The sequence below is a fragment of the Vibrio sp. S/42/10 genome (assembly GCF_029890535.1).
Taxonomy (GTDB): domain Bacteria; phylum Pseudomonadota; class Gammaproteobacteria; order Enterobacterales; family Vibrionaceae; genus Vibrio; species Vibrio cyclitrophicus.
This window is the reverse complement of the sequence record NZ_JAKMZC010000006.1, coordinates 1-57,671: the sequence shown is the minus strand read 5'-3', so window position 1 is coordinate 57,671 and position 57,671 is coordinate 1. Positions and strand designations below refer to the sequence as shown.

Here is a 57,671-nt window from a genome sequence, read left to right as displayed (position 1 = left end):
CGGGCGCACCAACAACATTTGATATTGTTGCGGCCGTTTTCGGAATGATTCTACTGCTTGAAGCAACACGACGCGCTTTAGGTCCACCTCTTATGGTTGTGGCAGCAGTATTCCTACTTTACACCTTTGGCGGCCCTCACATGCCAGACGTTATTGCCCACAAAGGTGCGAGCCTAAACAAGGCAATGTCGCACCTGTGGCTAACAACTGAAGGTGTATTCGGTGTTGCACTTGGCGTATCAACATCATTTGTATTCTTGTTTGTACTGTTTGGTGCAATGCTAGAACGAGCAGGCGCCGGCGCGTACTTTATCAAAGTCGCGTTTTCCTTACTTGGCCACATGAAAGGCGGCCCAGCGAAAGCAGCCGTTGTCGCTTCTGGCCTATCCGGCCTGGTTTCAGGCTCATCTATCGCCAACGTGGTAACCACAGGTACCTTTACTATCCCGCTAATGAAGCGTGTCGGTTTCCCAGGTACTAAAGCAGGTGCGGTAGAAGTCGCGGCTTCAACGAATGGTCAATTAACACCACCTATCATGGGTGCAGCAGCCTTCTTGATGGTTGAGTATGTGGGTATTTCTTACGTAGAAGTAATCAAAGCAGCACTATTGCCCGCTCTAATCTCTTACATCGCTCTGATTTACATCGTTCACTTAGAAGCATGTAAAGCGGGCATGACTGGCTTACCTCGCCGTCACACACCGACACTTGTACAAAGCCTACTTTCCTTCACGGGTACCATTCTTGGGCTATGTGTGATTAGCGCTGCGGTTTATTACGGTGTAGGTTGGACAAAAGATGTCTTTGGCGATGCTGCAACACCAATCGTAACAGTAGCGCTATTGATCGCTTATGTTGCCCTCGTTCGCGTATCAGCAAAATACGCCGCTGAAGGCGGCATGGAAATCGATGCTGAGCTTACTGAGGTTCCAGACCCTGGCCCAACGATTAAATCAGGTCTTCACTTCTTACTACCGATTGTCGTACTAGTATGGTGTCTAACCGTTGAGCGCTTCTCTCCGGGTCTATCTGCATTTTGGGCAACAGTTTTCATGATCTTCATTTTGATCACTCAGCGTCCTTTGATGACTCTGATGAACAAATCGAACGATCTTGCAGAACAAACCAAAGCGGGCTTCGTTGACCTCGCAGAGAGCTTGGTTTCAGGCGCACGTAACATGATCGGTATCGGCGTAGCGACAGCGGCTGCTGGTACCGTTGTAGGTGTAGTAACTCTGACCGGTATCGGCCTTGTTATGACCGATTTCGTTGAATTTATCTCAGGCGGTAGCATCATTCTTATGCTGTTGTTTACCGCGGTAATCAGCTTAATCTTAGGTATGGGCTTACCAACCACAGCGAACTACATTGTTGTTTCAACCTTGATGGCTCCGGTCATTGTTACCCTGGGCGCAGCACACGGCCTAATCATTCCATTGATTGCGGTTCACTTGTTTGTGTTCTACTTCGGTATTCTTGCGGATGATACACCTCCAGTAGGTTTGGCAGCCTTTGCTGCCGCCGCGATTGCGAAATCAGACCCAATTCGCACTGGTATTCAAGGTTTTACCTACGATATCCGGACCGCGATATTGCCATTCATGTTTATTTTCAACACCCAACTACTGTTAATGGGGATTGATTCTTGGTGGCACTTAGCGCTGACTATCTTCTCCTCTGTTACTGCAGTACTTATCTTTGCAGCAGCAACACAAGGATGGTGGTTTACTAAGAACAAGTGGTGGGAAACATTACTGCTGTTGATTCTAACCTTCTCTTTCTTCCGCCCTGGTTTCTGGTGGGACATGATCTATCCAGAGAAAGTTCTTTCACCAGGAGTTGAGATCGCTCAAATCACAGAGAATCTATCTGTGGGACAATCACTTGAATTGAGAGTAGGTGGTGAAAACTTAGAAGGTAACTATTCTGAGAAGACAGTTCGCCTTCCGTTTGAAGATTCTGCAACAACAAGTGAAGACCGTATTGCTTCAATGGGCTTAATGCTGACACAAGCTGACGACAAAATGATTGTTGATATGGTTGAGTTCGGTAGCCCTGCAGAAGCCGCTGGTATTGACTTTGATTGGGAAATTAAATCCGTTATCCAAGATGCAGATCGACCAATGAAAGAGTGGGTGTTCTTGCCTGCCCTACTGATTTTGATTGGTTTAGCAATGAACCAAAGAAGGCGTGCTCGTAAGGATGAGATTAGCGCGTAATGGATAGAGCCAAGTAGCGCTCTACTCTATTTGGCTTTTTTACTACATGGAAAAGATAATTACAGCGTTTGGTGTTTACTTAGCGCTGCTCAAAAAGAGACGAATACATGTATAGACAGATCCTTGTTCCCGTAGATCTTAACGACAAAGGCTTTTCAGACAAAGCTGTCGAGCTAGCGGTATGGCACGCAAAACACAGCAATGCTGAGATCCATATTCTGAACGTACTACCTGGCATTCACATGTCGATGGTTGCGTCTTACTTCCCAAAAGATGCGGCGAACCAAATGAAGCTCGATGTTAAAAATCAGCTGAAAGAGTTTGCCGATAAGCACATCGATGATGAAGTGGTGTATAAGGTTCATGTTGCCGAAGGCAAAACCTACACAACAATCCTAGATTACGCTGAAAAACTTGGTGCCGACCTTATCGTCATGCCTAGCCACAAGCGTTCAAAAATCGACAAAGTTGTACTGGGTTCAGTCGCGAGTAAAGTCGTACAGAACTCACCAATCAATGTGTTAGTAGTTAAGCCTCAAGGCTAACCCGTTCGATAAACGTAAGATAAACACCTAAAAAGGTTGGCCTAAAAGCCAACCTTTTTGTTTCTGCAACGCTTAATTAGCGTCCATGAAGACACTCATATCATGAATGAACTCACTCACTAAGTTCTGTGGCTTACCCTCAACAAATGCCTCGATGTTATCCATTAAGATATCCGACAGTTTTTGAATTGAGCTGTCACTGCCCCACGCCACGTGAGGCGTTAATAGTAAATTGGATAAGTGACTGTTAGCCAATAGTGGATTCGACTTGTCCGCAGGCTCTTGTGTAAACACATCCATACCCGCACCTGCAATCTGATGATTGACCAAAGCCTCAACCAAAGCTTGTTCATCGACAAGCCCTCCACGCCCCGCATTAATTAATACCGCACTTGGTTTCATCATTGCTAGCTCTGGCTCTGAAATCAAATTGCGAGTTGCTTCGGTTAACGGACAATGTAAGCTGATCGCATCGGCTTGCTGTAAGACAGCATCGAAAGGCAGATACCCTTCTCGACAAGAATCAGCCCCTTTACGTTCTGCGAAGATCACTTTCATTCCAATCGCTTTAGCCAGTGCGGCAGTTGCTTGTCCTAAGCTCCCACTGCCCATTAAGCCCAATGTACTGCCTGCGATATCTTGAATCGGATGGGTAAAGAAACAGAACTGTTTATCCTTTTGCCACTCACCAGCTTCAATATCTTGATGGTAACCAACGAGATTACGCTTTAACGCAAATAGCATCGCGATTACATGTTCGGGCACCGATTGAGTCGCATAACCTTGGATATTAGCCACTGCTATGTTTTTCTCATTGCAGTAATCAACATCAACGTTATTCACACCCGTCGCAGAAACCGCTATTAACTTAAGTTGTTGTGCTTGAGATAAATTGTCTGCGTTGAGCACAACCTTATTGGTGATAATCACGTCCGCGTCCAGGACTCGCTCTGCAACTAGATCGGGAGCTGTAAAATCATACTCCAACCACTCATGTTCAAAGCTGAGCGGTTTTAAATGGATTTGAGATGGGATGGTGGCTCTGTCGAGAAAGACCACTTTCAACTTCGGCATTGTACGTCCTTGAGTTTATGTCAATTGAGTCATTCTAAGCTTTTAGCTTACTGTAGTCTGGAAGCTCTGGCGCAATTTCAAAGTGCTGTTCAATTTGCGGTCGTGCTTGAGGATAAAAGTCACAAGGGACAAAGGCTTTGAATAATTGATTGGTGCTCGGATGATAAAAACTCAATTCACAAGCGTGCAAAGCTAACCTATCGCTATAATTAAACGCATCTGACGTTGCGTAAAACTCGTCGCCTACAATTGGATTCCCTAGCGCCATGCAGTGCACGCGTAACTGATGGGAACGACCCGTAATAGGAAGTAACTTCAACAGTGTGGTTTGAGGCTCTTGTTGTTCGACGATATAACGAGTCTGAGAGGGTTTTCCATCCTCGAAGCACACTTTTTGTCTCGGTCGATTTGGCCAATCACAAATGAGTGGCAGATCAATCAAACCTTCTGCTTTTTCCAATCGGCCCCATACTCGCGCGTAATAGAGTTTGTGTGTCAGTCGATATTGAAACTGCTTCTTCAAATGACGCTCAGCTTGTTTGTGTTTAGCGAGCAGCATCAAACCCGATGTCGACATATCCAAGCGATGCACCACCTGAATATCTGAAAAATCCACGACTAGGCGACTCCACATACTGTCGTAATGCTCTGGTAACCTCCCAGGAACTGAAAGTAAGCCAGCAGGTTTATTTACCACAAGAATATCGTCATCTTGATAAACAATATCAATCCAGGGGTCACGCGGTGGTGCGTAATGTTCTAACGCCATTCTAGCCTCTAGTTACTGTTAAATAATAATTTATGGTCAAGTTGTTTATTAAAAAATACAATTTAAGTCTTTTTTGTACATAAAAGTTGACGACCTTACAAAACATGGTATTGATAGGGGAACGGAAAATAAGAAGTCAGCATCAAAGGAAAAATGATGGAAAGTACGGTTAAAACTACAACAACAAAAGCACAAACCTCTGCTCCCCTATCAACGTTAATTAGGTCTCTTGGCCCAGGTATTATGATGGCTGCAGCTGCTGTGGGAGGTTCACATTTAGTTGCATCCACTAAAGCTGGTGCGATATATGGCTGGCAACTTGCCGCTCTTATTATCCTCGTGAACCTATTTAAGTACCCGTTCTTTAAAGCCGGCATCCAATATACATTGGGAACGGGTCAAAGCTTGGTGGAAGGTTACTCTAACTTAGGTCGCCCTTACCTTGTGATCTTTTCTATTTTGAGTGCTATTTCAGCCGTTGTGAATACCGCAGCCTTACTGTTATTCAGTGCAAGCTTACTTAGCTACTTTGTTCCTTTTGATTTGGCCACCAGCACATTGTGCATGATCGTTTTAGCGACATGCTTAATCATTCTATTCGCCGGCCATTATCGCGCTCTCGACACGCTATCTAAATCGATCATGGCGATCCTGACCATCACAACCTTAGCTGCAGTCGCCATTGCGATTGGCTCTCCCGTTGAACCTGATGCGGCTTTTGTTCCACCGTCGCCTTGGTCATTGGCTGCTATCGGCTTTATCGTGGTAACCATGGGTTGGATGCCAGCTCCTATCGAGATCTCAAGCATCACTTCTATGTGGCTAAAAAGCCAAAAAGAGAAACAAGAAGTGACCGCTCAATCAGCACTGTTCGATTTCAATGTCGGCTACATTGGTACAGCACTGCTTGCTTTAGTATTCGTTGCTTTAGGTGCGCTAGTCCTTCACGGTTCAGGTGTTGAACTGTCTCGCTCTGGTGTTGGCTTCACTCATCAATTGGTGGGTATCTACGCTTCAACGATTGGTGAATGGTCTCGTCCATTAATCGCTCTGATCGCATTCTTCTGTATCTTTGGCAGCACCATTACCGTTATCGATGGTTATTCACGCGTGCTTGCTGAATCACAACGTCTATTGTTTAAAAAAGAAAGCAGCCCAAAAATGCTACAGGGTTGGATCGTCATCGTCTCTCTCGCAGCACTCTCCATCGTGATGTTCTTCAGTGCTGCTTTAATGCCTATGCTTGATTTCGCGATGGTACTTGCTTTTGCAACTACGCCATTCTTCGCATTGCTTAACTTCATCTTAGTCAGTAAAACAAAGCTTCCAAAAGCGCTCGCGATTGGCACTAAGCTAAAATGGTTGTCTGTCGCAGGTCTTATTTACCTATTTGGTTTCCTAGCCGTATTTGTTTGGTGGAAATGGTTAATGTAATTTCTTTGCCATTGCACGCTTCAACAATCAAAACACCTTTCAAACGCTAGATAAAAAGAAGGCCTTCATCATGAAGGCCTTCTTTTGTTAAAGCATTTACTAATTCAAAACTAGTTATGAGAAACCACTATCAAACGTAGTGAATCTAATTGAACCTGAGCTTTGCTGATGTAACCTGTCAGTTCATTGATTTGAGCTTCGATAACCTCTAGCTCTTCATCACGAATATTAGGGTTCACGGCTTTAAGCGCTTGTAGACGCTCTAGCTCACCATTCAAGTTAGTTTGCATATCTTTCTGAGCTTGCTGACGAACTTCTTCAACCTTCGGCAGTACATGCGTCTCACCCGCTTCAATTAGCTTGTGAATCTCGCCTTGTACCGAGTTCACTAGCTTGCTCGCTAAGTGACGGTTTACAGGACTTAGCTGGCGGTTAAAGCTATCAAACTCAACCTGAGCAGATAGATCGTTACCACGACCATCCATCATCAAACGAATTGGTGTCTTAGGTAGGAACTGGCTGATCCCGCTACGTTTCGGTGCTTGCGCGTCCACAAGGTAAACCAGCTCAAGTAGGATAGTACCCACAGGCAGCGCTTTGTTTTTCAGTAGTGATACCGCTGACGCACCCACACCTTCACTCAATAGCAGATCAATACCGCCTTGAATCATTGGGTGCTCCCAGCTAATGAAGTTCATGTCTTCACGAGAAAGGGCTGTATCACGATCGAACGTGATGGTTGCACCTTCATAAGGTAAACCTGGGTAGCTTGGTACCATCATGTGCTCAGATGGTGTCACGACTAGTGCATTTTCACCTTTGTCGTCTTGGTTCAAACCAATCGTGTCGAACAGGCTCAGTGCAAACGTTACTAAGTTAGTATCGCCATCAGTTGATGCAATCTTCTCTGCAATTTCGTGCGCTTTATCGCCACCGTTTGAGTGCATCTCAAGTAGGCGATCTCGGCCTTTTTCTAGGTCAGCTTTTAGGCTTTGATTTAGCTTGGCAGATTCTTCAATCACTTCATCAAGCTGTTCTGTATTACCAGAAGCCAGCATTTCGATAAGAACATCTGAGTACTTGTCGTATACCGTGCGACCCGTTGGGCACGTCTCTGCAAATGCGTTCAGACCTTCATCAAACCAACGCGCTAGAATCGCCTGTGATGTGCCTTTTAAGTAAGGGACATGAATGTCGATGTCACGCAATTGACCGATACGGTCCAAACGACCAATACGTTGTTCAAGCAAGTCAGGGTTGAATGGAAGATCGAACATCACGAGTTGATTAGCGAACTGGAAGTTACGACCTTCAGAGCCAATTTCACTACAGATCAGAACCTGAGCACCGCCCTCTTCTTGAGCAAAGTAAGCCGCGGCTTTATCACGTTCAAGAATCGACATGCCTTCGTGGAATACGGTTGCACGCACACCTTCACGCTCACGCAGTGCTTGCTCTAATTGAAGCGCCGTACTTGCACGTGATGCGATCACTAGGATCTTTTCGCTGCGCTTGTCTTGGATCTTTTCAATCAACCAGTTAACGCGTGAATCGAACTGCCACCAGCTTGAGTCTTCACCTTCAAACTCTTGGAAGATCTCTTCTGGATACAGCATCTTCATCGCACGAGCTTCAGGAGCCATCTTGCCGCCGATCATGCCAGATACGCGCATCGAAGTTGTGTACTGCGTTGGAATTTCCATCGGCAGTAAGTTTACATTACGCTTAGGGAAACCTTTGATTGCAGCACGTGTGTTTCTGAATAGAACACGACCTGTACCATGGCGATCCATAAGGTTATCAATCAATTCTTGACGAGCTAATGCTTGCTCTTCTTCGCTGCTATCACCTTCAATGATGCGGAACAAAGGCTCAACATCTTGCTCAGAAAGCAGTTCAGTAATCTGGTTCTTCGCGCTGTTTTCAAGCTTCACGCCAGAGAACAGTGCAGTAACTGCATCGGCAACCGGTGCGTATTGGTCTTCTTCTTCAACGAATGCTTCGTAATCGTAGAAGCGATCAGGATCCAGAAGACGCAAACGTGCAAAGTGGCTCTCACGACCAAGCTGCTCAGGCGTTGCTGTCAGTAGCAGTACGCCAGAGGTATTTTCAGCCAAACCTTCAACCACTTGGTATTCGCGACTTGGTTTGTCTTGGCTCCACTCAAGGTGGTGCGCTTCATCGACAACCAACAGATCCCACTCACCCTCAAGTGCTTGTTCGTAGCGCTTGCGGCTCTTACGTAGGAAATCCAAAGAACACAGAACATATTGTTGTGTATCGAATGGGTTATCTGATTCTGCAAAGGCTTCAATACAACGCTCTTCGTCAAAGATAGAGAAGTGCAGATTGAAACGGCGCATCATCTCTACTAACCATTGGTGTTGCAGAGTTTCAGGTACCACAATAAGAATACGTTCAGCTCGGCCAGACAAAACTTGTTGGTGGATGATCATGCCCGCTTCGATGGTTTTACCTAGACCCACTTCATCGGCCAGCAAAACACGTGGAGCGTGACGACGACCCACCTCATGAGCAATATACAGCTGATGAGGAATTAAGCCTGCTCGCATACCACACAAGCCACGCATTGGGCTCTTGTGTTGTTGATATTGATTGCTTAGCGCGCGGTAACGCAACACAAAGTTATCCATACGGTCGATTTGGCCCGCATACAGTTTGTCTTGCGGCTTATTAAAGCGGATTTGATTGCTTAAGAAGATTTCACGCAGAGTCACCTCTGTTTCTTGAGTATCTTCACGCGTACCTAAATACGTCAGCAGCCCTTTATCTTCGATAATTTCTTCGACAGATAAAGACCAACCTTCTTGGCATTCAATGACATCGCCTACATTAAACGTTACTCGGGTTACGGGAGCATCAGTACGTGCATAGACACGGTTTTCTTCTGACGCTGCAAACATTAGTGTCACTGTACGAGCATCCATTGCTACAACGGTACCTAAACCTAAATCGCTCTCCGTATCGCTTATCCAGCGTTGCCCCAAAGCAAATGTCATGAATCGACTACCTCAATCTTATAGTTGGAATTTGGTCATTTGAACTGCAATTTAAACAAGAGCGTTATCGCTCCTGCATTAAAAATATAGCCAAAAATGCCTAGTTTGCAGCCACTTTTTAAGTGCGCTCTCGATAATAAATATCTCAAGAAAATGGTGCAGAAAAAGGTCGCTAATATTACTCGATGCTGTGATTTAGGTCACGCCTAAAGGCGATGATTTCACACTTTTTTTCTGTTTTCGCCAATGCAATCAAACTGTCAAAAAATCATGGTTAATCTATAGGTAGCAGATTGCTGCTCTTAAATGAACACGCCATATTCACTCACAACGATATGTCGATATTCCTCTAGATGAAGTTTAGGTAAGTAGTTGACTATCACCAGAATGAGCTACTAATCTTTATATGAGCTTTATCTACGTTCAATGAATGCAAAGCAAGCCGTACGACGGCAAGGAGATGCTATGGGCGAGACCAACCGGAAGCTATTTGTTTTAGACACCAATATCCTACTTCACGAACCCTTCGCTATATTTTCTTTCCAAGAGCACGATGTCGTTATCCCGATGACCGTGCTAGAAGAACTCGACAGAATCAAAGACAGTAAAAGAGACGTTGCTCGAGATGCGAGAATTGCGATTCGCACGCTCGAAGATTTATTCAGGGAAGCCACACCCGATCAAATCTCGGAAGGCATTCCTTTCTCTAAAGAAATAAACGCATCCGGCAGTATTTCCATACTCGCAGACTACGAACTTCAAGAAAGCATTAAGGCCTTCGCTGATGATAAGGCAGGCGATAATCGAATCCTCAACGCCGTCCTCTACCTTCAAAACAAACGCGCGCCACGTGAAGTGGTTCTCATCACCAAAGACATCAACATGCGCTTGCGAGCCAAAGGCGCAGGTGTTCGCTTCGTTGAAGATTATCAAACAGACCAATTGATCGATGATATCCAATACCTGACTAAAGGCTTTCAGCAACTCGAAGGGGCATTTTGGGATGGCATTGATAATGTCGAGAGTAAGGCTCTAGGGGGAAAGACGTTACACACTCTAGCAAGAGCACCTTTCGAGCCAACCTTTCTCAACCAATATGTGATTGACGAGGAGAGTGACTTTGCCGCTCGGGTCGAAGAGATTGAAACCGAAACCATCACTCTGAGAGATCTTAGTCGTGAACGGTTGATGAACCGAAGAGCATGGGATATTACACCTAAGAACATCTATCAAGGTATGGCGATCGACGCCCTACTCGATCCCGATATTGACCTTGTGATCCTAACGGGGGCTGCAGGGAGTGGTAAGACACTGTTAGCTATGGCTGCAGCGCTAGAGCAAACCATTGAGCGTAAACATTTCGATAAGATCATCGTAACTCGAAACACGCCCGATATTGGCGAGTCGATTGGCTTTCTTCCCGGAACCGAGGAAGAAAAGATGTTGCCATGGTTAGCAGCAGTAACGGATACCTTAGAGGCGCTACACAAAAATGATCATTGCACAGAAGGCTCAATGAAATACATCTGTGATAAAGCCAATATCCAATTCAAATCGATCAACTTTATGCGTGGCCGCTCGATCCAAAATGCGTTCGTTCTTCTCGACGAGTGCCAAAACCTAACCGCTTCACAAATCAAAACCATCATCACCCGCTGTGGTGAAGGCACCAAGATTGTCTGTTCAGGAAACCTAGCCCAAATAGATTCTTCCTACTTAACCCCTGTGACTTCAGGTTTAACCTACATGGTTGAGCGTTTTAAAAACTTCGAAGGCAGTGCCAATATCCACCTCAATGGCGTGGTACGTAGCCGACTGGCAGAGTTTGCCGAAGAGAACATGTAGCAACTCGATACACTCACACTGAATCCGTAATCTAAAAACAAAAAGCGCCTCACATTGGAGGCGCTTTTCAATTTAATCTTTTGAAGTAAGTTGGCAGAGATTCTTCTGAATTACTCAGTACCACCCACCGTTAGCGAGTCTAGCTTCAATGTTGGTTGACCAACACCAACAGGGACACTTTGGCCTGCTTTACCACACACACCCACACCACGGTCTAGGCTAAGGTCGTTACCCACCATAGACACTTGCTGCATCGCTTCAATACCAGAACCGATCAGCGTTGCACCTTTCACTGGGTGAGTAATTTTGCCGTTTTCAATCATGTACGCTTCAGAAGCTGAGAACACGAACTTGCCAGAAGTAATATCTACCTGACCACCGCCGAAGTTCGGCGCGTAGATGCCTTTCTCAACAGTAGCAATGATCTCTTCCGGTGTGTGCTCACCCGGCAGCATGTAAGTGTTTGTCATACGCGGCATCGGAAGATGTGCGTAAGACTCACGACGACCGTTACCCGTAGGTGCTACATCCATTAAACGAGCATTAAGCTTATCTTGCATGTAACCTTTTAGGATGCCATTTTCGATCAGCGTGTTGTACTGACCATTAACGCCTTCATCATCAACGTTCAATGAACCGCGCAGGTCAGTCAATGTACCATCATCAACGATCGTACATAGGCTTGATGTAACTTGTTCGCCAACTTTACCAGAAAATACTGACGACTCTTTACGGTTGAAGTCGCCTTCTAAACCGTGGCCTACCGCTTCATGCAGTAAAACGCCTGGCCAGCCAGAACCTAATACTACAGGCATCGCACCTGCAGGTGCCGCAACCGCTTCGAGGTTAACTAAAGCTTGGCGAATCGCTTCATCTGCAAATTGATAAGCAACCTGAGAGCCATTAGCATCACTTAGGAAGAAGTCATAATCAAAACGACCACCACCGCCAGCACTGCCGCGCTCACGACGATCGCCTTTTTGTGCCAGTACACTAATAGACAAACGAACCAGCGGGCGAATATCACCAGCATAAGTGCCGTCAGTTGCAGCAACCAGCATCTGCTCATGCACACCGCTTAAACTCACCGAAACCTCAGTAACCATCGGTTCTTTAGTTCGAATATAAGCATCAAGCGCTTTGAGTAATTCTGTTTTTTGTTGTTTTTCCCAGCTAGCGAGTGGGTTAACAGCATCGTAATAAGCTTGGTTAGAATTGCGTTTGAAGGCCTGTACCTTGCCGTTTTGACCTTGCTTAGCGATACCACGCGCAGCAATCGCACTCTGCTTAAGACCGTCTAGTTGGATTTGATCAGAGTAAGCAAAACCAGTTTTTTCACCCGATACCGCTCGCACACCAACACCGCAGTCAATATTGAAAGAACCGTCTTTAATGATGCTGTCTTCTAGCACCAAGGATTCATGCCAGCTTGACTGAAAATAGATATCAGCATAATCAATTTGGCGGGTAGCAATGCTCGCCAATGTATCTGCGATATTTTGCTCCGTAAGCCCTGTCGGGTTCAGTAGCGCTTCTTCAATTTGATTAATGCTCATAAATGGCTCTTATTTGTAATTAAAATTGATTGGTGAATCGAGAATGTTGCGTTATCGGCATATTTTGCCTAATTGACTCACAACAGGATATGTCTATTTCGACCACCATACTTTTAGGCTCTTGGTCTAATTGTGCGACCACTCGTCCCCATGGATCAACCACCATTGAGTGTCCCCATGTTTCTCTTTGACAAGGATGCTTACCTCCTTGTCCTACCGCGACAATCCAAGATTGTGTTTCGATCGCACGACACCTTAATAAGGCTTCCCAATGCGCTTGACCAGTCACTGCTGTAAACGCCGCCGGTACGATAATGATCTGCGCACCTTGCTTGCGTAGCTCTGAATACAAGTGCGGAAAGCGCACATCATAACAAATACTCAAACCTAAGCGACCAAAAGGCGTTTCCGTCGTCACAACGCGATCACCCGGAGTGAAAATATCGGACTCTCGATAGCATTTGTGCGCATCGGCCACGTCAACATCAAACATATGTAACTTATCGTAATGTGCAACTAAGCAGCCAAAGTCGTCAATCACCAATGTTGTTGTAGTCACGCCTTCAATCGTGCTTATCGGCATGCTACCGACAATAATCCAGATTTGATGAAACGAAGCTAATTCAGACACTTTCTTCTGCAACGGGCCATCATTTAAGGGCTCTGCATACTGGTGATAGTCGGCTTTACTGCCAAAAACTAATGCATTTTCAGGGCAAACTACCCACTTAGCCCCTAGTGCTTTGCACTTTTCTACTTCTTGAACAAGATAATCAAAGTTTAACTCAGGACTAGGACCTGATGTCATTTGAATCAACCCAACACAATCCATGTGTATAGTTCCTCCATTCATTATGATTCAGAAAACAGCGTTTATCGTATGTTAATCAGCAAGTGTATTGACCAACTCAAGTATTAGCTCATTTGTCTATTGACCTGTTCGAGTATGAGCTATTCAAGCATTCACGACTATTGAGCTAATTTCCTAAGCTTTTCGGGTAACTGAAACTCACCAGAGCTACGAGAAAGCTCACTCACCGTTGGTGAATCCAATGGTCCTTTTACCGAATAATTAACTTGGGTAAAAACTTCAACAACTGGAGAAATAACCGTAGTCACCGCTAATACGTACAGCGCCGTTTGAGGGGTTACCGCAAAGGCCGTTAATACAGGAATGCCAGAGGTAATATCTGGGGTAAAATTAACTTCCGCATCCACCTGTCGGGTATTAAGATTAGCGATACCTTTGATCTTCATCTCACCAGCAACGGCATCCATGTTTAAGTCATTAGTCAGAAAGATACCATTTTGAATCTTACCCGTTCCTGTGATGCTGTTGAACGCCATGCCTTTATCAAACACGTCTGAGAAATCGAGCTGCATCTTGCGGATGATCGAATCTAGGCTAAACAGGCCAAGTAAACGAGCCGCACCGCTCACATCCGAGATAATACCTTTACCAAACTTGGTTTTAACGTTGCCATCAAGGGTATCCATTTTAATCCCCCAAGGCGAACCATCCCAATTTAGTTGACCTTCCAACGCGAATGGTGCTTTTTGAATTCCTGAAGTAATACCGAATCGTTCCATCAATTCACTGTTGTTTTCACCTTCTACATCAACAGCCAACGATGAATGACTCTTGTCACCATTCAGTTCCCACCAACCGCTGATATCGGCTTTATTGCCACCACTTCGAACCTGGATCTTATTCCACTCTATCCGATCTTCGTTCCTAGCCACTTCAACATCAACCTTGCCAACCTTGTAACCTTGTAGCCAAAAGTCGTTCAAAGTTAACTTCAGGTTCGGCATCGCATCGTGGATCTCTCGATCCAAATCAGAGATCAACGGTGCTTCTTGCGCTTTACGTTGTAGCAGTTGCTCTTGGTTTTTCTGATCGCTCCACTCTGGAACAAACAAATGTAAACGATCTAATGAAACCGTTAAATCGTAAGGAGGCAGATAATTAATATCTCCTTCGATCTCTTGGCTAGAGACTTCCATTTGCCATGCTTGTTTGTTTTTACGAGCACTAAAGTCGACATCATTCCAAGGAATGCCACCTAAAATTAGCTCCTTACTCTCGAACGTAACACGGCTTGGCGCAGGAATTGTTGGAGTATTCATTTGACTGAGCACGGCGTTTGAAGGCTTCACAGGCTCCATCACGACCGATAACCAATCATCAGCATTGAACTTATCAGTACGAATTAATGCATGATGGCCAACGACAGGGCTAATTTTGTAACCTCCTCGACCAAGCACTAAATTGGTCGCCGTTAACTGAGGAACATCACCTGTGATATCAATTTCAGCTTGATATTTGGTACTAGGGAGCTGTAAACGTGCAGTAATCGCTTCTTGGTTGCCCGAGGCTTGTAACCTTGCAGAGCCACTTTCTAATGACTTTTTCGCCAATGGATATGGATAATCACTGGCCAAATACTTAAGATCTGACTGCAAATCCAATTGGTAACTAAAACCGATATCGTTAAGCTGAATATCAATTTGGCTTTGCCACTGAGCATGGCCAGACAAACGGCTTAGCCACTGTTCACCAATGTAAGGCTCTAGAGGTTTAACATCCCAATCGCCTAGAACATCGATATCAACCGCGTAGCCCGGGCCATCATTCAAGCCTTTGAAATCAAGAGAGATACCCTGTTTAAGTAAATCTGCAGCAAGGCCATTCGCCGTCACTACATCATTATCAAACTCAATACGTCCAGTGGTGTTTTCAAGTACCATCGGCGGAGCTTCAATCTCGACATGGTTACCATTGAGATCAGCATAGCCCCACGCTCTTGCTTCCTTTTCAGAATCAAACGGAATATTAAGCTGAAACTCGGATGACACATCGCCACTCACTTGAAGCGCCGTTAAGGCAGCCCCGACTGAATCGACGAGTGGAGAAGCTGTCATGTAATCACGTACCGCATTGCCAGACGCGGTTGCTTTCGCTTCAATTTCAATATGGCCGCCTTGACCTAAATAAGGAATACGCCCCGTAATACGATCTGCAGTGACATCCATTAATTGAGCTGAGCGAGAATCCAAGTGCATCGCATCATTTTCAAATAACAGATCAAGCTGAAGATCGGTAATCAAAGGCCAGCCGGTATCAAAACTAAATTTCGCGTTTTCTAACCCAACCCAAACTTGGAAAATACCATCATGATTGGTATACGGATATTGAGCTAATTCACCATGCCAAAGTAATTTAACGGTGTCGGCTTTACCGGCTTGAATCGCCGTGGAAAGGTAATCAGTTAAGTCTTGGCCAAGTGCCAATGTCGGTAAATAACGCCAGGTTTCACCGACATTGTAAGCGTCCGCTTCACCATAAAAAGAAAGATAAGGGCTTGCGTCATTTGGAAAATCTAAACGAAATGCGCCGAGAACTTGTAAATCTGGCGTTGCTGCCGTGATTTTATCCGACCAAAGCTTCCAGCCGTTTTCATCCTGCTGCCAAACAATGTCAACCTGACCTTGTTTGATATTTAGAGGGGCTTGGAAAACATCACCATAAGGAAACACATCATCAATAACATGCAAGCTGGCTTTCGCTTCAGATGCTGAACCAAAAACACTGCCTGACACTTGGCTAAAGCCTGGAACTAACTCCCATTGCTCGATAGCCATATCAGAAAAACTTGCAGAATAACGCAAGCTTTCGATGCCTGAATCCATGGAGACGCGAATATCAGAAACCAAACCGCCTGGAGCCAACGAATTAATCATTTGAGTGGATTGCTCGGAATCAGGCAACAACTTAATTAGCGGAGTAATGGTGGCAATATCCAACTCAGAAACGTTGAGTTGCCACGGACCTTTGTTCCATTTGAATGCAACATCGAGTTCTGGCCAAGGCGTGTCATCGGTTCTTAAGTTAAGTGAGTGACCATTCACTTGCCAGCCATTTTCCAACGGAGAAAGTTTAAACACGCCAGATTCAATCATCAAATCGTGGCGCCCGTCTTCATTCCAAGTCAGTTCAGAAGGTAATACCTCAACGTAAGCGCTCACTGGCTTACTGTTTTTCAGAGTTAACCAACTATTAAGGCTCACCGTACCCGTTTCCACACCGGACTCTGCCTGCATGTAACGCGTTAACCAAGGTTTTATCGAGATGCTATCCGCGCTCACATAGAACTCACCCGACATATCGGTCAGCGAGCCACCATCAACAAAGTTAGCACTCACTGACAGGGAGTTTAAGTTGGCATCTTTAATACTCACCACACCTTCTGCAAGGTGGTGTTTACCTGAGTTTTGCCATTTTAAAGTTTCTATGTCGAGTTGACGTTCTTCATCAGAGATTGCACGGTATAAAAGGGTTGAGTCTTTAGCCGTCACATCCACTAAAGTTTTCAGGAGTAGATTATCCAGTTCCTGTATAACCCGCTTTGAAGAATTCGACTTTTTCGGTTTCTGTTGGCCGTTTTGACCAGCAAACAGATCAATAGATCGGATATCAAGATACATTTGGTTCATGACCAGATCGGCCACAACCGGACGCATCTGAACGAACGATTGAATCAAGTCAAACTCAACTTCAACACGCTCAACAGAGAAAGTGACATCTTCTGCATTAGGAAGGCTGGCTTTAACACCTTGTAAAGCTATAGAAGGGTGAGTGTTGCGCCAAAAACCGCCCACATCTTGAATGGAGAATTCAAAACCGGAATGTTGATTTACCCAAACCTCAATTTCAGATTGATATTTGTTTAAATTAGGTAAGGCTACACGAAGTGTAGTCACGGCAATGGCTAGCGTTACTAAGAGAGTAACCACTAACCATAAACATGCACGAAGAATCAGAGTAGCGCTTGAGCTCACAAAATATCCATTACATCATAACAACATCAAACTGCTCTTGTATGTACAGAGGCTCAGCCTGGATTTTGACTTGTTTACCAATAAAGACTTCAAGCTCAGCAAGCGCATGAGATTCATCGCCCTCTAACGCCTCAGCGACTGCGGCTGCGGCATAGACAACGAACTTATCGGCGTCGTAGGCACGATTCACGCGCGTGATCTCTCGAAGTATTTCATAACAAACCGTTTCGACTGTTTTCACGCTGCCGCGGCCTTCACAAGCGGGGCAGCTTGAACACAGAATATGCTCAATACTTTCACGAGTACGTTTACGAGTCATCTCCACCAAACCAAGCTGTGTGAAGCCATTAATATTGGTTTTCACGCGATCTTTGTCTAGCGCAGCTTCTAATGAAGTTAGTACTCGCTTACGATGTTCCTCAGACAACATATCAATAAAGTCGATAATGATGATGCCACCTAAGTTACGCAGACGCAGTTGTCGAGCTATCGCTTGAGTCGCCTCTACGTTGGTATTGAAAATGGTTTCTTCTAGATTACGACGACCAACAAATGCGCCAGTGTTAATGTCGACAGTGGTCATCGCTTCCGTTTGGTCGATAATCAGATATCCACCAGATTTTAATTCGACTTTACGATCCAATGAACGTTGAATTTCGTTTTCGGTATCGTACATATCAAAGATAGGCTTATCGCCTTCATACAGCTCAAGCTTGTCAGTCAGCTCTGGCACGTACTCAGAAGTAAACTCTTTAAGATTTTCATACTCTAGACGAGAATCGACCTGAATCTTACTCAACTCAGTACCAACGAAGTCACGCAAAATACGTTGGCTTAGGCACAGCTCACCGTACAAGCGTGTACGAGCTTTGTGCTTACCACGACGCTCTAATACTTTTAGCCATAGTCGCTTTAAGAATGCCGCATCTTGAGCCAACTCATTCGAATCTGCACCTTCTGCTGCGGTACGGATGATAAAGCCACCATGTTCGTCACAGTAACGAGACACGACTTTTTTAAGACGATTACGTTCAGACTCACTTTCAATTCGCTGAGATACGCCAACATGACTTGCACCAGGCATAAAGACCAGATAGCGAGATGGCAAAGTAATATCAGTGGTTAAGCGGGCACCTTTGGTACCAAGAGGATCTTTGACGACTTGAACCACAATGTCTTGTCCTTGACGGACAAGCTCTGAAATATCACGAACCTGAAATTGCTTCTTTTCGTTTTCAGCAACACATTCAGTGTGTGGAACAATATCAGAGGCGTGCAAAAAAGCTGCTTTTTCAAGGCCTATATCCACAAAAGCCGCCTGCATTCCCGGAAGTACACGGCTTACACGTCCTTTATAGATATTTCCTACGATACCGCGTCGAGCATCTCGTTCGACATGGATCTCTTGAAGAGCCCCCCCTTCAATCATGGCCACACGAGTTTCACTCGGGGTCACGTTCAGCAACAATTCAGCACTCATGGTGCACCTCAGATTAGTAATTATAAGAATTCTTGCAGTAGCTGGTCCGTTTCAAATAAAGGTAAGCCGACAACGGCGTAATAACTACCTTCAATTCGGGTAACAAAGCGTCCGCCCAAACCTTGGATTCCATAGCTACCGGCTTTATCGCATGGCTCCCCTGTTTGCCAGTATTGTTCTATTTCTTTTTCACTGAGGGGTTTAAACCATACGTCGGTAATAATGATTTCTGTTCTTTGTTTTTCTTCCGACACCACAGAAACGGCCGTCATCACTTGGTGACGATCATTCGCTAACTGAGTAAGCATGCGCTTAGAGTCGGCAAAATTAGTGGGCTTCTCGAGCACTTGCCCTTGGCTAACGACAACTGTGTCAGAACCAAGAACCACTGTTTCAGAATCAAGAGAAACAGCTTCAGAGCTAAGATCGACGATCTCAGAGCCAACAGCTGCATTATCAAAACTAGGATCTACAGTATCAGAACTAGAAATGACATTCTGCTTTTCAGAAGGGTTATCTTTCAATAAAGACAACGCTGCTAAGGCTTTATCTAAAGATAGTCGCTTAACATATTCTTCGGCGGTTTCTTGGGCATGTTTACACTCTTCAACATCGGTTACGAGGACAGAAAACTCATAACCAAGTTGCGATAGCAATTCTTTGCGGCGTGGAGAACCGGATGCCAAAACTAAATGTTTCTTTTCCATCGTCATACTACCTCACATGCCAATGGCGACGCACACGTCTCATTAATAAAAACATCCAAGGCCAAAGTATACAGTTTATCAATGCGCTCCATAACGATAATGGATTGAAAACGACATCTTGGATCAAATATTCACCAAAGAAGATCAACACTTCAAACAATACCGTCAACGCCGCAATGATCATGGCTTGTTGCCATAGCGCCATGTTACGTATCACGAGGAAGTTAAGCGCAATAATGTACATCACTATTGCCATCATCATTCCACGAATACCCAATGTTGAACCAATCAATAGGTCCCACAATAGGCCCAAAATCAAAGCACTACCCACGTTAACACGGTGTGGCAGAGCAAGAACCCAATAACACGTCACCAGTAACAACCATGACGGTCGAAATAGATCTAAGCTACCGGGCCAAGGAATGGTTTGCAGAATAAGCGCGATCAAAAATGAGCAACCAATTACTACTTTGCTTCTTAAAACGCTATTGGCCATCTTCACCCTCTAACAATACTTGTTTAATGCTGATTTGATCCGCTTGCATCTGTTTGTTTTCATCAGGCCAAACAAGCAATAAGTACCTGAGCTTATCAAACTCAACCACAGGCTCTGCTTTAATAACCGCAAATTCACGTTTCGGGTCATAATCGACTGAAGAAACATAAGCCACAGGGTAGCCTTCAGGATAAACCCCGCCTAAACCCGATGTCACCAACAAGTCTTCTTCTTGAATATCAGTACTGGTTGGAATGTGTTCTAGTTGAATCTCATCAATCATGCCATTACCGGAAGCGATCACTCGAATATCATTACGAATGACTTGAACAGGAATCGCATTGTTTGCGTCAGTCAGTAACAGGACACGGCTATTGTGAGCAGCGACAAAAGTCACTTGGCCGACAATGCCTTTTTCGTTGATCACCGGTTGACCTTCATACACCCCATCAATCTGACCTTTATCGATCACAACTTGATGACGATAGGGTGAAGTATCTACCGCCATAACTTCTGTGACGACTTTCTTTTCATCACGGATAAACGGAGATCCTAATAGCTTACGAAGGCGCTTGTTTTCTTCTTGGTATTGCTCAAGCAGAATCAGCTCGCTTTTTAGACGCAAGACTTCTCGTTTAATATTATGGTTGGATTCGATTAGTCCTTTACGAGTACTAAAACGGTCGTAGACACCATCGAACATAGTGCGAGGTAAGTTGGCTGCGTATTGAATTGGGGCAACCATGCTGTTCAATAGATAGCGGACATTTGAGAAAGCATCTAAACGACTATCAGCCAGCATAAGGCTGGCTGATAAAATTACAGCAAAAAACAGGCGCAATTGTAGAGAGGGACCTCTACCAAAAATTGGCTTCATTCTATATTTGGTCCTAGAGCTACATTTGATCCTATAGACAAGGTCCTAGGCTCTTTACATAAAACTAGATAATAAAAGAGCCTAACACTAGATATTATTCTTCGCTGAACAGGTCGCCGCCGTGCATGTCGATCATCTCTAGGGCTTTACCGCCACCTAGAGCAACACACGTTAGTGGCTCTTCTGCAACAACAACAGGGATACCTGTTTCTTCCGTTAGCAGACGATCAAGGTCTTTAAGCAGTGCACCACCACCAGTCAGCACCATACCGTTCTCTGATATATCAGAAGCAAGCTCTGGCGGACATTGTTCTAGTGCAACCATGACAGCAGATACGATACCTGATAGCGGCTCTTGAAGCGCTTCAAGAATTTCGTTTGAGTTCAGGCTAAAGCTACGAGGCACGCCTTCCGCTAAGTTACGGCCACGTACTTCGATCTCTTGTACTTCATCGCCAGGGTAAGCTGAGCCGATTTCGTGTTTGATCTTTTCTGCCGTTGCTTCACCAATCAAGCTACCGTAGTTACGACGAACGTAGTTGATGATAGCTTCATCAAAACGGTCACCACCAATACGAACAGAAGAAGAGTAAACCACACCATTTAATGAGATAACCGCAACTTCAGTCGTACCACCACCGATATCAACCACCATTGAACCTGTTGGCTCAGAAACGCGCAGGCCAGCACCAATCGCCGCAGCCATTGGCTCATCGATTAGATAAACCTCACGAGCACCAGCGCCTAGCGCTGACTCACGGATGGCACGACGCTCAACCTGTGTTGAACCACAAGGAACGCAAACCAAGACACGAGGGCTTGGTTTAAGAACACTGTTGTCATGCACTTGCTTAATAAAGTGCTGAAGCATTTTTTCCGTTACGTAAAAGTCGGCAATTACGCCGTCTTTCATTGGACGGATCGCTGAAATGTTACCTGGCGTACGACCAAGCATTTGCTTAGCAGCATGACCAACAGCAGCGACACTCTTTGCAGACCCTGTACGATCTTGGCGAATAGCGACAACAGAAGGCTCATCAAGAACAATGCCTTGGCCTTTTACATATATAAGGGTATTGGCAGTACCTAAATCAATCGATAGGTCGTTTGAAAACATGCCACGAAGTTTTTTAAACATATTCTTCGCTCATCCTGCAAGAATTAGAAGACAAAAATTGCACTAAATGTACCAATGCCTTGCTGTTACGGCAAGGCATTGAAGTACAAACATGGACTGAAACCCGCAATTTCTTACAGATTCCTAACTTAAGGGGCAAAAATTATATTATTACTGACCTGTTAAGCCACTTTCCCCTCGGTAGATCACACGATCGTTACCGCGGTAGATACCAAATGTGACGACGGTTGAGGGATCCTGCTCTCCATTTACCTCATCCGAAACCTTATCGCTATCCCAATCGTATCTGAGCCATGGAATATCATCCATATTTTGCCACAACTGCACTTGTTCACGGATGCTTACGTCATCGCCTTGAGAAGCCGTCAGGTTACGAGACTCTCCACCAGAGACTTGGCCGCCATTATCGAATGTTACTGTCGTGGTGACGCCGCCATATTCAGACCAAACAACATCGCTAGCACTCGTAGAAGCTTCGACGTTTGTAGCATTATCATCTTCATTGAGAACAAAGCGGCTGCCATTCCAATACTCTGCTCTTAGAGGAATAGCAATTGTTGATCCTGAATTACCACCAACATCGTCTAGATCTATTCGACCAAAGCGAATATCGGGCTGCACATCTAACCTTTGATCATCTAGATTGAAAAATGCTATCGGGTCTTCATTACTTCCTGTAGATATAGGAGCCGCGATACTAATTGAGGTATCTTGACCCACTTCATTCAGATTGAAAGGACCATCTTCATACTTCTGTGCTGCTATTTTCTTGCTCCAACACAAGCTACTACTACAAGTACTTCCTATCGAATGACTAAACTTCCCTACACTTTTACCATTAACTAAACGTGCTGTACCTGCTTTTCCAGGCCAACTTCCTGTTAACTGATTTGCCGCAACAAAACGTCCCGAAAATAGACCGTTAGAATCAATTTGGTCAAGTACTAAATCAGCCTGAAGATCAGAGTGAAAATACACATAGTTTTTCACGCTATCTCTATTTTCGTTCAATGCCTCTACGTAAAACTCATCCACACCAAAAGGCTGATTCATATATGTGAAATTTTGAGAACTTGGGTATAACCAATCAGTGACTAATGGTGGAAACACTGTCTCATCCAAATAAACCTTAAAATATTTAGGATAAAAACGTCCAATAGACTTAATGCCAGAAAAGCCGCCAAGGATACTCCCGTAGAAGCTGCCAGTTTCAGTTGCAACAAAGTTAAAACTACCCACCTCTGAGTATTTTAAACTTTCAAATTTATAGCCTTTGTTAGACTGATCATTCGATGAAATTTGTTTAATTAGCTGAGTTTCAGGCGTTAAATCACCTAACTTAGCGTCAGGATAAACCGTAATTAGAGGTGTATCTAAAGTCGTTGTAACTTCCACGCTTGCTGTCGACTTAAAGTAATTGTACGTCAACAAGTTATCATCGCCACAAACAGAATATGAGTTAGTATATTTTATTGGACGAGCGTACACATCAAACGCCTCACCGGCGGCAACAAATGCTGCCCCACTACTGCTGTTACCATCAGAGTTATTATCCGTACAGATCGCAAATTGCCACGGGCGAGAATAAATAGAAAAGCTCCCTTCTAAATCGTAACTCCCATCATCAGGACAACCAGCGAAACCAGTACAATCAAAACTGCTATCTTTTAAAGTGACGTTGAAAAGCCCTGACTCAGAGATAGTTAAGTCAGTTGCAGCGCTGCCTTTTTTGAATTCAGGTAAGTAAGTTAACGTTCCATCAGAGCCATTCCAAGAATTATCCAGCTCATGAGTAATGGTTACTTGCTTCTCGGCTTCTCCTACATAGTTTTCGGCAACTACAATAGAGTCACCTAGGTCACAGGCTAAAACTTTAGTTACCGTAGGAGTAGCTTGCCCCGCAATAACGTCAAGGCGATTTGTTGGACTATCACCATCCACTAAAGAAAATTTAAATGGTACGAACTTGAACTGGCTTTCTACCTCTTTGTCAGAATCCTCGACTAATATCGCGGTTAGCTTATAACTTGTATCAAAATCAATGCTGCTCGTACTTTTGGCTGTGACTTGTATTGTCAACTCGCCATCATTATTAGAAACATAATTCGGGTAAGCACCTGAACCTTTTAGCAAAGAAACATCGAATTCATCAGCGTCAGGCGTAATACCTACGGTAACACCTAGGCTTTCCCCCACACCATTGTTAGAGGTATTAATAGTAAATTGAGGGGAATCGTCGCCACACATCAAAGCTAAGTCCGTCGCGGGAGATATCTCTATCTCGTAATCATCCGAAGGTTGAAAACAATGATTGTCTGTTGCAATTATTCTGGCGGTCCCATTCATGGTTATGCTTTTTGCCGTTACAGCACCATACACTGTAGCTTGGTTACTTAAAGCGACTTGTACTTCGCTATAAATTAGCCCTTTGAACTCTGAATCACTATTAAAGTCTACGTTCGAGCCTTCTAAGTCATGAACCAATGCGATCAACTGGCCACTTCCCTCCTCACCTAAAAAAGCAGAGTTGGTCAGAGAGAGAGCTTTAAAATGTAAGATAACTTTTTGACCATCTGGTATAATTATTCTTCCCTTATTATTCACATTTATACTTTCAATCCAGTATGTACCTGAATAAAAAGTGACAGACCCATTACCCAAAGTTAGCTTTCCAATTGACTCATTGTTTGAAAATTCAATATCGTCATCCCAAACGCTTATATTTTCTAAACCGCTATCTGGCGCCTGAAAACTCTCTAATTCTTGTTTATTTACCAAGAGCCCAGCATCACCAAAACATTCTGTATTGTCACAAGCCGTATCGACCGTTGACCACTCATTGATATCTGATTGTTCAAAACCAATATATCTCTTTCCGCCAGATAAAGGTGCACCTTCAATCGAGCTATGACCGTTATTTGTCCAAAAAGCTATCTCTGCATTAGAATTACCCTGCCACGTCTGCACTGGTGAAGGAAATAACTGACAAATCTCACTTGTTGGTGGCTTATCAAATAGAAAGTACGAATAAGGCTCTACAACATGCGCACGTTCATCATCTCGGGCCATGTCTTCCTCGTTAATTAAAGCAACACCCGTTGTCGATACTGAACAACGTCTCAGCCAGCCGCCATTGTTACCATTACGTGTACGCTTTGACGCGAGCAATGTCGGGATACCCGAAAAACCAGAAGCTGAAAAATTTTGTACAAGCTGACAACCTTCTGTGATTGGTTTGATAACCCTATCATCGATATTCAGCGTATTTGATGTTGATCCTTGACCAAGCCAAAATTTCTGTCCATTTATAAACCCTTCACCTAGCCCTGCGACAAAAGCAACTTGTTCATTACTAGCAAGCTGAGCATTAGATGAAACTTCTGAGCGATCGAGGACTAGATTAAATGTACTTGTTGTCGGGTTTAGAGCAATTGGGGTTAACCAAACAGGAGCGCTACCTTGCATATTGCTCAAGCTTTGAATCTGTACTAAAACGCCTGGGGAAGAGCTAAAGTTGGATGACAAGCCAAAATCACTGAATTGCACCGATTTACTATTATTAGCTCCACCACCAGCATTTGAATAAGTACGGTTATAATCAATGGTTCCTGCAACTAATTTCGCCCCACTATCAAACTCCAGAACGCCTGGTTCAATGACCAAATAGTCGATATTTTCCATCGGAGCATCAACGTACTCCACTAAAGGATCGTTGGTATTGGTGCTGCATCGCCACTGCCCATTGTTATTCTGTTTCAAGCGAACACATGCCGCATCATGGGGTGGAAGTAGTTGCTTTATTGTTGCCTGGCTCGATGAAACAGACCAAACTCGGAGATCAGAAGGGTATTCTGTCGTCTTACTATCAAAGTTTGAACGACTCGCATTAACCGTTGACATGACAAACACCAAAGGCGCTGAATCATAGGTGTTTTCAAACTCAATGACACACTCTACTGTTGGTCCGGATATATCACATTTATCGGCAGGAACCGTACCAAACTCAAATTGAGGGTTGGTATTAACATTAGCTTGAACTAATGGTGATAAAAAAAGCGCAACTAATAATACAGAGAAATGCTTTATCATCGTTTATTCCCTCACCCAAACTTCTTGAATACGCTGTACTTGATTGATACCTGAACCACAAACAACCGAAGACTCTAAAACATAAAAAACAAAACCACCTAATTCACCACGACTTGAGCACTCTAAACTATTAAGAGAGCAGTTCATTGGTACTCTGGATATCAAAGATTTAGCTTCAGAAACTACACCAAGTGGCTCTAGGTTAGTACACGCGGCGGAAACAGCAGAAGAGGCAAGTGGGTCAAGGCTCGGATAAAACTGAGTCATTACATACTCATTAACAGAATGGCTTAATAGCCATGCCTGAGTGCCCAATACTGAGCGGGTGTTGGTATCGTGAGTTGACCAACTGGTACGCGTTAAACTTGTCGCGAGAAACCCAACAATAATGATGACAAAGATAACTATTATAAGTGCGCTACCACGCTGTTGATAACTACGGGACATTGAGCACCTGCACTTCTTGTTCAAAGGTCGTGGTTTCACCATTAACAGTAAATGTAAAGGCTAGATCTACAATTCCATTTTGCTGAACCGTAGCCGGAGAATATAAAAGGGAGCTTTTAGCAACATTTAATTTATCACTAATGGTAACTGGCGCTCCACCATTGGCTCTTGTTAAAAAATCATCGCCAGAAAGACAGTATTCAACAGGATTATCATCGTCAAAAATATAATGCCGATTACTCACAGACCCTCCGACCAAATAACTAGCCTGATCGACCAAAGTAAATGCAGCTCCTGAGACATTCTTTCCTGTAACTTGGCTGATATTAGTTAATGAGAATACATTATCGATATTATTAATTTCTTCGTAAGGGCGCGTTGGGTTAATAACCATTGATAAGCTTTTCAGTGATTGAATATCACTATCTGAATCGCCTACTAAAAAATTAATATCTGCCCCTGATACCACATAGAAACCAGAGTCTACGATTGGGTAAAAAGAGACACACCCACTCGATGCTGCTGAGGGGAATAGGTTTGGCACTGCATGCCTCATCTCACGTGATATTTTTTCAATAACAAAATTGGCTTCAGTTTGTAAGCGATAACGTTCTACCGTACTAAAATAACCTTTTACCCCCACTTCCGTGAAATTAGCTAAACCGAGCAACAGAATGCTAGATACAACGATGGCTAGAATCAACTCGATCAATGTAAAGCCTTTCATTCGCATCAATAGTTCCCCTTAAAAGCATTAAAGGACACTGTTGGCTGCGAGCTTGAAGTAACTTCGACAATGACAGATTTAAGATTACTACTCGCGCCTGATACTGGGTCTATAGAAACCTCAACTTGAAAGTTTATGTAGGTAGATGCATCTTTAATCAAGTTGCTTAGATCCGTTTCACCATCAAACGTATCAATATCCGTATAGCTTTGAGCAAGTAACCTAGACATAACACTACTACCTAATGCTGAAGCTCGATTGTAGTAGTTTGCATCGCTAGATTGGGCAGATTGTGGAGCTAAAAAAGAGGATAATGTAAGCGCCGCAAAACCCAGTAAGACGATTACAATCACTGATTCTATTAAAGTGAATCCTTTTACATTGTTTTTCACCATCAACACCTTCCCACTTCAGCAGAAACAAAGCCTTGCTCATTAATACAAACCCAAACTCGGTTTTCTGAGTTTGCTTGTTCACTGATCTCTATACCTACTCCAGCCGAAGCTGCTAGGGTAGGATTTCCTAAAAGATCAAATTCCAGGATGTTATCTGTAAGATCAGGTTGGTAGCGAAATAAGTACCCATGTTCCAACACACGATCACTTCGCGAAACTGACTCTTCGTCGGATGAGCACGCATTAGATGAACCAAGACAATTTCCATCAGCCACGAGTTGAAAATTATCTTGGTCTAAAGGAGATGACGAATCAAGGTTGGATTGCATGCGGTTGACTTGAACCTGCCTAACAACTGAAATGACTTGATCTTGTAAGGCATAAAGTTCAAAGCTACTTCGACCGGACATACGTGATACAGCGGTAATAGATACGATAGCAAGAATAATGATAACGATGACCAGCTCTACCAGAGTAAAGCCGTTGGATTTTGGGCTGCTATCCATAATGAGCCTCTAACTGTCTAGCGAATACTGATTATACAAAATAACGAAGCTTTCGATATTATGTATATGAATAGTTTTGATATTTATATGCACTGGATAGAAAAAAGGCCAGCAAGAGCTGGCCTCATCATACATTAACAATAAGCGAACTTATTGACAGTTTGTACCGCTTGCACTTGACACTACACGAGCTGTAGCTTGAGCTGATGATGTTGCAGCTGTGTATTGAACACAGAAGTCTGTGTAACCAGTAAAACCATATTCGATAGTTGCACCTTGAGCAGTACCACCGCCAGCAAGAATGTTGAAGCCATCCATATCAGTTGCATTACCGATACCAGCTGAAGTAGCTTCTGGGTAGCCAAGAACCGTGTTAATTGTCACGTTATTTTCAGTAATTGATGCAGCAGCACTAGCTTCTAGACCAGCAATCGCTGACTTACCAAATACAATACCTGAAGCACCGTTCATTGCTCCGGCTAAACCTTGTAGTGCTGATTCTTTCGCATCATCTTGCAAGTTAAGGAAACGTGGCGCCGCAGTTACAGCAAGAATACCTAGAATAACAATTACAACCACTAGTTCGATTAGGGTGAAACCGCCTTGTCTTTTCATAGTTAAGCTCTCTCTATGTTTAATTTTACGCAGACTTACTGCAAAGTTACGGTCACACGACCAGTTTTAATTTCGTAAACGAATTGGTGCTCGGTATTACCTTCTAACTGAATGTAAGTACACGTTGCCTCACCTGAATTCGCTTCCGCCGAATATTTATAATTTGAGTCGTCATCAACATCATCGACTGCGGCCACGCTCGGTGGGTTTTGCAGTAAATTTTGCATCAATTCAGCACAGGTTTCTGAAGAAATATCTCCTGGTGCGACTGAAGAGTCACTATTCAGAGTCCATGGATAGCCGTCTCGAAAGTCGGTATCTTCACTCTTGCTGTTCTTTGATCTTGTTAACCAAAAATCAACACCATCATAATTTACAGTATTGTATGTTTCAACACCAATCTTCTCAGATGGTCTTGCTTCGGCTTCCCACTGTGCTCTTGCTGATAATACTGCGGTTGCAAAACCACCAGCGACACCTTCAATACTGGATTTTTTAGCCTCATCGGTCACATCTAAGAAGCGGGGTAAAGCCGCCACTGCCAATAAACCAACGACAACAATTACGATGACTAATTCGACAAGGGAGAAACCCTTTTGATTTTTAAGCATTTTCTACCTACTCATCTAATTACTAACGCGCATTATACATTTGCACACGTATAAAACCATAAAAACAGTGTCAATATTCTCACAAAGCCAAAATATTGGCTTTTACACTAAATCTTTCTTTTTCGAGCAATATATCTATTTGATACTTATCGCTATAATGATAACTACAATGAAACTGTATGTTATCACTTTTATCTTCAATACTGGGAAAAGTCAGCCCTAAAATGCTCTGTGGGGGATACAATTGCTCTAACCAATAGCGACAATCCCGTTCCGAACCTTTAATCGGCTTTATCCATCCCGTTCTGCTGTAGCGCATTAACTGTTCTGAGTCATTAGTTTGTTCCGGGCCCGTTAACAAATACTCTTGTTTAAGCAAATTAGCCTGCTCAATAATCCGCTTACTCGCGACGATCAATGCCGTGTTACTCGCTTCTTCTTCCACCGTATCCAATGCAGATAGCAGCCCTACAATTAGAAAAAGGATAACCACACTCCAAATAACAAAACGTGAGCGTTGTAGGTTATTTAGCATTCATTAGCCTTTGATTGCATCCAGCATTCCCCACATCGGCAGGAAAATACCTAAAGCCAATACTAAGACCATACCAGCGACAACGACCAACAAAATAGGCTCTATTCTAGCGGTTAAGGTTTTCAAATCGTAATCAACTTCTCGATCATAATAATCTGACACCTCGAGCAATAGCTCATCAATACGACCCGTTTCTTCACCGACTGAAATCATTTGTATCACGAGCGGTGTGAAGATTTCGCTGTTAATCGCGGTTGAAGAAACCGTACTACCCGCTTCAATTGCCGATTTCATAGCTTGAACCCGTAACTCTAAAAAGCGGTTATCCAGAGCTTCAGCCGATAGCGCTAACGATTGATTCAATGGCACACCCGCTTTGAGCATCAATGCGAAAGTACGTGAGAAACGAGACAGTAAAGCTCGGTTAACAACGCCACCAATGACAGGTATTTTTAGGCGCCACCGATCCCACGTTTCTAAGCCGTTATCTGTTTTAACCCAAGCTTTAAACGCAAAAATAAGGCCAAAGATCACGCCTAGCATCAAGCCCCAATAATTCACGAAAAACTCTGACATACCAATCAAGATACGAGTGGGGAGTGGAAGATCGACACCAAACCGTGCGAACATGCTAGAAAACTGTGGGATAACCTTAATGTTAAGAATGAACATCGCAATCAAAATGAAGCAGATCACGAATGTTGGGTAACGCATCGCTGTCTTGATTCGCTTGCGAGTCTCCACTTCTTGTTCATAGTATCCAGCTAACTGCAGCAGCGCTTGGTCTAAACGACCCGTATTTTCACCAACACTGATCATCGATACAAACAGCGAGCTAAATACCTTAGGATGCATTTGCATCGATGCCGCTAACCCACGGCCATTGGTTAGCTCAGCAACCACTTCTTCTAAAGCTGCTTTCAACTGTTTGTTTTCACAATTTTGAGTCAGACCTTTCATCGACCTCAGAAGCGGCACGCCCGCTTTGGTTAGACTGTATAATTGTCGACAGAACAGAACCAAGACCTCAAGAGGAACATTGGGTGAAAACAGGCTAGATATATCCATATCTAATACTGAATCACCACTTCTCCCCAACTTAATTGAGGTTGGAATGATCCCCTTGCTCATCAAGCTTTCAGCGGCAAGATCTTCGTTATTCGCATCTAATTGACCGGTAACCTGGCTACCATCCGAACTGCGACCTACATAACGATACGTTGGCATATCACTCTACCCCTACAGATAAATTGGGTCAGTGGCACCGGAAGCATCCCCTTCACCAAGGTACATTATCTCATCGAGACTCACGACACCTTGCAGAGCCAGTTCCATCGCAGAAGCCAATAACGGTTTGTAGTTTTCAGACTGCCTAGCTGTTTGAGCAAAACCGACCGCATCATTCGCTCTAAGCGCATCCATCATGTTTTGTTCTAGCTCTAACATTTCAAACACCCCAATACGCCCACGATAGCCGGTTAAGTTACAGTTCTGGCAACCACGACCTTTCACAAATGGCACACCCACTTGGTTGGGGAAACGGACGCTCAACCATTGCTTGCGAGGTTCATCCAATTCATCTTCAACTATACAGTCAGTACATACTTTACGAACCAATCGCTGCGCCACTACCGCTCGCACAGCGCTCGCTACCAAGTAACCTGGAGCGCCCATATCCATCATACGCAGTGCGCTGTCTACCGCATCATTGGTGTGCAGCGTACTTAATACTAAGTGACCCGTCAGTGCGGCTCTCAATCCAATCTCAACCGTTTCGTGGTCACGCATCTCACCAATAAGAATGATATCGGGATCCTGACGCAGGAAAGTTCTCAATATAGTAGAGAAGTCGAGATTAATCTTAGGGTTAACCTGAACTTGGTTCACACGCGGAAGTCGGTATTCCACCGGGTCTTCCGCAGTAATGATCTTTTTACCCGGTTCGTTTAATTCGCTTAACGCACCGTACAAGGTAGTGGTTTTACCTGAACCTGTCGGCCCAGTAACCAAGATCATCCCATGTGGACGGCGTAATTGTTGACGAAGACGAACCAGCAGATCGCTCGGTATACCCGACGCTTCTAATTTACGTAAACCGGCTGATTGGTTAAGCAGACGCATCACCACAGACTCACCGTGCTGCACTGGCATAGTCGACATACGAATATCGACAGATTGGCCTTTCGCGCGAATATTGAAACGGCCGTCTTGAGGAAGACGTTTCTCTGAGATATCAAGGTTTGCCATCAGCTTCAAACGCAGAACCAGGGCAGACGCAATATTGACTTCATTCAACAATGTTTCATGCAGCACACCATCAATACGCTGACGAAGACGCAATACGTTTGAATCGGGCTCAATATGGATATCAGAAGCACCAACTTGGATTGCATCTTCAAATAACGAATTGATAAGCTTAACGACCGTAACTTCGTCACTGTCTTCACCTGCTATATCAAAATCAAAGGCATCATTAACTTGGTGCTCGGCATGCAGTTGCTCAGCGAAAGAGGCGATTTCTTTGGTTCGACGATAATAGCGGTCAAAGCCATCAACGAGTTGTCTTTCTTTAGCGACCACAAATTCTAGAGCATAATCGCCGAGTTGACCGAGCAACGATTCTTGTGCAAACAGATCGGCAGGGTCACTCATTGCAACACGCAAAGTGTCACCTTGGCGTCCAATCACCAATGCGCGAAGGCGACGAGCATGTACTTCGGGTAAAAGCTGTACCGCTTCTACATCGACGTTGGCTCGGCTTAAATCAATAAGAGGAATCGCTAGCTGTTGTGATAGGAAGCTCAACATCTGTTGCTCTGATAAGAAGCCAAGCTCAATCAGTGCATCACCTAGCTTACGTCCGGTACTTTTCTGAGCCGCTAGAGCTTGTTCTACTTGAGACTCGGTAATAATGCCTTCTTCAACAAGCAAATCACCCAATCGCTTTCTTAGTCTAATTTGCATCGTCGTGCTCCTCTAAGGCATCGAGTATTTTTAATCGATCTCGCACAAAACTTTGCGATTGAGATGAGATTCCTACTCGAGTTAAAGCGCCTTGGTATGACTCTTTTGCAGCCGTAAAATCAAGCTGACGTTCCTGTTGAATGGCCAGACCGAGCCACCAGCGAGCATTATCAGAATCAACATCGACCAACTTTTTGTAACTCTCTAATGCAATCTCTTCTTGCTGCGATTTTTGGCTCAACGCCGCACGCATGGCTAGATAATCTTTGGTTGGGTTTGGCGGTAAATGGACTAATGGACTCAATGCCGCTTCCGCTTGGTTTGCTTTGACAAGCAATGTTGATAAGCCTAAACGCAGCTTTTCACTATTGATATTAAGTTTGATACCCGACTGAAAAAGTTCGTAAGCCTTACGAGTATCACCTTTCCCAAAATAGAGAATCGCGAGTTTCTGGCGAACGTCCTCATTTCTAGGGGCATATCGAAGAGCTTCGGTATAACCTTTCAAGGCACCAGTAAGATCGTTCGCATCAAGCGCTTTCTGAGCACGACCTTGTGCATTGGCTGATAGTTGATCAGACGTTAGCTCCACCTGCTCAATCAACATTCCATTATTTTCTGAACCTTCAGAAATGGCGACTTCGCCAGAGATAGAAACAGGCTTTTTTTTTGTCACACTAGCCACGTATATGGGCTCGGGAATTTTAATTTTATTCCCTTTAGGTGCACTGGTCGTGTTAAGTACCGCTTTACGAGGAGTTACAATCGTTGAATCAGACGAGACTGACTTAGCTTTTACATTGTTTGACGTAGCGACATGCTCTACAGAACGCTCAGGTACGTCTAACGTGACTAATTTCTTGGTTGGCGACGAGATAGGCTGCGCTATTACACTCTGTATTTCGCCCGAACTATCAATGACAGAAACCTTAATCTGCGCGTCTCTTGTAGAGATTGAATTGCCGACAGCAGGGCCTTGCGATATCGCCCAACCGCCCATGGCTAAGCTGAGTGTAAAGCCCGCAGCAACCCATACTAATGGAGAGCGTGTTTTGACTTTTGGTACTACTGCAGCTTCAATCGAAGTCGCTGATTTTTTCTTTGCCAATTCAGACAACGCGCTATTAATGACGCTCATAATTAATTCCAACCCCACAGTATTGGCGTTTTAAATTTAGGCTTACATACATCGTAAGTTTCATGCATGGCTGAAAACAGGTGCTGGTTGTCGATACTTTTCTTATCTTCACTGAAAGAGAGCAAAAGTGCCTTATGACATAGTTGATTTATCAACCTGGGAATACCTAACGATGAGCGACAAATCGCCTTTTTTTGATTCAAGCTGAACAACTCAGAGTTGCCACCAGATTTAGCAATCCGGTTATCAATATACGCTACCGTTTCATCGAGATTGAGCGGCCTCAGTGTTGAACTGAATGTAATTCTCTGTCGAAACTGCCGGAGGTGGTAAGCCTCTAACCTGACATCCAGTTCAGGCTGTCCGAGTAACACTATCTGAAGTAATTTTTTATCTTCAGTTTCAAGATTACCAAACAACCTTAATGTTTCGAGCGCTTCATCCGATAGCGCTTGAGCCTCATCAAGAATGGCGACGACTCTTAAGCCTGAGTTGTGTAATTCAATTAACTTGTGCTGGATGTTATCAACTAAGGTTGCTGGATTATCGATAGTCAAACCTAGCTCTTTAGCGACGGCTTGACGCAGGTCTGCACCAGACAAAACAGGGTTTGGCAGGTAGATTAACGCCGTACAATCCTTTAAATGATTAACCAGCATCCGACAAATCATGGTTTTTCCCGTACCGACTTCGCCAGTGACTTTGATTACGCCCTCTCCCATATCTAACGCCGAGATGACCGTTTGAATCGCCTCAAAATGAGGCGCCAAACCATAAAAGAAATCGGTATTCGGCGTTAACGTAAATGGCAGTTGTTCAAAACCAAAGTGAGCTTGATACATATGACGACCTAGCTTAGTAAAAAACAGCCAATCTACATTGAGAAAGTAAGTATTTACTCTTCATCAGGGAACCACTCTTGAAGAAGATCACGAGAACGCTCCAACTCAGTTTGCCAAGTATTCACACCCACGATCGTGGGTTTTAGCAAGATCACGAGCTCAGTTTTTTGCGTTAACTGATTGGTATTGCGGAACAAATGTCCTAAGGCTGGAATATCACCGAGGAATGGAACTTTAGACGTCACATCACTGGTATTTGATTTCATTAACCCGCCAATCACAACCACATCGCCATCTTTTGCGCGAATCACTGAGTCAGACTCTCGGATAGAGCTTTTCGCTAAAGGAAGCTGCACCAAACCTGTCGTTGAACCTAAATTGAGCTCTTTCACTTCTTCCTCGACCTCAATAACGGCAGGGTGAACATGTAAGAATACGCCCCCTTTATCATCTATCTGAGGAGTTACATCCAAAGAGATACCAGAGAAAAAGGGAGTGAGCTCAACTTCAGGAGCCACATTCGCGTTATCACCACTACCGACTGAGCTTGATAGATCTGTTACGTAATACTCATCGGTTCCCACTTTGATAACTGCTTTTTGGTTGTTCGCAGCCGTTACTCGCGGGCTCGATAGAACGTTAAGGTCACCTTGAGTATCCATAAAGCTCAAAACCGCTTCGAAGCTACCATCAGAGATCGTGACATTAGTTTGCCCACCGAGTAGAGAACTGATCGCATCTAACGGCGGTAGAGTACTTGTAGGGCGGTCAATAACAACACCACCGCTACCAATAGATTTAGATAGATTCGACCAGCTAATACCTTGTTGGTAACCATCACTCAAGGTCACTTCCATGATTTTGGCTTCCAAGATAACTTGGCGCTGCAAACGCTTCTGGGAAATACCTAAGAACTCACGAACTTCACGAATTTCGTCAGGGTAAGCACGAACCGTAATCACACTCGCTTGCGGGGTTACCACAACGCTTTGCCCGTCACCTGAACCAATAAGGTGAGCAACTGCTGCTTCAAGTTGTGGCCAAAAATCGCTTTCAGAGGTCGTTTCAATCTCTGTACCACCGTTCGATGTCGAGTTCGAAGAATTGGAAGAATTAGAAGAATTGGAGGAGTTGGATGAATTAGAGTCTGAACTTGATGAGCTTGACGAGCTGTTATCTGAATTCGAGATCGTTCCAGTGGTGATAGTCGTCAATGATCGACCTGCACGCTTAACTTGCAAGTAATCGACAGGAATCGTTACGGTGCGAAGACCAGCAGGGTAAACTTGAATCACTTTGCCACGCTTTTCAATATCGTAGCCATACATATCCTGAGCAACAGCCAGTACTTCGTCTAGTGTCACGTCCGTTAGATTAAGCGTAAGGTTTCCTGACACGCCAGGGTGAATGGCCGCACTATACTCAGTACCTTTCACTAAGCTGGCAAAGAAGGTTCTCGCTTCAACGCCTTTTGCTTGAATACGAAAGCGCTTAACGGTTTCCGTCCCCGGAGACATGGAGTCAGAATTAAGCTGAGGCATAAGGTCATCTTGAACCGACGAAGGCAGTTCATGAAGTGCTCGACTATTGGCTTCATTAATGGATTCGTTCAAAGACTCTTTAATCTCAACAGGATCTCTGTGTCCCATCGAACAGCCGACTAAAGATGACACTAGAATTGCTACTACAAGTTTACGCATGTCTTCACTCAAACCTTAATTATTCTTAACATCTAAAGAGAACATCTCTAATTTCCACTGCTTAGAGCTTCTCTGCAGAGTGACGTATTCTGGATCTATGTTTTTCACTCGGTACCCTCTGATCGTTTCTCCTTGACCTAAAATCTGACCATTCATAATCGCATAGCAAGGCGTATCACCTTTACAAACGATGCTTTCTAGGGACGGTAGGCGATAGCGAGTTTGCGCCTTTTTAGCAGGCGCGGCTTTTTGTTCAGGAGTAAGCCAACCTAATGGTGCCGTTGGATCTTGCTCTGCCCAAACCACTGAGCTACTTAAAAGTAGGGACAACAATAGAGTTCTAACCACCGATAAACTCCTGTCTAGTACCAAGTGTGTAAACCTCAAATACGAGTCGAGCTTTAGGGTACTCTTCAACTGAGTATTTAAATGTTCGCCAGTAATAGCTAACAGGAAGAGATTCAAGGGCTTGAAGGTAAGCAGAAATATCAAAATAGCTGCCCGTCAATTCCATTCTCACAGGATGAAGAAAGTAACCTGAATATTCACTGGTCTCTTTATTGTTCGAAATCGCTTCTGGTTTTAATGACTCTAGCGACTCAAGCTTTAGCCCACTACCAGCGTTAAGAACGCTCTCCAGTAACTGCGACATTTGAGAAGGCGTGATCAACCCATCGACAATCTGCGAAAGCTGAAGTGAAAGGTCTTGGCTTTCAACAAGTAGCTTTTTGTACTCGATGTTGATTTCTTTATCTGGGTTTTTATTGAGCTTAGCTTGCAGAACGAGTAGCTCACCCTGCTGTCTTTGATTTGATTGAGTCAGGCTCATCGTCTTAGCATTTTTGGCTTGTAAGTCGAGATACGCAGGTTCAACCAACAAGGTGAACAACAGCATGGATAGCCCAACAAAACCACACACGAAAAGTAGCCATTTTTCTCTTTGGCTTAATGCAAGAAACTTATCGTTAAGCTGGTTCCACTGTTGCATTATTTACTCTCCCTGCGAGTACTTAATTCAAACGTCACCACATCTTGCTCATTGCGACCTATTTTAAGTTTTTCAAAGGCACGCCCGACTAAATTAAGCTCTGTTTTAAATTGACCAATCCAATTCGGAACAACATTGGCGTTACGAGCTAAGCCACTGAGGTCTAAAGTATCGTGCGTCATATAAATATGCGAAAGCGATATGTCATTTCGGCCTAATTTAGCTAAGGAATTCATGACGCCAGAATACCCGACTTGTTGTGATTCGTCGTATTGCCCGACCGCCTTCAATGCCTCTTTTTTGGCCTGAGTCTCACGTTTGAGACGCGCAACAGCGGCCACTTTCTCTGGAGACGGTTTGTGTTGAGTTAACTTACTATTCAATTGGTTAACTTGCTTGTTAAGTCGGTTCGAGTCATGTTGCAGAGCTGTTAGTTCTTTATCTAGATTAGAAACTTGATACTGCATTACAAAGTAACCACCCAGCAGCAAAACACAAACTAGCCCCCAAATCGCAACAACATTTGTCAGCGTAAAATATTCTTTTTTAGGCTTGAGGTGTTCAGGGTAAAGATTAACATTAAAAGTATCTTTTTCAGCTGCGAGTTTAACCAACAAACTCTCTGAATTATCACGTTCACCTTCCACCAACAACGAAACTGTCGAGCTCAGTGTGTTATTTAACGCACTTTGTAATTCAGTCTCGTCTTCCTCATCACAGCAGATTTTTAACTGATGAAGTTGAGTACCTTTGATTTGAGAAGAAAGATAATCAATTGAGCGTTGCAACTCTAAAGCAAGGCCATCTAACTGAAGAACACTTGATGCAACACCGGTTAAAGGAGGGACAACGCTACGGATCGTTCTTTGGAAACAAACCGTATTTTCAACAAACGCACCAAGCTTAAAATGTGAATTGGAGCTACGTTGTAAAAGGATAAAATTAGAAAGCTCACCTGCGCTATAACCCCAGATTTCATCTTCAGGGGCAACGCCTTTAAGTTCCACTTGCGCTGATTGAGTAATGTTTACAAGCTTATTTAACAGCTTTTTAGGCAAAACATACACTTGTAGCTTGTTCGAGGTCGGTAACGCGACCGCACTCGCCGTAATCTCAGTCACCCTTTCAGATACAAGATCTTTGAGTAAAAAAGGCAGTGCTACCGACCATTCATTCTCAGGAATGTCCGGTTTATCAATTTGGTATGTTTGGTAGTAGTTTGCACAGACAATCAGCTGGAGGCTATTACTGGTAAATGCCTCACTGCTAAGCGATTTCTTTAGTGCACTCTCCCAATCCCCGTTAACCACAGGGGTGTTGGTTACTTGAGATTCTTGATCTGCCGATGAAATATAAATGGCATTGTTGCCTAACATAACAACCTGAGAGCTGCCTTTGTTATTCGTTGGCTTTATCTTGTCTAAAATCGCTTTAAAATTCATGCTTAACTACTACTCTTACGCCATCGATTTCTTCGACCAACTTTTACCACGGATTCAGCTTTCACTGTCTTTTCACCTTGATTAGGCAAAGGGATAATTTGTTGCTCTTCGTCAAAATATCTCCCTTGATAGCCGTTAATACCTAACTCTATCAAGGTATTCTTTTCTTGTTTAGTCTCGACCCCTACGGCAATAACTTGAGTTGGGGAGTCGCCACATGCCCCTATTAAACTACGGACAAACAGCTGATTCTCATGCCTTTGATCGATTTTCTTTATTAGGCTTCGATGAAGCTTAATAAAATTGACCTTTAAATCTTTGATGTAGTGAGTGCTAACAATGGTTCGCCCAGCTTGACCAACGATAATTTTACACCCTAGCCCTTTCAACATCTTTGCGACCGGTCTCATATAATCAAGATGAGCAATCAAGTGCCCTTCAGGGAACTCAAAGGCCAATTGAGAACGGTGTTGAGCCGAAAGCTGTAACAACTCACTTCTAAACCACTTAAAATGCTGTTTACTGGCAAACGGGGTGACATTCAAATTCACCGAATAGTTGCTAGCTTTTGTTGATTCTTTCAGTGATGTTAACAGTACTTTCAGAACCGACTGATCCATTTGAGCTTGATAGCCCACTTGCTCTACCGCGGGCATAAATCGAGACGATTTCAGTAAACCTTTGTCTGGATCTTGAATTCGAACAAACATTTCTCTATGTAATTCATTAACTTGACCAGACTCCGAAATAAGATAACACCGCTGAGCAAAGATTACTAAATTTTCAGGGAGTAGAGCTTTATCGAGTAATGTTCTCCAGCGAACGCTGCCTCTATCAAGCTCATTTTTGTTCTGTTTAGGGTAGCGGCTCCAGTTATTGATACGTTCCAACTGAGCACTCTTTAATGCGGTTTCCGTTTCATCCATGATCTTGCTATGGCGCTCACCTTCGGTATACATGGTCACACCAATATGACACCAATTGTCAAGTTCCAAAGGCTCAGGTGGCGTTAGCTTATCTAACTGCCTTAAACATTGAGCCGCCAAGGTCGCAATATCCTTTGCTCCCTGATGAGGAATAAACACCGCGAAGTCGGCTTCGTAATAACGAGAAAAGATAACATCAGGATAACGCTGAACAATATTCGATAATACTTCACCGACTTCAATGATGAAGCTGTCCGTGATTTGCTTGTCATTAGCATCACAAACTTGTTCCCACCCGTCGATACGTATTAGTAATACGCCACCTCGAGCACCACTTTCATGTAAGGTTGATTCAAGTTTGTTGTCAAAGAGTACTCGATTGGCTGTACCTGTGAGCTTATCTAGAAAGGTATGAGTACGGATAAAGGTATCAAAGCGGCTTCTTTCTTGACGAGCATCTTTCAGCTCTTCTATCAATACATCTAAGGCTTCGCTTGCCGTATACGGCCATTCTCGCTCATCGCCTTTTGCATGAGCTTCAACTTGCCCCGCAAGGATCATTCTGCCTCGCTCTTCGAGCATTTCGGATCCCATTAATTGTTCTTTTAGCCATCGAACACCACGAGCCAAACAGAAAATAATCAAAGCAACGGCTAAAGTAATCGACCACATAGCCTCCATTGAATAGTTATAACCAATGTAAGGCGGAAGTGCTTTAAATTCGATTCGATAGCCTTCATTTCGCTCTAAAACAAAACTTCTTTTATAGAGACGACTAGGATCGATTTGCGGGGAGGTATCTTTAAAGCGATAAACGATGCCAGTCCTGTTCGAGAGTTTCATCTCAACAATATTGCTCGCTTGTAACATCTTAGGCATCCAACGCTGCATCGAATACGCGGCGTCTGGGTCTTCCATCTCTTTATCTACAACATCGACAATACCAACCAAATAATGGTCTAAATATTCCTGCCCAATACGCTTAAAAGAAAGTGTGCCACCGATAAAAAGAATGAACATCGCACTGATAACTATCACGGTGACAAATGCCACTAAGCGAGTGCTCAATTTTAGTGTGGGGGTATATCTCATGAATAACGAAATCCTTTTCAACTCACATTATACCGTATTGCTACTTATACTATAAATTGACGTTGTAAATAAAGCGTTAAGAATTGTAGGTAACAAAAAGCCGCGATAAACGCGGCTTTTTCCAATTTAATACTGTCTTTATAATATATTAAAAACAGGGTCTAAAATGGGATGTCATCATCAAAATCCATCGGTGGCTCATTATATTGAGGTTGAGCCTGCTGAGGAGCTTGTTGAGGTGCTTTCGGCTGCTGTTGAGCAGGAGCACTGTATTGTTGTTGCTGCTGTTGTGGTTGCTGTGGTTGACCCCAACCACCTTGCTGTTGGTTACCCATACCACCTTGAGCAGGAGCACCGCCTTGAGCACGGCCACCAAGCATTTGCATTACACCGTTGAAGCCTTGAACAACCACTTCAGTTGTGTAGCGATCTTGACCGCTTTGATCTTGCCATTTACGAGTCTGAAGTTGACCTTCAATGTAAACTTGAGAACCTTTACGTAGGTACTCACCAGCAACTTCCGCCAGCTTGCCAAACAGAGCAACACGGTGCCATTCTGTTTTTTCACGCTGTTCGCCAGTTGCTTTGTCACGCCATGACTCTGACGTTGCAATGGTAATGTTCGCTACTGCGCCGCCATTCGGCATGTAACGAATTTCAGGGTCATTACCTAGGTTACCCACTAATATAACTTTGTTAACTCCACGGCTAGCCATGATTTGCTCCGTCTAAATTCATAGTCTCAGAAAATTTTAGCGCACAAGAATAGCATGCTTTTCTACAGTGATAAATCGCATTCCTATTCTCGCTCTTATACAAAGAATAAAAACGTAACAAATCATGATATTCAGAGCGATGTTGCTTTTTTCTCCACTGATAAACCACTCATTTACTTTGATCATTGATATTCAACGCAAGACACAACCAAGGCGCTAGAGAAGCAATGGCGTGCATGACAACGTGAAATCTAATTCTACCCTTACAAGGATTATCAATGAGAAAATCTCGATATGCTCGCACTTTACACTTTCTGTGCATAGATCCAAGCGAGACTCACCTACACGTAAAAGAGATAGAAAAGCACCTAATTATCCCACTCTACAAGATGACAGCGGGCGACTTGATGCTTTTCGATAGAAAGCAAAGTAATCGTATCTTACTCATCGACTACAAAGAGGTGCCACAGTTAATCGTTGTTTTCCCTAACTTACCCGTCATGTGGAAAAACAATGAGATCATCTTGTTCAATGTACCTCAACAGCTCCCTACCTCGGAGTTGCTCACTTTCGGCGTATTAAAAGGGCTATTTTATGACTCCGAACAAAAAGTGAAAATAGCAAAGGGGATTCAACAGGTCATTAATGGTGATAATTGGTTACCACGAAAAGTAACCAATCAACTGCTTTTTTATTACCGTAATATGGTGAACACCAACACGACACCCACCAATGTAGATTTGACGATCAGAGAAATCCAAGTGATCCGTTGCCTTCAATCGGGGTCATCCAACACTCAAATAGCCGATGATTTATTTATTAGCGAGTTCACCGTAAAGTCACACCTTTATCAGATTTTCCGTAAGTTAGCGGTTAAGAATAGAGTCCAAGCTATCGCATGGGCTAATCAGAACTTACTTGCATAATTGATCCGCCTCTTAAACTGAGGATAATTTTGAGGAAAACTCTAGTAAACCATACGTATTGTTGCTGAATTTTCGACATAACTTATGCTAGAGTTGCCCTCAGAAATATCAGCCACTCAGGTTGAATCAATAATTATTATAGATAAAGGGTCTTATCATGATCAAAAAGTGCCTTTTCCCGGCAGCTGGCTACGGTACACGCTTCTTACCTGCAACTAAGTCAATGCCTAAAGAGATGATGCCTGTTGTAAACAAGCCTCTAATTGAATACGGCGTTGAAGAAGCTATCGAAGCTGGTATGGACGGTATGTGTATTGTTACCGGTCGTGGTAAGCATTCTCTGATGGATCACTTCGATAAAAACTACGAACTCGAACATCAGATCAGCGGCACGAATAAAGAAGACTTGTTGATCAATATCCGTGAAACAATTGAAGCGGCAAACTTCACTTACATTCGCCAACGTGAAATGAAAGGTCTAGGTCATGCTATCTTGACTGGTCGCGAGCTTGTGGGTGATGAACCGTTTGCAGTCGTGCTTGCTGATGACCTTTGTGTGAACGAACAACAAGGTGTGTTGGCTCAAATGGTTGCACTATACAAACAGTTCCGTTGTTCAATCGTTGCTGTTCAAGAAGTGCCAGAAAACGAAACGCACAAATACGGTGTTATCTCTGGTGAAATGATTAAAGATGATCTTTTCCGTGTTGACGACATGGTTGAGAAGCCAGAACCAGGTACTGCACCAAGTAATCTAGCGATCATTGGCCGTTACATTCTGACTCCAGACATCTTTGAACTTATCGAGCAGACTGAACCAGGTAAAGGTGGCGAAATCCAGATTACCGATGCATTGTTAAAACAAGCCAAAGCAGGCTGTGTATTAGCATACAAATTTAAAGGCCAACGCTTTGACTGCGGTAGTGTAGAAGGCTATATCGAAGCAACAAATTACTGCTTTGAAAATCTATACAAAAAAGACCAGCAACAAATCGAACTAGGTAAGCACTCAACAACAAAAGAAGCTTAATCGCTAGTTTTGGCATACTAACTAATGATACGTAGCGATGAGTTAGTCGCGTAATAAATGATTTAAAGGGTGACTCGAAAGCGTCACCCTTTTTTTGTTTACTGTTTTTTTATCCAGTAAAACTTTGCACAAATCTCACTCTATGTAATACTTTAGCCACTTAAAATTACATGGTCTATTGAGATGGATAAAATAGAAATCAGAGGCGCTCGCACGCATAACCTCAAAGACGTCAACCTAACCATTCCCCGAGATAAGCTCATTGTTATCACAGGATTATCTGGTTCAGGAAAGTCGTCACTTGCGTTTGATACCCTTTATGCCGAGGGGCAGCGTCGCTATGTTGAGTCTTTGTCAGCCTATGCTCGTCAATTTCTATCCCTTATGGAAAAGCCTGATGTTGACCACATTGAAGGTTTGTCTCCTGCTATCTCAATAGAACAAAAGTCAACCTCTCACAACCCCCGCTCAACCGTGGGTACAATCACCGAGGTTTATGATTACTTAAGACTGCTCTACGCACGAGTAGGTGAACCACGCTGCCCAGATCACAATACTCCTTTGGCTGCACAAACCATCAGTCAAATGGTCGATAAGGTGTTAGAACTGCCTGAAGGCTCGAAGATGATGCTAATGGCACCCATCGTCAAAGAGCGCAAAGGTGAGCACGTTAAAACACTTGAGAATTTAGCCGCTCAAGGTTTTATCCGCGCTCGAATTGATGGGGAAACCTGTGACTTATCCGATCCGCCAATCCTCGAGTTGCATAAAAAGCACACCATAGAAGTCGTCGTTGATAGGTTCAAGGTTCGTCCTGATCTTCAGCAACGACTTGCTGAATCCTTCGAAACGACATTAGAGCTTTCTGGTGGCATTGCAGTTGTCGGTTGGATGGATGAAACAGAACAAGAAGAGATTGTGTTCTCTGCAAATTTCGCTTGCCCGAAATGTGGTTACAGCATGCAGGAGCTTGAGCCTCGTCTATTTTCATTCAACAATCCGGCAGGCGCTTGTGGTACTTGTGATGGCCTTGGTGTTCAGCAATATTTCGATCCAAGTCGGGTTATTTTGGATGACAATCTGAGCATTGCTGAAGGCGCAATTAAAGGTTGGGATCAAAAGAACTATTACTATTTCCAAATGTTGACGTCACTATCAGAGCATTATGGTTTTGATCTTTATTCTCCATTTAATTCTCTGCCAAAGAAAACTCAAGAGATCATCCTGAAAGGCTCTGGCCGCACAGAAGTAGAATTCAAATACATCAATGATCGTGGTGACATTCGAGTTAAGCGTCATCCATTTGAAGGTATTCTCAACACTTTAGAACGTCGTTATCACGACACCGAGTCAAGCGCTGTGCGTGAAGACTTAGCTAAATATATTTCGACAAAATCTTGTTCTAGCTGTAACGGCACTCGTTTGAGATTAGAAGCAAGAAACGTCTTTATTGGTGACACCACACTGCCTGAAATCGTTGAGCTCAGCATTGCCGATGCACTGCAATTTTTCCAAGAATTGAAGCTAGACGGTCAACGTGGACAAATCGCAGATAAAGTGATGAAAGAGATCAATGACCGACTGCATTTCTTAGTTAATGTCGGTTTGAATTATCTCAACCTATCACGCAGTGCAGAAACGTTATCTGGCGGAGAAGCACAACGGATCCGCTTAGCAAGCCAAATAGGCGCAGGCTTGGTTGGTGTTATGTACGTACTCGATGAACCATCGATTGGTCTCCACCAGCGCGATAATGAACGCCTACTTCAAACTTTAGTTCACCTAAGAGACTTAGGCAATACCGTACTTGTCGTTGAGCATGATGAAGATGCGATTCGCTGCGCTGACCATGTTATTGATATCGGTCCAGGTGCCGGGGTTCACGGCGGCCATGTGGTTGCTGAAGGGACAATGCAAGATATTCTCGATAACCCAGAATCATTAACTGGGCAATATCTGAGCGGTGTAAAAGAAATTGCTATACCAACAGAAAGAACACCTATCGACAGAAAGAAGGTCGTTGAGATAGTCGGGGCGACAGGTAATAACCTCAAAAATATCACGGCAACCATTCCAGTCGGTTTGTTTAGCTGTATCACAGGCGTATCAGGTTCCGGTAAATCTACGCTAATCAACGATACCTTTTTTAAGATCGCTCATACCCAACTCAATGGTGCGACGACAGCCGTAGCTGCGCCGCATAAGAAGCTCAAAGGGCTAGAACATTTTGATAAGGTGATTGATATCGATCAGAGCCCTATCGGTCGTACACCAAGATCAAACCCTGCTACTTATACTGGGATCTTTACTCCGATCCGTGAGTTATTTGCGGGTACACAAGAGTCGCGATCTCGTGGCTATAAACCAGGACGATTCAGTTTTAACGTTCGTGGGGGTCGCTGTGAAGCGTGTCAGGGAGACGGTGTGATCAAAGTAGAGATGCACTTTTTACCCGATGTGTATGTGCCGTGTGATGTGTGTAAAGGTAAGCGTTATAACCGTGAAACTTTAGAAGTTCGCTATAAAGGCAAAACCATTGACGAAGTTCTAGAGATGACAGTGGAAGATGCGCGCGAATTCTTTAACCCTGTTCCTGTGATTGCTCGTAAGCTACAAACCTTAATGGATGTTGGTCTTTCTTACATCCGTCTTGGGCAAGCAGCAACAACCTTATCCGGCGGTGAAGCACAACGTATCAAACTCGCACGTGAGCTATCTAAACGAGATACAGGAAAAACCTTATACATTCTAGATGAACCAACTACTGGCCTTCATTTCCATGATATTCAACAGCTACTCACGGTTCTACACAGGCTGCGTGATCACGGAAATACGGTTGTTGTGATTGAACACAACCTAGATGTCGTCAAAACCGCAGATTGGATATTAGATTTAGGCCCTGAAGGTGGTCAAGGTGGTGGTGAGATTGTTGCAGAGGGTACACCTGAAGATGTGGCGTTAGTCGAAGGTTCACACACTGCTCGCTTCCTTAAGCCTATGTTAAATTTGAAGTAGGTGTAAAATAGCGCCCTGCGGGCAGACAGAAAAATGTTAAAGTAACAGAGCTTGTTTCAAAAGGAACAAGCTCTGTTTTTATAAGGTTAGGGATTTATGGCAACAATACATACTAGCGGTACCCAGCTAGAAAATCAGATAACTCAGCTACCACTCAATAAAGCCTTTCTTGCTTCTTTAGCTGTCGTATTCTTATTAGCTATGCATTTTTTCATGCCGAACCCTGGGGGCTCTGGCCTAGCTTTATCCTTTAACCCTATGACTTGGTTAGCACTAAGCTTTACGTTAGCGATTGGCTTTTATCAGCTAGCGACTAACCGGGTGCTCAAATATTCCAAACTAACCGTTGGTTTACTGGTTAGCTGCATCATACTTACGCTACCCATCTTTTACAGCAACGCATCACCTCAAGGAGCATCAGGGCGCTTGCTTGGATTGTGGGCAGGCTTTGCGTTATTCGTCGTCCTCCAGCAATTTAAATTCAGCAATAAACACAAGCAACGTATATTGTGGTTCATTGTACTCGCTGTCGTCATTCAAGCGTTGTTTGGTTATGTACAATATTTTGCCTTAGAGCCAGGAAACCCATTTGGCTACAACACGGCTGCTAATCGACCTTACGGGATCTTCCAACAACCCAATGTTATGGCCAGCTTCCTAGCCACTGGCTTTGTGCTTTCTGCTTATCTTCTTGCGAGACAACCCGCGAAATATAACCACAAGATTAGCGAGTCGATTTTACTTTATTTAACTCCAACCTTAACCGTACCTCTATTAATTATTATTGCATCACGAACGGGTTGGTTGGCAGCGGTAATAGGGTTGATATGCATTCTGCCTTACCTATACAAATTCTCGACTAAGAAGCGATTTTACGGATGGTGCACATCAGTAGTAGTCGGTATCGCTGTTGCGTTTACGGTTATTAACCTGAGCACAACGGATAGTCTCGCGAGCAAAAGAACCAATTTAGAAAGCCCAAGAGCCTATACCTTTCCACAAGCGTTAGACATGATGATAGAAAAGCCATTTACAGGTTATGGTTACGGGAAGTTTGAACCTGAATACACCTTATATACGGCTCGCCAGCATCAACTTAACTCGAATTATCACCCCGGCCTTCCATCCATGGATCACCCTCACAATGAGTTTCTTTTTTGGGGCGTAGAGGGCGGGATAGTACCAATCATCGGTATCTTGATTGCTGCGGTGCTGGTGATGTCACGTATAGCCAGTTCGGCTAAAGGAACTCGTCTAGCACTGCTCGCGCTATTTATACCCATACTCTTGCATTCTCAGCTCGAGTATCCATTTTATCACTCTGCGATTCACTGGATAACCTTTATCATTTTGATTTACTGGGTTGATCAACGCTCTTCTCGGCACTATCAACAGTCGTTTAGTATCGTCAGTAAAACCCTCTTTAGAGTGTCGAGCTTAGTGATTCCGATCTTGGTGAACTTCTATATGTTGAGCGCGCTGCATACCAATTATGTGCTGACTCAATTTGAACAATCTAAGCCGAAGAACCCAGATATTCTTAAGCAAGTTACGAATCCCGTAGTATGGAAAGATCGCTATGATTGGGATGTGTACAGCACGTATCTCAACATTGGGCTCTACAAAGCTGATCCGAGTCTTATTCAGCCTTATGTTGATTGGTCTTTGGAAATAATAAAGAGTAAACCAAGACCCGCGTTTTACAGTAACCTAATCCTCGCGTACCAGGGTTTAGGCGATCACAGCAAAGCAGAACAAATTCGGAGCGAAGCAAGCTTCTTATTTCCAAATAGAGATTTTTCAAAAGTTCAGTATAAGAAAATTTCAGCCGCTGAGAACAACGTATCTTCTGCCAAGTGATATTGATGCAGCTAAAGCGGTAGACTTTGGAGGCTTAAGTTAGGCACAAAAAAAGCGCACGATCTCTCGTGCGCTTTTTTTTCGAATTTTACGATTAATTATTCTAATACATCTTTTAGTGCTTTTAAGCACAATGCGACGTTCTCTTTACGAGCGCCATAACCCATTAAACCAATACGCCAAGCCTTCCCTGCCAAAGAACCAAGGCCTGCACCGATTTCAAGATTATACTCTTCTAACAACTGCGTTCTTATTTTGGCTTCATCAATCCCTTCAGGGAAGTAAAGCGCATTCAATTGAGGTAGGCGACTCTCTTCGTCAACCACAAATTTTAACCCCAAAGCTTCTACGCCAGCTTTCAGTTCTTGGTGCATCGCATAGTGACGTGACCAAGTGTTGTCTAGGCCTTCATTTTTCAATAAAACCAACGACTCATGCAGAGCATACAGGCTATTCACCGGCGCCGTGTGGTGGTAACTACGCTTACCTTCGCCACTCCAATAACCTAATACTAAACTTTGATCTAGGAACCAGCTTTGCACTGGCGCTTGGCGGGCTTTCATTTTATCAACAGCACGCTGAGAAAAAGTAACCGGAGATAGTCCAGGTACGCAAGATAGACACTTTTGGCTACCCGAATAAACTGCATCAAGCTGCCACTCATCAACCAGCAATGGCACACCACCTAGAGACGTTACTGCATCAACAATCGTTAACGCATCAAACTGACGAGCGATAGCTGAGATAACTTGAGCATCCGATAACGCGCCAGTAGACGTCTCTGCATGCACAAATGCGACAGCAACTGCATCAGGGTTTTCTGCCAATGCCTTTTCGACCTTTTCAACGGAAACGGGCTTGCCCCACTCATCATCTACAAGGATCGCTTCACCACCACAGCGAACCACATTTTCTCGCATACGCTCACCGAAGACACCGTTGCGACAAACAATCACCTTCTCGCCAGGCTCAATCAAGTTAACAAAACAGGTTTCCATGCCTGCACTGCCTGGAGCAGAGACAGCAATCGTAAATTCATTCTCTGTTTGAAATGCATACTTAAGGAGTTGTTTCAGCTCATCCATCATCGCGATAAATAACGGGTCGAGGTGACCAATGGTTGGGCGGCTTAAGGCCTGTAAGACTTGAGGCGAAATGTCTGAAGGACCCGGTCCCATTAACGTTCGGTGCGGTGGATAAAAGCTATCAATAGCAGTAGTGAGTGTTAAATTAGACATGTACATCCCTTACGTTAATGTTGTGAACAATCCACCCTAAAGCAAATTGATTACCTCAGCAATTAGCCATAAGTATTGAGGTCACACCAGTGTCACATAATTGTTAAAATTATTTTTTAAATATCTCCAGTTACGGATTGACATTGTTACCGCAAACACGTTCAATGAAATGGCTATCTAGCAGAAGAGGAGCACTGCCCAGGCAGATGTTTTGTGGAACCGCATTTCCAATACAAAACATTAAGGGGGAGCAGTGCCGAGATAATAAAAGGATGCAGGACCTTTATTATCGGTTGAGCGGGCTGAATCCCGGCAACTGTCGCCATTTCTATATGGTGAGGAGCTTCTGAGGTTACTATTCTAATAATTCCTCTCTTTTTGCTCTAAATACTCTCTTCGAAAAACATCGGACGTTGGATTACCCAACCGTAATTTTATTTTAGGAAGTCGTGGGAGATATATCGTGAGTGCATCTAATGTAGCTGGTTCTTTTAATGTCGCTAAGTTTGGTGGAACAAGTGTTGCCAACTTTGAAGCAATGAGCCGTTGTGCTGCTATTATTGAAAATAACTCGAATACGAAACTGGTCGTGAGCAGTGCATGCTCTGGCGTTACCAACCTACTCGTTGAACTCGCGAATGGGGTTCAAGACAAAGCTCGTCGTCAGGATTTGATGACGCAACTGACTGACATTCATAACGCAATTCTCGATCAGCTAGCTGATCCAATCAGTATCGAAAAAGACGTACATTGTATTCTCGATGATATTGCGAGCGCCGCAGAAGCTGCATCATTTCAAGCCAGCACTAAATTGACAGATCACCTTGTCGCATGTGGTGAGCTGATGTCGACACACATTTTGGCTCAGATTATTCGTGAACGAGGTACACCAGCCGTTCGTTTTGATATCAGAGAAGTGATGCGCACTAATGGTGATTTTGGTAAAGCAGAACCACAACTTGAAGATATTTCAGCCCTAGCAAAAGAGAAGCTTATACCACTTTGCCAACAGCAAGTTGTGGTTACTCAAGGCTTTATCGGTGCAGATAGCGAAGGTAACACCACGACTTTAGGCCGTGGTGGCAGCGATTATTCCGCCGCGCTGATCGCCGAATCAGTACAGGCAATGGGGTTGGAAATCTGGACAGATGTTCCGGGTATTTACACGACAGATCCACGCATCGCACCGAAAGCATCTCCTATTCCAGAGATCAGTTTTAGCGAAGCATCGGAAATGGCAAACTTTGGTGCGAAGATACTGCACCCTTCAACTCTAGTACCTGCATTGCGCCACCAAATCCCGGTATTTGTCGGCTCTTCTAAAGCACCAGAGTTAGGTGGAACTTGGATTCGCCAAGAAGTTGAAAGCTCACCATTATTCAGAGCACTTGCTCTTCGTTGCAACCAAACGATGGTTACACTTCGCAGTGCAAACATGTTCCATGCTTACGGCTTTTTGGCGAAGGTATTCGAGATCCTTGCTAAACATAAGATCTCAGTCGATCTCATCACGACTTCAGAGATCAGTGTCTCACTGACTCTCGATCAAACAGACACATCAGGTGGTGCTCCTGAGTTACCAGAAGCTGCTCGACTGGAGCTTGAAGAGTTGTGTTCTGTAGATATTGAACACGACCTATGCCTTGTTGCGCTTATTGGCAACAACATGAGTGAAAATAAAGGCTATGCAAAGCAGGTGTTTGGCACTCTGGAAGATTTCAATCTACGTATGATTTGTTACGGAGCAAGCCCACACAACTTGTGCTTCTTGCTAGATGCATCTGTTTCTAAGTTGGCGATCCAAAAACTTCACCAAGAGTTATTTGAATAAGGCGATGGTTAATTAATTGGTTTTAATTAACCAAACCCCAGATACAAAAAGGGTTGCTCTTGAGCAACCCTTTCTCTTTTTTACTTTACGAACCAAAGCTCGTCATAGATTCAAACTAGTTAATGTTTGGACCTAACCACTTCTCAGCTTCCAACATATCCCAGCCCTTACGATCAGCATAGCTTTCTACTTGATCCTGTTGAATCTGTGCAATCGCAAAATATCGCGAATCAGGATGAGAGAAGTACATACCCGACACTGAGGCACCTGGCCACATTGCGTAACTCGTGGTTAGTGACATGTCGATGGCTTTTTCAACGTCCATCAACTCCCACAATGTGCCTTTCTCTGTATGTTCTGGGCAAGCAGGGTAACCCGGAGCTGGACGAATACCTTGGTACTTCTCTCGAATCAAATCGTCGTTAGACAAATCCTCATCAGGCGAGTAACCCCAAATGTCCTTTCTCACTTCTTTGTGTAAATATTCTGCAAACGCTTCAGCCAAACGGTCCGCAACCGCCTGAATCATAATCGCATTGTAATCATCACCATTAGCTTTATATTCATCAGCAAGCTCTCGCTCACCAATACCGCCAGTAACCGCAAAGCCACCAATCCAGTCAGCTTTACCGCTGTCTTTTGGAGCAATGTAATCTGACAAGCAGTAGTTAAAACCTTTTGGCTTCTCGGTTTGCTGGCGAAGATTATGCAGAACCTTCAGCACTTCTGTACGGGATTCATCGGTATACACCTCGATATCATCACCCACACTGTTCGCAGGGAACATGGCACACATACCACGAGCTTCAAGTAACTTCTCTTTCTCTACGCGATCCAACAAATCGTTGGCATCTTTGAATAGTCGTTTAGCTTCATCCCCCACCTCTTCGTGATCAAGGATTGCTGGGTACTTACCAACTAATGACCATGTCATAAAGAACGGAGTCCAGTCGATGTACTGACGCAAAGTCGCTACATCAAAATCACTGAAAATATGTACTCCCGGCTTAGCGGGTGCAGGGGGAGTGTAGGCATCCCAATCGATAGCAACTTTATTGGCACGAGCTTTCTCAAGTGTGACGGGCTTGGTACGAGGTTTTTTACGATTGTGTTGATCTCTAACTCGATCATAATCGATGTTCAACTTCTCAACGAAAGCAGGTTTCAATTCATCAGAGAGTAATGAAGTACAAACGCCTACAGCGCGAGATGCGTTATTGACATAAACAACTGGCTCAGAGTAGTTCTGCTCAATCTTAACCGCAGTGTGTGCTTTAGATGTCGTTGCTCCGCCAATAAGAAGAGGCAGCTTAAAGCCTTGTCTCTCCATCTCTTTGGCTACATGTACCATTTCATCAAGAGAAGGGGTAATCAGACCCGACAAACCAATAATGTCGACATTCTCTTCTTTAGCTACCTTAAGGATTTTTTCACATGAAACCATCACGCCTAAATCGATAATTTCGTAGTTATTACACTGCAAGACAACGCCCACAATGTTTTTGCCAATATCGTGAACATCGCCTTTTACGGTCGCCAGTAAGATTTTTCCGTTAGTCGCACCAACATCTTTAGTTGCATTAATAAATGGTTCTAGATGTGCTACCGCCTGCTTCATAACACGGGCAGATTTCACTACTTGAGGAAGGAACATTTTACCTTCACCAAACAGATCACCAACCACGTTCATACCATCCATTAATGGGCCTTCAATCACCTCAATAGGGCGAGAGGCATTAACGCGAGCTTCTTCGGTATCTTCAACAATAAAATCGGTAATACCTTTCACTAAAGAGTGTTCTAAGCGCTTTTCTACTGGCCAAGTTCGCCATTCTAGAGCTGACTTATCTTCAACTTTACCAACGGCTCGCTCTAGGTACTCGGTTGCCATATCAAGCAAACGTTCTGTCGAATCATCACGACGGTTAAGTACTACATCTTCAACCGCTTCACGTAAATCTTCAGGCACGTTATCGTAAATCTCTAACTGCCCGGCATTTACGATACCCATATCCATACCATTTTTGAAACAGTGGTATAGGAATACTGCGTGGATTGCCTCACGAACGTAGTTATTACCGCGGAACGAGAACGAAACATTCGATACACCACCAGAGATCATTGCATGAGGGAGATCGCGTTTGATATCTCCTACTGCTTCAATAAAATCAACCGCATAATTGTTATGCTCGTCAATGCCCGTCGCAACTGCAAAAATGTTCGGATCGAAAATAATATCTTCAGGTGGGAAACCGACTTCATCAACAAGAATGTTGTAGGCATTGGTACAGATCTCAACTTTACGCTCTCGAGTATCGGCTTGGCCGACTTCATCGAAGGCCATCACAATGACTGCGGCACCATAACGACGAACTAATTTAGCTTGCTCGACAAACTTCTCTTTCCCTTCCTTCAATGAGATAGAGTTAACGATGCCTTTACCCTGAATACATTTCAGACCCGCTTCAATAACTTCCCATTTTGAAGAGTCGACCATGACTGGCACTTTCGAGATCTCTGGCTCAGATGCACATAGATTAAGGAATTTAACCATGCACGCCTCAGCGTCTAGCATCCCTTCATCCATGTTGATATCAATGATTTGTGCACCGTTTTCTACTTGCTCTCGAGCAACACTCAACGCTTCATCGTAAAGCTCTTCTTTAATCAGGCGCTTAAATCGAGCTGAGCCGGTAACGTTAGTACGCTCACCTACGTTCACAAACAGAGATTCTTTGGCGATCGTCAACGGCTCTAACCCCGAAAGACGGCAAGAGACTGGCAAATCGGGTAATTGGCGCGGCATTACACCGTCAACAGCCTCGGCCATCTGACGAATATGTTTTGGTGTCGTACCACAACAGCCACCAATTAAGTTCAAGAAGCCACTTTCAGCCCATTCCTTAACATGTTCAGCCATATCTTCGGGAGAAAGGTCATACTCGCCAAACGCATTAGGTAAACCGGCGTTAGGGTGAGCAGAAACATAGCTTTCTGAGATACGGGACATCTCACCAACGTACTCTCGCAGTTCATCTGGCCCGAGTGCACAGTTCAATCCAAACGAAATAGGTTTAACATGACGAAGGGCGTTATAGAATGCCTCAGTAGTCTGTCCTGAAAGCGTACGGCCTGATGCATCAGTTATGGTGCCTGAGATCATGACTGGCAATTTAATACCAACTTCTTCAAAAACCGATTCAACAGCAAAAGAACATGCTTTTGCATTTAACGTGTCGAAGATAGTCTCGATAAGAATAAGATCTGAGCCGCCTTTAATAAGTGCTCGTGTCGATTCGGAGTAAGCTTCAACAAGCTCATCAAAGCTAACATTACGGTAGCCTGGATCATTAACATCTGGGGATATAGAACACGTTCGGTTTGTTGGACCTAACACCCCTGCCACAAAGCGAGGTTTATCCGGAGTCTTTGCTGTCCACTCATCAGCAGCTTCACGAGCTAGCTTGGCAGCAGCAAAGTTAATTTCTTCGCTAAGGCTTTCCATATCATAGTCGGCCATAGCAATGGTTGTTGCATTAAAGGTATTGGTTTCGAGGATATCAGCCCCAGCTTCCAAATATTCAGTATGGATATCTTTGATAAGCTTGGGCTGTGTAAGAACTAAAAGGTCATTGTTGCCCTTTAAGTCACTATGCCAATTAGCAAAACGTTCACCGCGGTAGTCTTGCTCTTCCAATTTATAGTCCTGAATCATAGTGCCCATGCCACCATCGATCAGTAAAATTCGTTGCTTCAACAGAGCTTCAATCTTTTGCCTTACATTACTTCCCACAGTACAACCTCATTCCTTTAATTATCCCTCCATCCTATCACACATTAAAAAGGAGTCTAGACGTCTAAAAAAGGAAATTGATTACCGAGTCATGACAAAATAATGTTTGCTATTTGAGCATGAGACAACGAAAATTCATATTCATACTTTGTTACATGTTGGAATACCAATGTCGGTCTATTACACCTTATGCTTCTTGTCCGCTGCTGCCATGCTTATTGCTTTCGTGAATACCAAAATTGGTAAGATGCAGACAACCATCGCCATCACAGCTGGTTCAATGATGCTATCTCTATTGATTATCATTGCGGGACAAAATAATTGGTTCCAATTGGCAGACATTGCCTCAGAGACCGTTGCCAGTATCAATTTTGAAGATTTCCTTCTAAAAGGGATATTAGGGTTCTTACTATTTGCAGGCGGGTTGGGAATTAAATTACCAAACCTAAAAGACCAAAAGTGGGAAATAACAGTACTCGCATTAGGGGCAACGCTATTTTCAACATTCTTTATTGGTTTTGTGCTCTATGGGTTCTGTCAGTTCATCGGTATTCAATTTGATCTAATTTACTGCTTACTCTTTGGCTCTCTAATCTCCCCGACCGATCCAATTGCCGTGTTAGCCATCGTAAAGAAACTCGATGCGCCAAGACGAATCTCTACTCAAATCGAGGGAGAGTCTCTATTTAACGATGGTTTTGGTTTAGTTATCTTCGTAACCCTATTTACTATCGCATTTGGTACAGAAGCGCCAACAGTCAGCAGTGTAACTATGCTTTTTGTTCAAGAAGCGATTGGCGGAATTGTCTACGGTTTTGCTTTAGGCCTCGTATTCCACTACTTAATTAGCAATACAGATGACCACTCGATGGAGTTACTATTAACCATCGGTATCCCAACTGCTGGTTATGCCTTTGCTGAAGTTCTACATGTATCGGGACCATTGGCAATGGTGGTATCAGGTATCATGATTGGTAACTGGACACGCTTTATCGGATTCTCAAAAGAGAGTGAAGACCACTTAGACCATTTCTGGGAGCTAATAGACGAGTTTTTAAATGGTGTATTGTTTTTACTAATCGGTATGTCAATGTTGCTATTCAAATTCCACCAAGAAGACTGGATCTTAATGGCGTTCGCCGTTCCTCTAGTACTAAGCGCTCGCTACCTAAGTGTCTTCTTGTCTTATATCGGGTTTAAGCGCTTTAGAACTTATAACCCATGGTCTATAAAAATTCTAACTTGGGGTGGTTTACGTGGCGGCTTAGCTCTCGCTATGGCACTTTCTATACCTTCTGGCATTTGGGTAATTGAAGAGAAGCTCATCGATGTAAAAGAAGTTATCCTCGTTATGACCTATGCGGTAGTTGTATTCTCGATTTTAGTACAAGGCTCGACAATTACTCCTATGATCGAAAAAGCAAAGCAAGCAGAGAAAGAGCTAGATTAACATCTCATAATATTAAACTAGGCTGCCTAATTTAGGTGGCCTTTTTTGTATCCTCTATAAATTGGACACATCAAATATTCCACACTCAAAAGCATCTATGTGGACTAAAATCTAGATCGAGCTGAGACCAAAAGAAGGCAAAAGAAATTTAATAACTATGTAGAAGACTCGTGAAACAACGATCTTAGCTCTATTCTAGTTCTTACTAGGGACAAGTCATGCAAAGAACTCGTTCACCTTTAGCACTATTGGGCATCCCCACCAAATCGGTCTTCAGTTGTATAAGTATAAATTGGATAGGGTTTACCATTTAATCTTGAAACAAAAGTAATGAGACTAAGAGCCTAGCAGCAATAACTTTAGCCATTATCGGAAGCTGCGGTATTAAATGAGTGTTGAGCAGAAAGACTCTATTTTTCAACTAAGTCTAAAAACGGAAGGTTACAACAAATAGGTTTCCAGAGGTGCGAGTAGATAGGAATAGCTAAAGTAACAAAAACAAAAAGGCTCTAGCATTTCTGCTAGAGCCTTAAGTATGGCAGGGGTGGAGAGATTCGAACTCCCAACACGCGGATTTGGAATCCGCTGCTCTGCCAATTGGAGCTACACCCCTAAAACTTTCATTACTTCAGATTCGAAAAAACCTCGCACTAGGCGAGGTTATCGAATAAGTGGCGGAGTGGACGGGACTCGAACCCGCGACCCCCGGCGTGACAGGCCGGTATTCTAACCAACTGAACTACCACTCCGCAGTGGTCAACTCACTAAGTGAGCGTCCATATCCCCAGGTTGG

Annotated in this window: 41 protein-coding genes, 2 tRNA genes and 1 riboswitch (1 of these 44 running past the window's edge); of the genes, 10 read left to right on the top strand and 33 right to left on the bottom strand. The window is 43.8% G+C overall.

All coding sequences use genetic code 11. The features are described 5' to 3' along the window. Positions 1–2,219, top strand: partial view of a TRAP transporter permease gene (locus tag L8S15_RS08975; protein ID WP_016789717.1) — the 3' portion only. The gene continues 361 nt to the left of window position 1, outside the view; only the last 2,219 of its 2,580 coding nucleotides appear in the window; its start codon lies beyond the left edge, outside the window; it ends in the stop codon at positions 2,217–2,219. A gap of 107 nt (positions 2,220–2,326) precedes the next feature. Then, positions 2,327–2,764 carry a universal stress protein gene (locus tag L8S15_RS08970; RefSeq protein WP_010434405.1) on the top strand — a complete coding sequence of 146 codons (438 nt, stop codon included), beginning with the start codon at positions 2,327–2,329 and terminating at the stop codon, positions 2,762–2,764. A gap of 72 nt (positions 2,765–2,836) precedes the next feature. Here the strand turns inward: L8S15_RS08970 and L8S15_RS08965 are convergent, their stop codons facing one another. Further along, a complete protein-coding gene (locus L8S15_RS08965; RefSeq protein WP_016791512.1) occupies positions 2,837–3,838 on the bottom strand; it encodes a D-2-hydroxyacid dehydrogenase in 1,002 nt (333 codons plus the stop codon). Positions 3,839–3,872: 34 nt separating this feature from the next. After that, on the bottom strand, positions 3,873–4,607 hold the full coding sequence (gene rluA, locus L8S15_RS08960; RefSeq protein WP_016767788.1) for a bifunctional tRNA pseudouridine(32) synthase/23S rRNA pseudouridine(746) synthase RluA: 735 nt from the start codon (positions 4,605–4,607) through the stop codon (positions 3,873–3,875). 156 nt (positions 4,608–4,763) lie between these two features. Between rluA and L8S15_RS08955 the strand changes: the two genes are divergently transcribed. Next, positions 4,764–6,041: a divalent metal cation transporter gene (locus L8S15_RS08955; RefSeq protein ID WP_102277584.1), complete on the top strand. Its 1,278-nt coding sequence runs from the start codon at positions 4,764–4,766 to the stop codon at positions 6,039–6,041. 110 nt (positions 6,042–6,151) lie between these two features. Here L8S15_RS08955 and rapA read toward each other — a convergent pair whose 3' ends face one another. Continuing rightward, positions 6,152–9,061: an RNA polymerase-associated protein RapA gene (gene rapA / locus L8S15_RS08950; RefSeq protein WP_102277583.1), complete on the bottom strand. Its 2,910-nt coding sequence runs from the start codon at positions 9,059–9,061 to the stop codon at positions 6,152–6,154. Between the two features lie 465 nt (positions 9,062–9,526). Here rapA and L8S15_RS08945 point away from each other — a divergent pair, with 465 nt between their 5' ends. After that, positions 9,527–10,906, top strand: coding sequence for a PhoH family protein (locus L8S15_RS08945; protein ID WP_010434391.1), 1,380 nt, complete (start codon positions 9,527–9,529; stop codon positions 10,904–10,906). Positions 10,907–11,016: 110 nt separating this feature from the next. On the opposite strand, the gene tldD is transcribed toward L8S15_RS08945, so the two are convergent. The 26 genes from tldD to L8S15_RS08815 form a co-directional block, all read right to left on the bottom strand. Further along, on the bottom strand, positions 11,017–12,462 hold the full coding sequence (tldD, locus tag L8S15_RS08940) for a metalloprotease TldD (RefSeq protein WP_280572737.1): 1,446 nt from the start codon (positions 12,460–12,462) through the stop codon (positions 11,017–11,019). A 19-nt stretch (positions 12,463–12,481) separates the two neighbouring features. Then, a complete protein-coding gene (locus L8S15_RS08935) occupies positions 12,482–13,294 on the bottom strand; it encodes a carbon-nitrogen hydrolase family protein (protein WP_016795705.1) in 813 nt (270 codons plus the stop codon). 137 nt (positions 13,295–13,431) lie between these two features. Continuing rightward, on the bottom strand, positions 13,432–17,304 hold the full coding sequence (locus tag L8S15_RS08930; RefSeq protein WP_016794289.1) for a YhdP family protein: 3,873 nt from the start codon (positions 17,302–17,304) through the stop codon (positions 13,432–13,434). A gap of 10 nt (positions 17,305–17,314) precedes the next feature. Beyond that, positions 17,315–18,784, bottom strand: a complete 1,470-nt coding sequence (gene rng / locus L8S15_RS08925) for a ribonuclease G (RefSeq protein ID WP_010434379.1) — start codon at positions 18,782–18,784, stop codon at positions 17,315–17,317. Between the two features lie 20 nt (positions 18,785–18,804). Next, positions 18,805–19,491, bottom strand: a complete 687-nt coding sequence (locus tag L8S15_RS08920; RefSeq protein ID WP_016789720.1) for a Maf family protein — start codon at positions 19,489–19,491, stop codon at positions 18,805–18,807. A gap of 7 nt (positions 19,492–19,498) precedes the next feature. Beyond that, positions 19,499–19,987, bottom strand: a complete 489-nt coding sequence (gene mreD, locus L8S15_RS08915; protein WP_010434372.1) for a rod shape-determining protein MreD — start codon at positions 19,985–19,987, stop codon at positions 19,499–19,501. Next, positions 19,977–20,864, bottom strand: a complete 888-nt coding sequence (mreC, locus tag L8S15_RS08910) for a rod shape-determining protein MreC (protein WP_010434369.1) — start codon at positions 20,862–20,864, stop codon at positions 19,977–19,979. The genes mreD and mreC overlap by 11 nt, the downstream gene beginning before the upstream one ends. Positions 20,865–20,958: 94 nt before the next feature. Beyond that, entirely contained in the window at positions 20,959–22,002 is a 1,044-nt protein-coding gene (locus tag L8S15_RS08905) for a rod shape-determining protein (RefSeq protein ID WP_010434366.1), read from the bottom strand. Positions 22,003–22,152: 150 nt separating this feature from the next. Further along, entirely contained in the window at positions 22,153–26,091 is a 3,939-nt protein-coding gene (locus L8S15_RS08900) for a DUF6701 domain-containing protein (RefSeq protein ID WP_280572729.1), read from the bottom strand. A gap of 3 nt (positions 26,092–26,094) precedes the next feature. Continuing rightward, the gene (locus L8S15_RS08895; protein WP_016797208.1) at positions 26,095–26,538 is read right to left on the bottom strand and encodes a hypothetical protein; all 444 of its coding nucleotides are present in this window, start codon (positions 26,536–26,538) and stop codon (positions 26,095–26,097) included. Beyond that, complete coding sequence (locus L8S15_RS08890) at positions 26,528–27,271, bottom strand: prepilin-type N-terminal cleavage/methylation domain-containing protein (RefSeq protein WP_280572724.1); 744 nt, start codon at positions 27,269–27,271, stop codon at positions 26,528–26,530. Before L8S15_RS08890 ends, L8S15_RS08895 begins: the two co-directional genes overlap by 11 nt. Beyond that, entirely contained in the window at positions 27,271–27,660 is a 390-nt protein-coding gene (locus tag L8S15_RS08885) for a type II secretion system protein (protein WP_016790948.1), read from the bottom strand. The genes L8S15_RS08890 and L8S15_RS08885 overlap by 1 nt, the downstream gene beginning before the upstream one ends. Beyond that, on the bottom strand, positions 27,660–28,166 hold the full coding sequence (locus L8S15_RS08880; protein WP_280572721.1) for a prepilin-type N-terminal cleavage/methylation domain-containing protein: 507 nt from the start codon (positions 28,164–28,166) through the stop codon (positions 27,660–27,662). Before L8S15_RS08880 ends, L8S15_RS08885 begins: the two co-directional genes overlap by 1 nt. 150 nt (positions 28,167–28,316) lie before the next feature. After that, positions 28,317–28,781, bottom strand: a complete 465-nt coding sequence (locus tag L8S15_RS08875) for a prepilin-type N-terminal cleavage/methylation domain-containing protein (RefSeq protein WP_161749894.1) — start codon at positions 28,779–28,781, stop codon at positions 28,317–28,319. A 35-nt stretch (positions 28,782–28,816) separates the two neighbouring features. Next, positions 28,817–29,392 carry a prepilin-type N-terminal cleavage/methylation domain-containing protein gene (locus L8S15_RS08870; protein WP_016797203.1) on the bottom strand — a complete coding sequence of 192 codons (576 nt, stop codon included), beginning with the start codon at positions 29,390–29,392 and terminating at the stop codon, positions 28,817–28,819. Positions 29,393–29,471: 79 nt separating this feature from the next. Next, positions 29,472–29,927 carry a hypothetical protein gene (locus L8S15_RS08865; RefSeq protein WP_016788317.1) on the bottom strand — a complete coding sequence of 152 codons (456 nt, stop codon included), beginning with the start codon at positions 29,925–29,927 and terminating at the stop codon, positions 29,472–29,474. Between the two features lie 3 nt (positions 29,928–29,930). Beyond that, positions 29,931–31,154 (bottom strand): type II secretion system F family protein, encoded by a 1,224-nt coding sequence (locus L8S15_RS08860; protein ID WP_010434347.1) that lies wholly within the window; start codon positions 31,152–31,154, stop codon positions 29,931–29,933. A gap of 12 nt (positions 31,155–31,166) precedes the next feature. Next, a complete protein-coding gene (locus L8S15_RS08855) occupies positions 31,167–32,891 on the bottom strand; it encodes a GspE/PulE family protein (protein ID WP_010434345.1) in 1,725 nt (574 codons plus the stop codon). Beyond that, positions 32,881–34,029 carry a tetratricopeptide repeat protein gene (locus L8S15_RS08850; RefSeq protein ID WP_280572713.1) on the bottom strand — a complete coding sequence of 383 codons (1,149 nt, stop codon included), beginning with the start codon at positions 34,027–34,029 and terminating at the stop codon, positions 32,881–32,883. The genes L8S15_RS08855 and L8S15_RS08850 overlap by 11 nt, the downstream gene beginning before the upstream one ends. Positions 34,030–34,031: 2 nt before the next feature. Next, positions 34,032–34,871 (bottom strand): AAA family ATPase, encoded by an 840-nt coding sequence (locus L8S15_RS08845; RefSeq protein ID WP_280572711.1) that lies wholly within the window; start codon positions 34,869–34,871, stop codon positions 34,032–34,034. 53 nt (positions 34,872–34,924) lie between these two features. Continuing rightward, positions 34,925–36,571 (bottom strand): pilus (MSHA type) biogenesis protein MshL, encoded by a 1,647-nt coding sequence (mshL, locus tag L8S15_RS08840; RefSeq protein WP_016790951.1) that lies wholly within the window; start codon positions 36,569–36,571, stop codon positions 34,925–34,927. A gap of 15 nt (positions 36,572–36,586) precedes the next feature. Next, positions 36,587–36,919 (bottom strand): MSHA biogenesis protein MshK, encoded by a 333-nt coding sequence (locus L8S15_RS08835; RefSeq protein WP_280572707.1) that lies wholly within the window; start codon positions 36,917–36,919, stop codon positions 36,587–36,589. After that, entirely contained in the window at positions 36,912–37,559 is a 648-nt protein-coding gene (gene pilO / locus L8S15_RS08830) for a type 4a pilus biogenesis protein PilO (protein WP_010434330.1), read from the bottom strand. Before pilO ends, L8S15_RS08835 begins: the two co-directional genes overlap by 8 nt. Further along, the gene (locus L8S15_RS08825; protein WP_010434328.1) at positions 37,559–39,001 is read right to left on the bottom strand and encodes an MSHA biogenesis protein MshI; all 1,443 of its coding nucleotides are present in this window, start codon (positions 38,999–39,001) and stop codon (positions 37,559–37,561) included. The genes pilO and L8S15_RS08825 overlap by 1 nt, the downstream gene beginning before the upstream one ends. Before the next feature lie 2 nt (positions 39,002–39,003). Next, a complete protein-coding gene (gene csrD, locus L8S15_RS08820; protein ID WP_016797200.1) occupies positions 39,004–41,019 on the bottom strand; it encodes an RNase E specificity factor CsrD in 2,016 nt (671 codons plus the stop codon). 161 nt (positions 41,020–41,180) lie between these two features. Next, positions 41,181–41,735, bottom strand: a complete 555-nt coding sequence (locus tag L8S15_RS08815; protein ID WP_010434324.1) for a single-stranded DNA-binding protein — start codon at positions 41,733–41,735, stop codon at positions 41,181–41,183. Between the two features lie 278 nt (positions 41,736–42,013). Between L8S15_RS08815 and L8S15_RS08810 the strand changes: the two genes are divergently transcribed. From L8S15_RS08810 to L8S15_RS08795, 4 genes are all read left to right on the top strand, one after another. Continuing rightward, positions 42,014–42,661, top strand: coding sequence for a LuxR C-terminal-related transcriptional regulator (locus tag L8S15_RS08810; RefSeq protein ID WP_016767798.1), 648 nt, complete (start codon positions 42,014–42,016; stop codon positions 42,659–42,661). A gap of 157 nt (positions 42,662–42,818) precedes the next feature. Next, positions 42,819–43,691 (top strand): UTP--glucose-1-phosphate uridylyltransferase GalU, encoded by an 873-nt coding sequence (gene galU, locus L8S15_RS08805; RefSeq protein WP_004735975.1) that lies wholly within the window; start codon positions 42,819–42,821, stop codon positions 43,689–43,691. A gap of 183 nt (positions 43,692–43,874) precedes the next feature. Further along, complete coding sequence (uvrA, locus tag L8S15_RS08800) at positions 43,875–46,706, top strand: excinuclease ABC subunit UvrA (protein ID WP_280572702.1); 2,832 nt, start codon at positions 43,875–43,877, stop codon at positions 46,704–46,706. A 96-nt stretch (positions 46,707–46,802) separates the two neighbouring features. Continuing rightward, positions 46,803–48,566, top strand: a complete 1,764-nt coding sequence (locus tag L8S15_RS08795; protein WP_280572700.1) for a PglL family O-oligosaccharyltransferase — start codon at positions 46,803–46,805, stop codon at positions 48,564–48,566. 98 nt (positions 48,567–48,664) lie between these two features. On the opposite strand, the gene L8S15_RS08790 is transcribed toward L8S15_RS08795, so the two are convergent. Next, positions 48,665–49,804, bottom strand: coding sequence for an alanine--glyoxylate aminotransferase family protein (locus L8S15_RS08790; protein ID WP_280572698.1), 1,140 nt, complete (start codon positions 49,802–49,804; stop codon positions 48,665–48,667). 176 nt (positions 49,805–49,980) lie between these two features. Then, a riboswitch (Lysine riboswitch) is annotated at positions 49,981–50,158 on the top strand. A gap of 109 nt (positions 50,159–50,267) precedes the next feature. On the opposite strand from L8S15_RS08790, the gene lysC reads away from it, so the two are divergent. After that, a complete protein-coding gene (gene lysC, locus L8S15_RS08785) occupies positions 50,268–51,635 on the top strand; it encodes a lysine-sensitive aspartokinase 3 (RefSeq protein WP_010434311.1) in 1,368 nt (455 codons plus the stop codon). A 115-nt stretch (positions 51,636–51,750) separates the two neighbouring features. Here the strand turns inward: lysC and metH are convergent, their stop codons facing one another. After that, positions 51,751–55,428 carry a methionine synthase gene (metH, locus tag L8S15_RS08780; protein WP_280572695.1) on the bottom strand — a complete coding sequence of 1,226 codons (3,678 nt, stop codon included), beginning with the start codon at positions 55,426–55,428 and terminating at the stop codon, positions 51,751–51,753. 169 nt (positions 55,429–55,597) lie between these two features. On the opposite strand from metH, the gene L8S15_RS08775 reads away from it, so the two are divergent. Then, on the top strand, positions 55,598–56,878 hold the full coding sequence (locus tag L8S15_RS08775) for a sodium:proton antiporter (protein WP_010434305.1): 1,281 nt from the start codon (positions 55,598–55,600) through the stop codon (positions 56,876–56,878). A 536-nt stretch (positions 56,879–57,414) separates the two neighbouring features. Here the strand turns inward: L8S15_RS08775 and L8S15_RS08770 are convergent. Both L8S15_RS08770 and L8S15_RS08765 read right to left on the bottom strand, forming a co-directional pair. Next, positions 57,415–57,491, bottom strand: a tRNA-Trp gene (locus tag L8S15_RS08770). A 59-nt stretch (positions 57,492–57,550) separates the two neighbouring features. Beyond that, a tRNA-Asp gene (locus tag L8S15_RS08765) sits at positions 57,551–57,627 on the bottom strand. Positions 57,628–57,671: the final 44 nt, after the last annotated feature.

Coding starts and splice junctions, on each gene's coding strand:
- rng (WP_010434379.1), bottom strand. CDS start 18,784: ATGAGTGCTGAATTGTTGCTGAACGTGACCCCGAGTGAAACTCGTGTG.
- L8S15_RS08900 (WP_280572729.1), bottom strand. CDS start 26,091: ATGATAAAGCATTTCTCTGTATTATTAGTTGCGCTTTTTTTATCACCA.
- L8S15_RS08790 (WP_280572698.1), bottom strand. CDS start 49,804: ATGTCTAATTTAACACTCACTACTGCTATTGATAGCTTTTATCCACCG.
- L8S15_RS08890 (WP_280572724.1), bottom strand. CDS start 27,271: ATGCGAATGAAAGGCTTTACATTGATCGAGTTGATTCTAGCCATCGTT.
- tldD (WP_280572737.1), bottom strand. CDS start 12,462: ATGAGCATTAATCAAATTGAAGAAGCGCTACTGAACCCGACAGGGCTT.
- L8S15_RS08845 (WP_280572711.1), bottom strand. CDS start 34,871: ATGTATCAAGCTCACTTTGGTTTTGAACAACTGCCATTTACGTTAACG.
- rapA (WP_102277583.1), bottom strand. CDS start 9,061: ATGACATTTGCTTTGGGGCAACGCTGGATAAGCGATACGGAGAGCGAT.
- pilO (WP_010434330.1), bottom strand. CDS start 37,559: ATGCAACAGTGGAACCAGCTTAACGATAAGTTTCTTGCATTAAGCCAA.
- L8S15_RS08825 (WP_010434328.1), bottom strand. CDS start 39,001: ATGAATTTTAAAGCGATTTTAGACAAGATAAAGCCAACGAATAACAAA.
- mshL (WP_016790951.1), bottom strand. CDS start 36,571: ATGCGTAAACTTGTAGTAGCAATTCTAGTGTCATCTTTAGTCGGCTGT.
- mreD (WP_010434372.1), bottom strand. CDS start 19,987: ATGGCCAATAGCGTTTTAAGAAGCAAAGTAGTAATTGGTTGCTCATTT.
- L8S15_RS08810 (WP_016767798.1), top strand. CDS start 42,014: ATGAGAAAATCTCGATATGCTCGCACTTTACACTTTCTGTGCATAGAT.
- csrD (WP_016797200.1), bottom strand. CDS start 41,019: ATGAGATATACCCCCACACTAAAATTGAGCACTCGCTTAGTGGCATTT.
- L8S15_RS08865 (WP_016788317.1), bottom strand. CDS start 29,927: ATGCTAAATAACCTACAACGCTCACGTTTTGTTATTTGGAGTGTGGTT.
- L8S15_RS08880 (WP_280572721.1), bottom strand. CDS start 28,166: ATGGATAGCAGCCCAAAATCCAACGGCTTTACTCTGGTAGAGCTGGTC.
- L8S15_RS08920 (WP_016789720.1), bottom strand. CDS start 19,491: ATGGAAAAGAAACATTTAGTTTTGGCATCCGGTTCTCCACGCCGCAAA.
- mreC (WP_010434369.1), bottom strand. CDS start 20,864: ATGAAGCCAATTTTTGGTAGAGGTCCCTCTCTACAATTGCGCCTGTTT.
- L8S15_RS08815 (WP_010434324.1), bottom strand. CDS start 41,735: ATGGCTAGCCGTGGAGTTAACAAAGTTATATTAGTGGGTAACCTAGGT.
- L8S15_RS08945 (WP_010434391.1), top strand. CDS start 9,527: ATGGGCGAGACCAACCGGAAGCTATTTGTTTTAGACACCAATATCCTA.
- L8S15_RS08955 (WP_102277584.1), top strand. CDS start 4,764: ATGGAAAGTACGGTTAAAACTACAACAACAAAAGCACAAACCTCTGCT.
- L8S15_RS08885 (WP_016790948.1), bottom strand. CDS start 27,660: ATGGTGAAAAACAATGTAAAAGGATTCACTTTAATAGAATCAGTGATT.
- L8S15_RS08895 (WP_016797208.1), bottom strand. CDS start 26,538: ATGTCCCGTAGTTATCAACAGCGTGGTAGCGCACTTATAATAGTTATC.
- L8S15_RS08860 (WP_010434347.1), bottom strand. CDS start 31,154: ATGCCAACGTATCGTTATGTAGGTCGCAGTTCGGATGGTAGCCAGGTT.
- L8S15_RS08905 (WP_010434366.1), bottom strand. CDS start 22,002: ATGTTTAAAAAACTTCGTGGCATGTTTTCAAACGACCTATCGATTGAT.
- L8S15_RS08870 (WP_016797203.1), bottom strand. CDS start 29,392: ATGCTTAAAAATCAAAAGGGTTTCTCCCTTGTCGAATTAGTCATCGTA.
- L8S15_RS08795 (WP_280572700.1), top strand. CDS start 46,803: ATGGCAACAATACATACTAGCGGTACCCAGCTAGAAAATCAGATAACT.
- L8S15_RS08850 (WP_280572713.1), bottom strand. CDS start 34,029: ATGAGCGTCATTAATAGCGCGTTGTCTGAATTGGCAAAGAAAAAATCA.
- galU (WP_004735975.1), top strand. CDS start 42,819: ATGATCAAAAAGTGCCTTTTCCCGGCAGCTGGCTACGGTACACGCTTC.
- rluA (WP_016767788.1), bottom strand. CDS start 4,607: ATGGCGTTAGAACATTACGCACCACCGCGTGACCCCTGGATTGATATT.
- L8S15_RS08775 (WP_010434305.1), top strand. CDS start 55,598: ATGTCGGTCTATTACACCTTATGCTTCTTGTCCGCTGCTGCCATGCTT.
- L8S15_RS08970 (WP_010434405.1), top strand. CDS start 2,327: ATGTATAGACAGATCCTTGTTCCCGTAGATCTTAACGACAAAGGCTTT.
- L8S15_RS08965 (WP_016791512.1), bottom strand. CDS start 3,838: ATGCCGAAGTTGAAAGTGGTCTTTCTCGACAGAGCCACCATCCCATCT.
- uvrA (WP_280572702.1), top strand. CDS start 43,875: ATGGATAAAATAGAAATCAGAGGCGCTCGCACGCATAACCTCAAAGAC.
- L8S15_RS08875 (WP_161749894.1), bottom strand. CDS start 28,781: ATGAAAAGACAAGGCGGTTTCACCCTAATCGAACTAGTGGTTGTAATT.
- L8S15_RS08855 (WP_010434345.1), bottom strand. CDS start 32,891: ATGCAAATTAGACTAAGAAAGCGATTGGGTGATTTGCTTGTTGAAGAA.
- L8S15_RS08935 (WP_016795705.1), bottom strand. CDS start 13,294: ATGGATTGTGTTGGGTTGATTCAAATGACATCAGGTCCTAGTCCTGAG.